The organism is Microbacterium sp. SORGH_AS_1204 (assembly GCF_030818935.1).
GTDB lineage: Bacteria > Actinomycetota > Actinomycetes > Actinomycetales > Microbacteriaceae > Microbacterium.
Window position 1 is genome coordinate 57,672 of record NZ_JAUTBD010000001.1, and the last position, 56,286, is coordinate 113,957.

Below are 56,286 nucleotides of genomic sequence, written 5' to 3' on the forward strand. Positions count from 1 at the left end.
ACGCGGAGATCTCGGGCGACTTCGGCCGCGGCGAGGCCAATTACCCCGCCGAGATGGAGTTGACGCTCAAAGTCGGCGCGCAGGTGATGTTCCTCCGCAACGACGCGGGGCAGTTCGGCGAGGCGCCGCGGTGGGTCAACGGAACGATCGGCACGGTCACCCGCATCGCCGGCGACAGCGTGCGCGTCGAGGTCGACGGCATCCAGCACGACGTCGAGCCGGCCGTGTGGGAAAGGTACCGCTACGCCTACGACCCGGGCACGAAGAACCTGTCGCGCGAGATCGTCGCCGAGTTCACGCAGTTCCCCCTGCGGCTGGCGTGGGCCGTCACGATCCACAAATCGCAGGGCAAGACCTACGACCGCGCGGTGGTCGACCTCGGATCGGGCGCCTTCGCCCCCGGGCAGACCTACGTCGCGCTGAGCCGGCTCACCTCGCTCGACGGTCTGTACTTGACGCGTCCCCTGCGCCCCGGCGACATCCGCGTCGACGAAGACGTCCGCCGCTTCATGAAGCAGGCGTGGCTCTCGCGACAAGACGCCGCCGCCGCACGCCAGGCGTGAGCGTCAGGCGACCCTGTCGGCCTTCGCGCGCGTCAGGTCGGCGAACAGCTCGGTGGTGAAACGGTAGGCGACGAGCACCTCGGCGATGACGCGCTCCTTCTCGGCGTCGTCCCACGGCGCGGCGTCGAGCTGCTCGCGGTAGACGCTCTTGAACGCCTTCGGGTCGGCGATGTCGCCGAACAGCAGGAAACCGATGCCGTTGGTCTCGAATCCGAACTTGCGCTGCATCAGCCGGCCGATCGACGGCCCGCCCGACAGGTCACCGAGCAGTCGCGTGTAATGGTGCGCGACGAACCCGCCGGGCCAGGTCGCTGCCACCCGCCGGATGCGCGCGACGTACGCCTGCGTCGTGGGCAGCGGGTGGATCTCGTCGCGCCAGTGCGGGCCGATGAGGAAGGCGAGGTCGGCTTCGAGTGCAGGGAGGCGCGAGAGCTTGTCGCTCAGGAACACGGATGCCACCGGGTCGGTGCGCATGCGCGCAGACGCCTCTTCGAGTGCGGCGTAGAGGAACCAGTGCTGGGCGATGAGCGCGATGTAATCGTCGCGAGTGCCGGCGCCGGTGAGCAGGTCGGTCATGAAGCCGTCGCACTCGCGGGGGGAGTGCGCGCTGCTGGAGCGCTCGCGCAGAGCCGTGGAGAACGGGACGACGGCGTTCATGCGGCCATCATACGCAAAGAGTTAGGTTTGCCTAACCCCTCGCGCGCAGATCATCGTCGGCCGGGCGGCAGTCGTGATGCAGACGTGACGACCCGGGCGCGCAAGCGGCGGGTCGGCGCTCGCCCCGTGTGTTTGAATTCAACGGGAGCGCGCTTCGTCGCGCTCGGAAACGCTGGGGGTTCACATGCGGAGATGGCGTCGTTCCGCGTCCGTCGCGATCGCGGGCGCGGCAGCGCTCGCGCTCGTGCTGAGCGGCTGCACGAGCCAGAGCTCGGTGTCGATCGACGTCCCCTCTCAGGTGGACGCCCCTCTTCCCGAGGCCACCGTGACCGAGATGCGCGATGCGGTGAGCGCGGCCATCACCGCGACCGGCGCGACCGGTGCGATCGTCGGGGTCTGGGCGCCCTGGAGCGGCACCTGGATCTCCGGCGTGGGCACCCAGGGCCCCGGCGGAGCCGCGGTGACCGACGACATGCAGTTCCGCGCCGCCGACGTCACCGGAGCGATGACGTGCGACGCGGTGTACCGCCTCGCCGCCGACGGGCGCTTCTCGCTCGAGGATCCCCTCACGCAGTGGGTGAGCAACGTGCCCGGCTATGCCGACATCACCCTCCGGCAGCTGTGCGACGGGACGTCGGGACTCGCGTCGTACACCTCGAGCCTCGACGGTCTGGTGCTCAGCAACCCCGACCGCGTGTGGAACGCGCGCGAGCTGATGGCGTACGGCATCGCGAAGCCCCGCCTCAACGACCCCGGCGTCTCTTTCGCGCAGTCGCCGACCAATTTCCTCCTCGCCGGTCTCGCTGTCGAGCGTGTCACCGGGCAGTCGCTCGCGGAGGTCATCGCCGAGCGTGTCACCGAGCCCCTCGGCCTGCAGGCCACCGCGGTGCCGCCTCCCGCGGCCGCCGCCCCCGGCACATCGCCTCTCACGGGTCACTGGTCGCAGCCCAACGCCGAAGGCGCCTTCGACTGCGCAGCTCCGCGCGAGTTCACCGTCATGTCGTCGAGCTACGGGGCCGCCGCCTCGGGGGGCGTCACGAACATCCGCGACCTCGGGCGTTACGCCCAGGCCCTCGCCACCGGCGCGCTCCTGCCCGACGACGACGACCGGTTCGCGAATCCGGTGCCCGTCGCCGCCGATCAGCCGACCTGGTTCACCGCGGCGGGCGGTGCCTATCAGGCCGGTTCGCTCATCGGACAGTTCGGTTCGACGCCCGGTTACATCGTCGGCGCCTTCGCCGACCCCGTCACCGGCATGTCGGTCGCGGTCGCGCTGAACAACTCGGCCGGCAACGAGAACACCGGTGCCTGGCTCGCCTGGCAGCTCGCCGCCATCGCGTCCAAGGCCCCCGCGGCCGAAGGGCAGACCGTGCCGGAGGCAGGGCTCCCCTGGACCGCCGACCAGATGCGCGAGAACATCACCGCCAACGCCATCTGCGCACCCGCCGCCGGATGACAGCACGCGGCGGGCAGGGCTCGGCCGCCGCGCTCGTGCTGGTGGGCCTCGCCTGCCAGGAGGTCGGCGCGTCGTTCGCGGTCATGCTCTTCCCCGAGACGGGCCCGCTCGGCATCGTGATGCTGCGGCTGGTGTTCTCGGCCCTGTTGCTCCTCGTCATCGCCCGTCCGGGCCTGCGGGGCCACACCGCCTTCGCGTGGCGCGCGGTCGTGGGGTTCGGTGTGGTGCTGGCATCCATGAACGGCCTGTTCTACCTGGCGCTGGAGCGCCTGCCGCTCGGGGTGACCGTCACGATCGAGGTGCTCGGTCCGCTGACCCTGTCGATCCTGACCGCGACGGGCATGGCCCGATGGCTCTGGGCGGGACTCGCGCTCGCGGGCGTCATCGCCCTGGGCGCGGGCGGCTGGGACCGGCTCGATCTGCTCGGCGTCGTCTTCGCGCTGGGGGCGGCCGTGAGCTGGGCGCTGTACATCCTCGCGTCGGCGCGCGTGGGGCGGGAGTTCCCCCGCCTCGACGGGCTGGCGCTGGCGATGGCAATGGGGGCGGCGATCGCCCTGCCGTTCGGGATCTGGCAGGCGGGTCCGGCGCTGCTGCGCGTCGACATCCTCGCCCTGGGGGCCGCGGTCGCGCTGTTGTCGTCGACCATCCCCTATGCCCTCGAACTGGTGGCGCTGCGTCGCCTGCCCGCGTCGGCGTTCGCGATCCTCATGAGCCTCGGGCCGGCGACCGCCTCGATCGCCGGCTTCCTGCTGCTCGGGCAGCGCCTGTCGTGGCTCGAGATCGCGGGTATCGCCCTGGTCATCGCGGCCAGCATCGGCGCGGTGCTCGCCGCCGCCCGCCGGGGCGCAGCGGCACGGCATCCGGGACCCGACGCCGACGAGCCGCTCAGCGAGCCCGTCGGCTGAACGGATGCCGCTCGGGCGCGGACGGCTGCGCCGATGCCGGGGGCGGGGCGGATGCCCGCGGATGCCACTGCGGCGCGGCTGCCCCGGGATCGTCGCCGGCGCAAGGGGGCCTCGGTCGCCCTCGACCTTGGCGAGGATGACGGCATGAGCGATGACGACGACCAGACCAAGAAGGACTTCGACGACGCGGTGAACATGACCGCGAGCGAGCTGAAGAAGTGGCTCGACACCGACGAGTCGAAATCCGTCGGGCAGAAGAAGGATGGCGGCGAGTCGACCGGTCACGAGAGCGGGCGGCACATCGTGCGGATCCTCGAGAAGAAGAAGGCCGATCTCACCGACGACGATTACGCCCACATGCGCAAGGTCGTCGGCTACGTCAAGCGCCACAGCGCGCAGAAGCCGAAGGGCGACATCACCGACACCGACTGGCGCTACTCGCTGATGAACTGGGGCAACGACCCGGAGAAGTGACCCGGCGTTCATAGGCGTCGGGAGTACAACGGACTCATGCCCATCATCGACAGCGCCGTGTACGTCGACGGTCACCGCATCGAGAACCCCGCGAGCCTCGACCAGACCTTCGAGTACATGGAGGCCCACGGCGGCATGGCGTGGATCGGGCTGCTGCGTCCCTCGCCCGACGAGCTGGAACGCGTGGCCGCGGAGTTCTCGCTGCACCCGCTCGCCGTGGAGGACGCGCTCACGGGCCATCAGCGGGCGAAGCTCGAACGCTACGGCGACAACCTCTTCGCGGTGCTGCGGCCGGCGCGCTACATCGACGAGAGCGAGACGGTCGAATTCGGCGAGCTGCACGTCTTCATCGGTGCCGATTACGTCGTGACCGTGCGCCACGCCGAAGTGCCCGACCTCTCGCGCGTGCGCCGCCGCCTCGAGAAGAACCCCGACCTGCTCGCGCGCGGACCCGAGGCCGTGCTGTACGCGATCCTCGACGAGGTCGTCGACCAGTACGACCCGGTCGCACGGGGGCTGCGCAACGACGTCGACGAGATCGAGGACCAGCTGTTCGGCACCGGCGGCGCCGAGCTCACGCAGCGCATCTACGAGCTCGCCCGCGAGGTCATCCACTTCCAACGTGCCGCCGAGCCGCTGCGCGGCATGCTCGAGGGTCTGCTGCGCGGAGCCGACAAGTACGGCGTCGACCTCGAGCTGCAGCGCTCGCTCCGCGACGTGCTCGACCACGTGCTGCGTCAGTGCGAGAAGCTCTCGGCATTGCGCGCCATCCTCGACAACGCTCTGACCGTCAACGCCACTCTCGTCACGCAACGTCAGACCGAGACGTCGCTGCAGCAGAACGAGCAGGTGAAGAAGATCTCGGGGTGGGCCGCGATCCTGTTCGGCCCGTCGCTCATCGGGGCCATCTACGGCATGAACTTCGAGAACATGCCCGAATTGACGTGGCAGTACGGCTACCCGATGGCACTCGTGCTGATGGTCGCGGTGTCGGCGGGTCTGTGGGTGACGTTCAAGTGGAAGAAGTGGCTCTGAGCCATGGCATCCGGATGCCGCCGATCTCGGCGCGCTTGCTGGACAGGCGGTGCGCGAAACGAATGATGGGTACGTGAACGACTCCACTCCGCGCTCGGGCGACCCCGCCGAGCCGATCCACACCTCGACCGTGCAGCTCGAGGACAGCGGCTACCACAAGGGCCTGTCGTCGCGTCAGGTGCAGATGATCGCCATCGGCGGCGCGATCGGAACGGGACTGTTCCTCGGCGCCGGCGGCCGTCTCGCCCAGGCGGGTCCGGCGATCGTCATCTCGTACGCCGTGTGCGGCGTCTTCGCGTTCTTCATCCTTCGCGCGCTCGGCGAGCTCGTGCTGCACCGCCCGAGCTCGGGGTCGTTCGTGTCGTACGCGCGCGAGTTCTTCGGCGAGAAGGCCGCGTTCGTCTCGGGCTGGTTCTACTGGATCAACTGGGCGATGACGACGATCGTCGACATCACCGCCGCCGCCGTCTACATGAACTTCTTCGGCAAGTACGTGCCTTGGATCGGCGCCGTGCCGCAGTGGGCGTGGGCGCTCATCGCCCTCATCGTCGTACTGGCGGTCAACCTCGTCTCCGTGAAGGTGTTCGGCGAGCTGGAGTTCTGGTTCGCGCTCATCAAGGTCGCCGCCCTGGTGGCGTTCCTACTGGTCGGCATCTACTTCGTGGTGTTCGGCACCCCCAACGGCTCGCCCGTCGGCTTCTCGCTCATCGCCGACAACGGCGGGTTCCTCCCCAACGGCATCCTGCCCGCCATTCTGCTCATGCAGGGCGTCGTCTTCGCCTACGCCTCGATCGAGCTGATCGGTACCGCCGCCGGTGAGACGAAAGACCCCGAGAAGGTCATGCCCCGCGCCATCAACTCGGTGGTGATACGCGTGGCGGTGTTCTACGTCGGCTCGGTGCTGCTGCTCTCGCTCCTGCTGCCGTTCACGGCGTACTCGGCCGGGCAGAGCCCGTTCGTGACCTTCTTCGCCTCGATCGGGGTGCCGGGCGTCGACGTGATCATGAACATGGTCGTGCTCACCGCGGCGCTGTCGTCGCTGAACGCAGGTCTCTACTCGACCGGGCGCATCCTGCGCTCGATGGCGATCGCGGGCTCCGCGCCGCAGTTCGCGGCCCGCATGAACAAGGCCGGCGTGCCCTACGGCGGCATCGCGATCACCGCGGTCGTGGCGCTGCTGGGCGTGGTGCTGAACTTCTTCGTGCCCGCCGAGGCGTTCGAGACGGTTCTCAGCGTCGCGTCGGTCGGCATCATCTCGACGTGGGCGACCATCATCATCTGCCAGATGCGTCTGAAGCAGCTCGCCGACCGCGGGCTGCTGGTGCGGCCGTCGTTCCGTCTGTTCGGTGCTCCGTACACGAACTGGGTGACGCTGGTGTTCCTCGCGGGTGTGCTCGTGCTGGTCTTCGTCGACTCACCGGCCACGCTCGTGGCCACGGTCATCGCCGTGGTCGGCATCGTCATCGGCTGGTACGCCTGCCGCAAGCGCATCGCGGAACTGGCCGCCGAGCGCGAGGGCTTCACGGGAACGCACCCGGTGGTTCCGAGCCCGTTCCCGAAGGCACCCGAGGACTGAGCGTCTTCGCCCGGGTGACCGCTGCGCCGGTGGTCTTCGCCGGTTCGGGGCGGGTGTCGCCGATCGGGGCGTGATCCTTCCGCCCCGATTGGCCGATTCCGCCCCGAGTCGGCGTGGCCGTGACGGGTCGCGGCCGAGCCGATTCCGCCCCGAGCCGGCGTGGCCGTGACGGGTCGCGGCCGGGCCGATTCCGCCCCGAACCGGCGTGGCCGTGACGGGTCGCGGCCGGGTCAGGCGTCGAGCGGCCAGCCGCAGTACGCCTCGGCGAGCAAGGCCCGTCCGTGCGCGGACTCCACGACGGTGCGCAGCTCGCCGAGCTGACGCCGACGGTCGAAGTCGGTGGCATCCGGAGCCACGTGCAGCATGCTCGTCATCCACCACGAGAAGTGCTGGGCCTTCCAGATGCGGCGGCTGGCGGTCTCGGGGTACGCATCGAGCAGACGCTCGTCGCCCTCGAGCAGCAGGGTGCGCAGCGCCTCGGCGAGCAGGCGCACGTCGGCGATCGCCAGGTTCATGCCCTTCGCGCCGGTCGGCGGCACGGTGTGCGCGGCGTCGCCGACGAGAGCCACGCGGCCGCGGCGCAGCTCGTGCGCGACGAAGCTGCGGAAGCGCAGCACGTCGCGCTGGAAGATCGGGCCCTCTTTCAGCGTGGTGCCCGGGACGCGTTTCTGCAGCTCGTCCCACAGCTGCGCCTCCGAGTACGCGGCGGTGTCGGTGTCGGGGTCGCACTGGAAGTACATTCGCTGGACGGTGTCGGACCGCTGACTGACGAGAGCGAAGCCGTCGGGGGAGTTGCTGTAGATGAGCTCGTCGCTGCTCGGCGGCGCTTCGCAGAGGATGCCGAACCAGGCGAACGGGTACTCGCGGAAGTATCCGCCGGTCATCGACCCCGTGACCGCCGCGCGGGCGATGCTGCGCGAACCGTCGGAGCCGACAACGAAGTCCGCCTCGATGACGAACCGCTCACCGTCGGCGTCGCGCGCGATCACCCGGGGGCGGGCGCTGTCGGCGTCTTCGACCGCCTCCGCCGTCACTCCGAAGCGGAGGTCTTGTCCCGCGGCGAGGCGCGCGGAGATGAGGTCTTTGAGCACCTCGTGCTGCGGGTACAGCCAGACCGCACGACCGACGGTATCGGCGAAGTCGACGCGGTGCCCCTCGCCCTCGAAGCGCAGTTCGATGCCGTCGTGGCGGTGGCCGACGGTGCGGGCGCGCGAGGCCGGGCCGATCGTGTCGAGCAGTTCGACGGTGCCCTGCTCCAGGATGCCGGCGCGGATCGTGCTCTCGATCTCGTCGCGCGAGCGCTGGTCGACGATGATCGACTCGATGCCGGACTGCGCGAGCAGGTGCGAGAGCAGGAGGCCTGCGGGGCCGGCGCCGACGATGGCGACGCGGGTGCGGGCGGTGATGGTCATGAGGCGTCTCCTTCGACGGTGGCTGTGATCGATGGTGCCCGCGACCCTGACGATGCACGGTGGGATTCCCATTGAATGAGGATGCGGTTCGCTTGTCGGGGTGGTCGGGGTCGGCGCGACCGGTGCACATCCCGGCCCTCGTGGCTTCCCCTTCGCTTGACAACCGCGCGCCGAGGTGTATCGTGACCTCAGCATCTTCGTGATGCGAGCACTGGTATGTAACTCGTTTCGAGCGAGGCAAGGCCTGAGCTTCGACCAACACCCTTGGTCAGAGTTCGGGCCTTTTTTGTTGCCTTTTTTCCGCGAGTTCGATGACGAACGACAAGGAGTACGGTCATGGCCACCGTCAACTACTCGACCCTGGCGGGCGACGTCCTCTCCGCCGTGGGCGGCGAAGACAACGTCGCGGGAGTCGTGCACTGCGCGACCCGCCTGCGCTTCACCCTGCGCGACCGCGCCCGCGCCGACAAGGACGCCGTCACCGCCCTCCCGGGCGTGATCACCGTCGTCGAGAACGGCGGGCAGTTCCAGGTCGTCGTGGGCAACAACGTCTCCAAGGTGTACGCGGGCCTGCCCGCGTCGCTCACCGAAGGGGACCGCACCCCCGCCGCGGACGGGGGCGGGCAGAAGGCCGGCATCCTCTCGCGGGTGATCGACGTCGTCTCGGCGATCTTCGCGCCGATCCTCGGCGTGCTGGCGGCGACGGGCATCCTCAAGGGCCTGCTGATCATCCTCTCGACCACGGGCGTGCTGCCCTCGTCGTCGACGACCTACCAGGTGCTGTTCGCCACCGCCGACGCGTTCTTCGCGTTCCTGCCGATGCTGCTCGCCGTCACCACGGCCCGCAAGTTCGGCGCGAACGTCTTCACCGCGATGGCCGTCGCGGGCGCCCTGATCTACACGAACCTCGTCAACGTCACCTGGGTCATCGACGGCGAGCGCGTGCCGATGACCATGCTGGAGTACCTGCGGGCCGGCAACCCCGTCGACTTCCTCGGCATCCCGGTGCTGCTGCAGACCTACACCTCGTCTGTCGTGCCCATCATCCTGGCCGTCTGGCTGCTGTCGTACGTCGAGCGCCTGGCCAACCGGTTCATCCACGAGGCGGTGCGCAGCTTCATCACGCCGCTCATCAGCCTCGTGATCGTCGTCCCCGTCACCCTTCTCACCATCGGCCCCGCCGGCACCTGGGTCAGCGCGCTCATGGCCGACCTCATGACCGGCGCCTACCAGTTCTCGCCGATCGTGCTCGGCATCCTGATGGGTGGCCTGTGGCAGGTGCTCGTGATCTTCGGCGTGCACTGGGGCATCGTGCCGCTGTTCATCAACAACATCGCCAACACCGGGTTCGACTACATGAAGTCCGCCGCCTTCCCGGCCGTGCTCGCCCAGGCCGGTGCCGCCCTCGGCGTGACCCTGCGCCTGCGCGAGAAGAAGACCAAGGCCCTCGGCTTCTCGGCGACCCTCGCCGCCGTGTTCGGCGTGACCGAGCCGGCGATCTACGGCATCACCCTTCCCCGCAAGCGCGCGTTCCTCGTCGCGGGCATCTCGGGTGCCATCGGCGGCGCGATCGTGGGCGCGGGCGGCGTCAAGGTGTTCTCGACCGGCGCGCCCGGCCTGCTGACCCTGCCGATCGGCATCGATCCCTCGGGCGACCCGACGAACTTCCTCTGGCTGATCGTCGGCACGATCGTGGCCTTCGTGCTGTCGGCCATCGGCACCTACTTCTTCGGCTTCAGCCGCGCCGACCTGGCGAAGGACCGCGCCGCCGCCGCGGCCGAGCGCGCCCCCGTCGAGGCGGCACCCGCCGGTGCGTCGCCTGCCGAGGCGTCGCTCACCGTGCTCTCCCCCGCGCGCGGTGAGATCGTCGCCCTCGCGGAGGTGCCCGACAAGGCGTTCGCCTCGGGCGCGATGGGGCAGGGCTTCGCCGTGCGACCCGCCGACGGCACCTTCGTCTCGCCCGCGGCCGGCGAGGTGGTCGTGGCGCAGGGCCACGCGTACGGCATCAAGACGGCCGACGGAGCCGAGCTGCTCGTGCACATCGGCATCGACACGGTGGGGCTCAACGGCGCCCCCTTCACCCCGCGGGTCGCGGTCGGTGACACCGTGGCGGCCGGGGCGCCCCTGGTCGACGTGGATCTCGCGGCGATCCGCGCGGCGGGACTGGATGCCATCACGCCCGTCGTCGTGATCAACAGCACCGACTTCGGCGCGTTCGAGGTGCCCGGCCTGGGGGCCGCCACCGCGGGCGCTCCCGCCCTCGTCGCGACCAAGGAGAACTGATGCAGTACCGCGAGCTCCCCGAGTTCCCCGCCGACTTCTTCTGGGGCGGATCGACCTCGGCCTACCAGGTGGAAGGGGCCATCGACGAGGACGGCAAGGGCCCCTCGGTCATCGACGCGAACAACGTCGGCCGCGCCGACCGCACGGCGTACGCCGTCGCGAGCGACCACTATCACCGCTACGCCGAGGACATCGCCCTGATGGCCGAGATCGGCTTCCGGGCGTACCGCTTCTCGATCGCCTGGACGCGGATCATCCCCGACGGCGACGGCGAGATCAATCCCCTCGGCGTCGCGCACTATCACGCGGTCATCGACGAGCTGCTGGCCCGGGGCATCGAGCCGATCGTGACGATGTACCACTTCGACCTTCCGCAGGCCCTCGCCGAGAAGGGCGGCTGGTCGAACCGGGCGACAGCCGACGCGTTCGTGCGCTACGCCGAGGTGCTCTACCGCGAGTACGGCGACAAGGTGCGCTGGTGGCTCACGATCAACGAGCAGAACATGATGATCCTGCACGGCACCGCTCTCGGGGTGAGCACGGGCGACGCCGCCGACGCGAAGCGCGATCTGTACCAGCAGAACCACCACATGTTCCTCGCCCAGTCCCGAGCGATGGCGCTGTGCCACCGGATGCTGCCCGAGGCGAAGATCGGCCCGGCCCCCAACATCGCCTACGTCTACCCGGCGTCCAGCAAGCCGGACGACGTCGTCGCCGCCGACGACTGGAACGCGGTGCGCAACTGGCTCTACACCGATCTCGCCGTGCACGGCCGGTACAACTCGCTCGCGTGGGCGTATCTGGTCGAGCGCGGGTGGGAGCCGACGATCGAGCCGGGCGACCTGGAGGATCTGGCATCCGCTCGCCCTGACTTCGTGGCGTTCAACTACTACGCGACCCAGACCGTCGCGGCATCCACGGGCACGTCGGCGGACCTTGCCGCTCGCCCCGGGGATCAGCAGATGGTCCGCGGCGAGGTGGGGCTGTACCGCGCCACGCAGAACCCGAACCTGCCGACCAACGCGTTCGGGTGGGAGATCGACCCGGTCGGCTTCCGGACGACCTTCCGCGCCCTCTGGGATCGCTACCGCCTGCCCCTGTTGGTGACGGAGAACGGCCTCGGCGCGTTCGACACCCCCGAGGAGGACGGCTCGATCCAGGACGACTACCGCATCGACTACCTGCAGCGGCACCTCGAGCAGATGCGTCTGGCGATCGCGGACGGCGTCGAGGTGTTGGGGTACTGCCCCTGGTCGGCGATCGACCTCGTCTCCACCCACCAAGGCGCCGCGAAGCGCTACGGCTTCATCTACGTCGACCGCGGCGACGACGACCTGCGCACACTCGCGCGCACGCGGAAGAAGTCGTCGTACTGGTACGCCGACGTCATCGCCACGCGCGGTCGCGCGCTCGAGCCGGCAACCACCGCCGAAGCATGACAATGGGGGTGGGGTCCCACCGACCCCACCCCCATCGCGTCGCCCGCCCCGCGGCCCGCCGCGGCATCCAAGGAAGATGCAATGGAGATCATCCGGGTTCTGAACAACAATGCCGCGATCGTGCGCGGTGACGACGACGTCGAGATCGTCGTCCTCGGCAAGGGCATCGCCCACGGGAGGAAGCGCGGCGAGCGTCTCGACGACACCACCGTCATCGACCAGGTCTTCCGGCCCGACTCCCGGCATCCGGTCGAGCGGATCGCCGCCTACCTGTCGGACATCCCCCTCGACGTCGTGCGATGCGCCGCCCTCGTCGCGGAGCGCGCCCACGACCGGTTGGGGATCCGCGTGTCGCAGGCGCTCATCCTCCCCCTCGCCGACCACCTGGCATTCGCCATCGATCGGGTGCGCCAGGGCATCGAGATGGACTACCCCCTGCGCTGGGAGGTGTCGCAGCTGTATCCCCGCGAGGTGGCGGTCGGGCGAGAGGCGGTGGACCTCGCCGCCGCGCGCCTGGGCGCCGTGCTGCCGGCCGACGAAGCGATCTCGTTCGCGCTGCACTTCGTCAACGCCGCGTTCGCGTCGGAGGGCATGGCCCCCACCATCCACATGACCGAACGCATCGGTCGGGTGCTCGAGGTGGTGTCGCAGTCGATGGGGGTGACCCTGGATGCCGAGTCGATGAACGTCGCGCGCTTCGTCACGCACCTGCGCTACCTCTTCGTGCGTCTGGACGCCGACGCGCTGTTCGACGACCCGTCCGCCGAGCTGCTCAGCGGCATCCGCGCCTCGCATCCCGCCGCCTACGCCTGCGCGCAGCGCGTGCGCTACCTGCTCGAGATGGGCGGGGCCCGCCTCACCGAGGACGAGGTGCTCTACCTGGCGCTGCACGTCGCGCGGGTCACCACGCGCGCCGAGACCCGCGCCGAGTGAGGGGGGAGAGCGGCGCGGGCCTCGGGGTCAGGGGGTCGCGACGGTGACGTCGAAGCTCACGCGCTGGCCGTCGGCTCCCGAGACCCACGCCGTGGTCTTGCCCGGCTTCTGAGCGAAGAACGCCGCGTCGTCGGTCCCGTCGGATGCTTCGAACTGGACGATGCCGTCGTCGTCCGAGCCGCCCGTGCCCGGGAAGGTCCGCCCCTGGGGAGCGTCGAGAACGACGAGGAGGGCTTGGCCCGGCTCCAGCGTCACCGCCCCCGCGGCCAGCTGGCTGGGTGTGGCGATCAGCGGAGCCACGGGTGCGTCGATGACGTCGTCGTCGGGTGCGGGGACGCCGTCGATGAACGTGCTGTCGTGCGGCGCGACGGTGTTCTGCATGGCGCTGACCGCCGTCCCGCCGATGAATCCCACGCCGCCGATGAGGATCACGGCTGTGGCGGCGGTCACCGCGGTGAGAGTCTTGACGTTCATGGGGGAGACCTTCCGATGAGACCGCGGCCCGTTCCGGTGAACGGGCGATCATCGCGGCGTGCACTGTGCTCATGGCCGCGACCGTGCCGCGTCTTTCACGTTCCCCGGAATTTCTTCTCGGACGCCTCGAGGTGACGGCCTCGGCCGACGGCGGACATCTCGACGTCGTGCACACCCGTGCGATGAATCGTTCCCGGGCGCGGACGACGTCTTCTCCGACACGGTGCGGGCTCCACCGGACCTGACGACGCCGAGACGAGCCGGCTCAGTCGTGTCGCCCGGCGGACGCGTTCTCGCTCCCGGGGCCCTCCGAGATGTACTCGTCGGTGGCATCCCTCATCGCCATCAGCACGGCCGAGAACTCGGCGAGGAACGCCGGCGAGTGCGCGGCGAGCATCGCGTCGAGGCGCCGCCCGAGAGGCGCGAAGAACTCGTCGGCGAGGCGCTGGACCTCGGGTGTCGAGTGCAGTGTCACGACCCGCCGATCCGCCTGCGTGCGGCTGCGGGTCACATGGCCGACCGCTTCGAGCCGGTTCAGAAGGGTCGAGGTGGCGCCGAAGCTGAGTCCGATCTGGTCGCTCAGTCTCGCCGGCGACAGCGGCGTGCCGCGCTCTTCGGCCCCGAGGATCTCGATCATCGCCGCAGCGTCCGTGGAGTGCAATCCGGCGTATGCGGCGAAGGCCCGCGCGACCTGCGTATACGTCGCTCCGTAGGCGCGGAGTGCGTCGGTGACCGAGCGCGAACCCGGGTTCAGAGCCTGAGCGGCGTCGTCGTCACCCATGAAGCCCCCGTCCCGACGTCCTGCGACCGGACTTGCAGGTTATCACTTCATCAAGTTATTCTCCCGAAGAACCATTTGATTGTGGAACTATTTGAGGAGAGACAATGCCACGTTCCGAGAACGCGCGCCGCTGGGTCGGCTTGATCGCCGTGGCTCTGGGGGTGGCCCTGATCGTCGTGGACACGACGATCGTCAACGTCATCACCCCCTCGGTGATCGATGACCTGGGCATCGACTCGAGCCAGGCGCAGTGGATCCAGGAGTCGTACGCGATCGTCTTCGCCGCACTGCTCCTCGTCGTCGGACGCATCTCCGACCTGTGGGGGGCGAAGACGGTGTTCCTCGCCGGCGTCGTCGCCTTCGGCCTCACGAGCTTGCTCGCCGGTCTCGCGCCTACGGGCGAGATCCTGGTCCTCGCCCGCTTCCTGCAGGGCATCGGCGCCGCCGCCGTGCTGCCGACTTCGCTCGCCCTGCTCAACGCGATGTTCGTCGGCGCCGCGCGCGGCAAGGCATTCGCCGTCTGGGGCTCGACGATCGGCGCCGCCACGGCGCTCGGTCCCGTCCTGGGCGGGTGGCTCTCCGAGCACGCGTCGTGGCGCTGGGCGTTCGGCATCAACATTCCGCTGACGATCGTCATCGTCGTCATCGGGGTGCTGTTCCTCCTCCAGCCCGCCCGCTCGCGTGGCGGCGTCGACGTCATCAGCGCCGCTCTCTCGGTCAGCGGTCTCGGACTGCTCGCGTTCGGGCTCGTCGAGGGTCGTGTCTACGGCTGGCTCCTGAGCGAGAACGCCTTCGAGGTGTTCGGCTTGCGCTGGGACTCCGGCCTGTCACCCGCCTTCGTCGCGCTCGTCGCCTCGGCGCTGCTTCTCGCCTTCTTCGTGGGGAGGCAGGCACGGCTCAGCCGCCCCGGCAGCCGCCACCAGCCGCTCATGGACACGCGCCTGTTCTCGATCGCGTCCTTCCGCAACGGCAACGTGGCCACCCTGATCATCGGGCTCGGCGAATTCGGCATCATCGCCGTGCTTCCCCTCTGGCTGCAGTTCACCCTCGGCTACTCGCCCCTGCAGGCGGGCCTCGCCCTCGTCCCGATCGCGATCGGCAGCTTCGTCGCCAGCGGCATCAGCTTCCCCCTCTCGAACCGCGTCAGCGCGTTGGCCTTCGTGCGACTCGGACTGGTGCTCGAGGTGCTCGGCCTCGCCGGCCTCGGTCTCGTCGCGGCTGTCACCGACGCGTCGTGGCTGCTCATCGCGGTCGTCCTCTTCTTCTACGGCGTGGGCGTCGGCTTCGCCACCGCGCAGGTCACCAACGTCGTCCTCGCCGACGTGCCCGCAGAGGAGGGCGGCCAGAGCTCGGGCATCCAGAGCACCTTCCGCCAGCTCGGTTCGGCGCTCGGGATCGCGGCGCTCACGACCGTCTTCTTCTCGACCTTGGGCGGGGGACTGCAGAACAGGCTCGAGGCCAGCGGGTATGCCCCTTCCGACGCGAAAGGCTTCGCCGATGCCGTGACCGACAGCGCCGGCGCGGCGATCGAGCCGATCGGTCAGGTACCGGGCCTCGAGAACGTCGCCGACCTGGCCCGTCAGGCGATGACGGATGCCGTGGCCTTCGGCGCCTTCCTCGCCGCCGGGTTCTTGGTGGTCGGCGTCATCGCCACCTTCCTGATCCCCTCGCGCCCGGCGGGCGTCGAAGCAGCGCGCGACGTCGAGCGGCAGGCCTCCTCGGCGACAGCCACGACGGAGGTGGCGTGATGACGGCGCGCCGGCGCGTCCTCATCAGCGGCGCGAGCATCGCGGGGCCGGCACTGGCCTTCTGGATGGAGCGCGCGGCGTGGGACGTCACCGTCATCGAGCGCGCGCCCGAACTGCGCGCTGGCGGACAGAACATCGACATCCGCGGCGCCGGCCGCGAGGTGGTGCGCCGCATGGGAGTCGAAGAGGCGATCCGGGCCCGGAACACGCGTGAGGCAGGAACGCGATTCATCGGGAGCCGCGGGCAGACCGTGGCGAGCTTCCCCGCCGGGCGTGACGACACCGGCGGGGCGACGGCCGAGCTCGAAATCCTCCGCGGCGAGTTGTCGCGGGTGTTGTTCGACCTCACCGACGAGCGCGTCGAGTACCGCTTCGCCACCACGATCCGTTCGTTCGACGATCACGGTGCCGGCGCACACGTCACGTTCGACGACGGAACCGACGAGCAGTTCGACCTCGTCGTGATCGCCGAGGGTATGCGCTCTCGCACACGCCGATTGGTCTTCCCCGGCATCGACCCGATCGTCTCGAAGAACATGTCGACGGCGTACCTGACCATCCCACGGGAACCCGACGACACCGACTGGTGGCGGTGGTACACCGCCCGGGGCGGACGGAGTATCAGCCTGCGCCCCGACAACCTGGGAACGATCCGCGCCGCACTGTCCTACCCGACCCGCGGCGACGAGCGGGCCGATACAGGCGACGACGACTCCGGTCGTTCGCGAGACGCGCTGCGCAGGCGATTCGCGGATGCCGGATGGCAAGCGCCTCGCGTGTTGCGCGAGATGGCCCACGCCGAGGAGTTCTATCTCGACAGGGTCGGCCAGGTGCACCTCGACACGTGGCACCGTGGCAGCGTTGCGCTCGTCGGCGACGCCGCCTATTGCGCGTCTCCACTGAGCGGCATGGGCACGACCCTCTCACTCGTGGGTGCCTACGTCCTGGCCGGCGAGCTCGGGCGCAACACCGATGTCGAGACGGCCCTTGAGCGCTACGAGGACATCCTCCGTCCGTTCGTCGAGCGTGCACAAGATCTGCCACCAGGCACACCGCGACTCGCGAATCCCCGCTCTCGCGCCGGACGAGCTCTCTTCCACGGGGTGCTGCGAGCGGCCTCGTCGCGCGCCGGACGTCGGCTGACCGCGGGGCTGTTCCGCCCTCCCGCCGACACGTTCGCACTGCCCGACTACGGGTGACCCGCGGGCTCGGTGCCGTTGCCCGCTCGGGTGGAGAAACCGTGATGAATCGCATCCCGCGGCCCACACCTGCGGCAGCGCGTGCGCTCTGTGCTCGGAGCGATCCCGAGCGCCGAGCCGAGCTGGCGGAAGGTGCTCTGGTCGCCGCGCTCGACGCGGTGACGACGCGCCGACGCGCGCAGCGAGTGAGAGACGCCCGCGCGGTTCGTTCCCGCGCGGGCGGCTCTCATCGTCCGGCGCCGACCGTCGGGCGCGAGGACGCCGCCTCGCTCTGCAGGTGCGCACCGAGGGCCAGGATGCGCGCGTCGTCGAAACGTCGGCCCTGCACGGTGACGCCGACGGGAACGTGGTCGGTCAGGGCCGGGATCGTGACCATCGGCGCACCGAGGATCGTTCCGGGTCCGGTGTGCCGGGTGTAGAGCTCGAAGACCGAGATCTCGCGGTCGCGGTGCCGGGTGCTCTCGCCGCCGCCGGACGGCGGGGCCGGTGCCGGTGTGGTGGGGAAGACCAGGGCGTCGACACCGTCGCGGTTCATCGCGTCGGCCGCGAGTCGGCGCGCGTCGAGCACCAGCGACAGTGCCCGCGCGTACTCGTCGGCCGTCACCGGACGCGCGGCGATCGCGTCGAGGAACGCCGCGACGTCGGCCGTCTCGACGCCCGACCGCAGCGCCGCGAACGCCTCGTCGGGCGCCAGATGCAGAGCCCGAGCGGCCGCCGAGGCGAGCTCGCGCGGAGCCTCCCAGCCCACGACGAGCGGTTCGGCGGGGCGGGTGCGCTCGAGCACGTCGGAGATGTCGACCTCCACGACGTCGACGCCCGGTCGCCACGCGTCGAGCGTGCGCTGGAACGCCTGCTCGGTCCGCGCGTCGAGGTCGTCGAGGAACGCGGTCGGGATGCCGAGCCGCGGCCGCTCGACCGGGGGCGCCGCCGTGCTGCTCGTGACCCAGGAGTCGACGCGCGCCGCCTCCGCGACGGTCGCGGCGAACACCCCCGGGGTGTCGCGGGTCCACGACAGGCCCACGATCCCCGCCGTGGGCCACCGCCCCGTGCTGGGGCGGAACCCCACGACGCCGCAGTTGCTCGCCGGGATCGAGACCGACCCGCCGGTGTCGGTACCCAGCGCCAGCGGCACGAGCCCCGCGGCGACGGCGGCGGCGCTCCCGCCCGACGAGCCGCCGGCCGAGAGGTGCGGGGCCGACGGGACCCGTGCGGGGCCGTAGGCGGCGTTGTCCGAGGTCACGCCGAGGGCGAGCTCGTGCATGTTCGCCATGCCCATCACGACCGCCCCGTGGTGGCGGAGAGCCGCCACCACCGGGGCGTCGGCATCCTCCGCCGCCACGTCGAGGACGCGGCATCCGGCCGAGCGTCGCAGTCCGCGAACGGCGATGTTGGCCTTGACGGCCAGGGGGAACGCGTCCGAGCTCTCGAGCGACGCCTCGTCGGCCCGCTGCGTCCAGATGCCGTGGTCGTCGGACATCGCCGTTCGCGTCGACGTCATGCGGAGATCTCCTCCAGCGAGCGGTTGCGGGTGCGGGGAGCGAGGAGGTTGACCAGCGCGCCGACGATGAGGAAGGCGATGAGCCCCAGCAGCGACCCGAGCAGCGGGAATTGCGAGAAGATGCCCACGAGCAGGAAGACGCCGAGCCCGCCGCCGACGTGACCGATGCTGTCGGCCAGGGCGTAGGCCGTCGTGCGGAAACGCGTCGGGAAGCTCTCGGCCGTGAGGGCGTACTGGGCCGGAACCCAGATGTTCTGACCGAAGAACACCACGATGGCGCCGAGGAAGGTCGCCGCGGTCGCCCCGCCGCCGCCCACCACGATGAGCGCGCCGACGACGGTGATCGCACCGCCGATGAGCATCCACCACTTGCGCTCGACACGGTCGACCACCGAGCGGGCGACGACCGCCGCCAGGATGAAGCCGGTCAGGCCCACGGCGCTGACGATGCCGGCCTCCGCCGGGGCGTATCCCTGGCGCACGAGCACCGAGGTGAAGGCTCCGGCGAAGGCGTAGAGGGTGATGTAGCCCAGCAGCCACGCCATGCCGATGACGAGCAGACGCCGCAGGTAGACGCGCGAGGTCAGCAGCTCGCGCACGGCCGAGAACGTCCCGCCGACGGTCACCTCGGTCGTGTCGCTGTCGCCCTCCGAGGCGGGCAGGAGCGCGTGCCGGCGGGTGGCGAGCTTCTCCATGCGCTCGACGACGACGGCCGCCTCGTCGTCGCGTCCGCGGCTGGCCAGCCAGCGGGGCGACTCGGGCAGCGCGATGCGCAGGACGATCGAGAACGCCGCCAGGATCGCGCCGACGGCGTAGACCCAGCGCCAGCCGGCGGTGAAGGTGTCGGATGCCAGGGCGAAGGGCAGACCCTGCGGCCACGGCGTCATGGGGGTGGTGAGGAACAGACCCAGCCAGATGCCGAGAGCGGCCCCCAGGGCCGCCATGAAGAACAGCACGCTCGTGTAGCGACCGCGCATGCGCCGCGGGGCGATCTCGCTGACGTACACGTTGATGATGGCGAGGTCGGCACCGATTCCGATGCCGGTGATCAGGCGCGAGAGGCTGAAGCTCGTGGCATCCCCCGCGAAGGTCGAGAAGAGCGAGCCGAGTCCCGTGATCACCATGGCGATGATGAGCAGGCGGTGGCGTCCGAAGCGGTCGGACATCGGCCCCAGGATGAGAGCCCCGATGCCGTAGCCGACGAGGCTGAGGAAGATGGGCAGGCCGATGAACTGGTCGGCGGTGGCCGGGGTGCAGCCGCCGATGATCTGGGCGCACGTCTGCACGAACGAGACGTTGATGTTGAAGACGTCGTACTGGACGAAGAGCATGCCCAGGCCGATGGTGAGGACGGAGATCGCGCTCAATCCCCACCGGGGGAAGCGATCGAGTCGGGACAGGGGCGAGACCCCCGTGCGCAATGTGGACATTTCTCTCCCGGAATGCTGGAACGGTTGCGTGCGACCCAGCATTCTCGACGCGTCAACGCGCCGGCATCGTCATTAATGACGAGGGGCGCGGGCCGCCATCGCGAGCGAGGTGCGGTTCTGGGTTCCGGTCTTGGCGAACGCCTGGGCGAGGTGGGTGCGCAGGGTCGGCAGCGAGATACCCAGCCGGTCGCAGATCGCCCGGTCGGTCAGTCCCTCGCCCACGAGCGTCGCGATCTCCCTCTGCCGCGGCGTGAGGGCGGAGGTCGCCAGCGGTTCGGTGCTCCAGAGCCGGTGCATGAGGTCGCCGATCGCCTGGAGCTTACGGACGTCGTCGGGGGTGAAGGCGCCGCGCCGCTGCGAGCGCCACACCCGCAGGTCGATAGATCCGACCACGGGATGGGGGGCGAAGTAGTTCATGCCGTGGAACATGCCGGAGCGGAACAGGAAGTCGCGGACGAACTCGTCACGGCTGTCGCGCTGCGGGCTGATGGCCGATGCCCCGCGGACCTCGAGGAACCGAGGGGTCATCGTGTCGATGTGTCGGAACCGCGCGTCGTAGGCACGCAGGTGCTCGTCGTCGAACTGCACCCCCACGGGGTCGGCGTACGGACCGGCCGGCGTCCATCGGTACGACACGAACGTGTCTCCCGCGACGGCCCTCAGCAGCTGGCGCCCCAGCCGCCGGCGGCGCTCGGGGAGGGGCGCGTCGGCGGTCAGGGTCTCCATGATCTTCCACGACACGTGGCTCACGGCATCCTCCTGTCGCGCAACGTCGCGCCGACCCTATGGGCGTCATCGACCGCTTGTGTTTCACGGATGTGAAATGTGCTCGACGGCGGCGGACGGGGCGTCGTCGCGGCCGTCTGGTCGGTGACGATACCGCGTCGGGCGGCCCGGCGCGCCTATCCGTGGCCCGTCGACGCAATCTGTGCTATCTTTTAGGTACTAACTCCCCTACAGATAGGAACATCATGGCAAAGGTCGTCGTCTTCGGCTCCACCGGCTACGCGGGAAGCACCATCGCCGCGGAGCTCACCCACCGCGGCCACGAGGTCGTCGGCATCTCGCGCTCGGGCGGCGAGACCGCCGAGGGCGTGGCATCCGTCGCCGGCTCGATCTTCGACGAGACGTTCGTGCGCGAGATCACGGCCGACGCGCAGCACATCGTCGTCGCCCTGCCCGCGACCGCGCGCCAGGAGGGCGAGCCGAACCTGATCGTCGCCCTGCCCGCCGTCGTCTCCGCCGCTCTGGCGGCGGGAGCGCGCCTGGGCGTCGTGGGCGGCGCCGGTTCGCTCGCCGTCGCCGAAGGCGGCCCGCGCCTGGTCGACACCGACGAGTTCCCCGCCGCCTTCGTGCCCGAGGCGCGCGCTCACGGCGAGATCCTCGACGCGCTGCGCGGCAGCGACGACGCCCTCGACTGGTTCTACCTGAGCCCCGCCGCCACCTTCGGCTCATGGAACCCCGGCCAGCGCACCGGCACCTTCCGCCTGGGCGGCGACGTGCTGCTGACGGATGCCGAGGGCACCTCGGCGATCTCGGGCGCCGACTACGCCATCGCCTTCGTCGACGAGATCGAGCAGCACGCGCACCCCCGCGCGCGCTTCTCTGTGGCTTACTGAATCCCTACCGATCGAGAGGACGCCCATGGACGAGGTACTCGGCTTCGACCCGTACAACCCCGACTGCCCCAGCCGGCAGCTGGTGGATCGGATCGGCGACCGCTGGACGATTCTCGTCATCGGCGTCCTCTCGGACGGACCCGCGCGCCACGGCGATCTCGCACGACGAGTCGCCGGCATCTCCCCCAAGATGCTCTCCCAGACCTTGAAGGGTCTCGAACGCGACGGTCTGCTCACCCGCACCGTCCAACCCACGAGCCCGCCCCACGCGATCTACGAGCTCACCGACCGCGGCGCGAGCCTCGGCCCCCTGCTGCTCGCCGTCGAGAACTGGGCACGCGCCCACATGCAAGACGTGCTCGACGCGCGTCACGCGTTCGACGAAGCCCTTCCTCGATGACAGGACATCCCATGCACGACCTCCTCTACGTCTTCGACGCCTACTGCGGCTGGTGCTACGGCATGGCGCCTGCCCTGCACGAGTTGGCCGCCGATGACGACATCCGCATCACCGTAGTCCACGGCGCTCTGTTCTCGGGCGCGAACTCCGCTCCGATCGGGCGCTTCGGCCACATCCCCGGCGCGAACGCCCGCATCGCCGAACTCACCGGGGTCACCTTCGGCCCCGACTACGAGCGCCTCCTGAGCGAGGGCCGCACGCTGCTGGACTCGGATGCCGCGGCCCGCGGTCTCGCCGCCCTCCGCGCGAGCGCGGGCGAGCCCCGCGCGCTCGAGATGGCGGGCGCCATGCAGACGGCGTTCTATCGCGACGGCCGCAGTCTCTCGGATGCCGAGACCTACGCCGTCATCGCGGTCGACCGCGGACTCGACGCCGACACCGTGCGGCGGCAGCTCGACGACGCCATGATCGCCGCTCAGGCGCGACGGGACCAGGAGTGGCTCGCCGAGCTCGGCGTGCACAGCTACCCGATGCTGCTGCTGCGCCGCGGCGACGAGCTCGTGCAGATCGGGAGCCCCACCGCGTCGGCCGCGCAACTGCGGGCGCAGATCACTGCGGCGGCGCGGATCGTGACGGCCCCGCAGGAGGCCACCGCAGGGCTCGCGTGCAGCCCCGACGGGTGCGCCGACTGAACGCACGCCTCACGACGGCCTGAGCCGGGTCGTCGCGGCTCCGGGGTGGCCGGGCGCACATTTTGGCGGGGTCGGGGCTCAGAGCAGTCCCGCCCCCGCCAGGATCGACGTGTGCTTGAGGTCGGAGGTGACGACCTTCATCCCCGCCGTGATGCCGGGGTGCGTGTGCTGCGTGATGCTGCGGACGAGGCTCTGCGTCACCGCGTCGTCGCCCACGGCGGTCAGTGTGTCGTTGATGATCACCGCGTCGGGGTCGAAGACGTTGGCGACGCTGCCGACCGCACGACCGATCTGCCAGCCGATGTCGGCGAACAGGCGGCGCACGGCGGGATCGCCCTGCGCCGACGCGATCGACAGCTCCTCGTACGCCTCCGCGTTCATGTCGACCCCGCGCGCCTGGAGGAACAGCCGGAGCTGGTTCGCCGTCTCGGCGGCGAGACACCCGCGTTGCCCGCAGGGACAGATGACGCCGTCGGCGTGGACACTGACGTGACTGATCTCACCGGCGAATCCTCGCGCCCCCTCGAACACGCGACCGTCGACGACGATGCCGGAGCCGATCCCCTCGTGGCCGATCCCCAGGACGATGAAGTTCTTGCTCCCGCGTCCCGCCCCGAGGCGCAGCTCTGCAAGGGTCGCGAGCGTCGCACCGTTCGCGATCGTGACGGGCATCCCGAGCGCCGACGCGAACTCCTCGACGGTCGCACCGTCGGTCCAACTCGGCATGAGCGCGCGCGCACCGGCCGGATCGACGACTTGACGCTCGTAGTCCACCATCGTCGGGAGCCCGAGAACCGCGCGCGCCGGAAGGCGTCCCTCTTCGCGATCGAGTGAACGTGCGAGCGCGACGAGGGTGCCCACCGTGTGCGAGCGCCCCATCGCGATATCGGCGTTCGCCTCGGCGACGGACAGGATCGCCCCGGCGGAGTCGACCAGCGCGACCCGAAGTCGGTCGGGGGAGATGTCGGCGGCGAGCGTGAGCTCCTGTCGCACCGGGAGGCGCAACACCCGCGCGGGGCGGCCCACACCGCGGTCGGGTCCGCGGTCGGCGTCGGCTTCGTCGACGAGCCCGGCCTGCTTCATGTCGTCGACGATGCCGCCGAGCGCGCGACGGGAGAGCCCCGTCACCTCCGCCAACGCGGTTCGACTCGCCTCGCCGCTCTGACGCAGGTGTTCCAGGATGCGCGCGCGGACGTACTGCTGGAACGCCGAGACGGCGGACTGATCGGAAGACACCTCAGCACTCTACTCGCGCTGATCTATTACCGGCATTCTGTTCCCAAAACCAACGGCGGTGCCTTTCGTGCAACGCCTGGTCTTCCGCGCTCTCGCAGGAGATGCGCCACCGCGGCGGCTTATGTTTCCGGCATGTTGAGGACCTATTACGTTTCTCGATGTCCTTAATTACGCGGCCTCGCCGTCTGTTTAGATCCTCTCAGTTCCCGAATTTGCAAAGGACTGCTGTGATCTCTCCTACCCTGGGCCGACCGGGCGTCGATGACCCCGTGCTGGCGCGCATCCGCTCCCTCGACACCGCGCCGACGGGCTTCGGCGCGGTCGCGACGGTCGACGAGCAGTGGAGGACGCGCGCGTCGGCGACCTCGACCTCGGTGCGGGAGGGGATGACCGTCCTGGTGAAGGACAGCATCGACGTGGCGGGCCTGCCGACCACCGCGGGGTCCCGCGCGCTCGCCGAGTCCGTTCCGGACCAGGATGCCGAGATCGTCGCGAACCTCCGTCGAGCCGGCGCCGGCATCGTCGGCAAGACCAACCTGCAGGAGCTCTGCGGTTGGGTCACCTTCGCCGCCCCGGGCGGGTACAGCGCGCGGGGCGGGTCGCCCCGCAACCCTCGCGGGCACCGTTTCCCGACGGGCGGATCGAGCTCGGGATCCGCCGCGGCCGCGGCCGCCGGCCTCGTGGACGCCACGATCGGCACCGACACCGGAGGGTCGATCCTCGTTCCGGCGGCGAACTGCGGTGTGTACGGTCTGCGTCCCACCGTCGGGCTGCTGTCGCGCCGCGGAGCGCTGCCGATCACCCTCGCGCAGGACACCCCGGGTCCGCTCGCCCTTCGCGTCGCCCACCTCGCGGCCGCGCTCGGCGGGATGCGCCCCGACGATCACCGCCGGTACCTCGACGCTCTCCGCGTCGACCGCCTCGCCGGCGCGCGCATCGCCCTCTGCCTCGCCGGCCCCGAGGCGGACGCGCAGACCGCGTGGGCCGACGCAGTGGCGACGCTGGTGAACGCGGGAGCCGACCTGCGACCCGCCACCACGGCGATCCCCGTCGACGGGCCCAGCGACCTCCTCGTGCCGGCGTTCGACTTCCGCGAGTCCGTCGGCGACTACTTCGACGCCCTCCCCGCCGGCTCCCCCGTCCGCGATTTCGACGCGCTCTACGCGCACTACCGCGCCGCGACGCCCCACGAGCAGCCCTACGGCATCGACAACATCGAGGCCTCCGCCCGGGTGAACCTGAGCGCCGACCGCGCCTTGCGCAACCGACTCCGCGCCGACGAGCACGACGCGGCACGGCGCGTGCTCGACCACCTCCGCGAGGTCGACGGCGTCGACGCCGTGCTGTTCCCCGGTCCGCTCGCGACATTCCTCGCCAGCAAATCCGGCCACCCCGCCCTCGCGCTGCCCGCCGGCACGCTTCCCGGCGGCCGGCCCTTCGCCCTCAGCCTGCTCGCCACTCGCCCCGACGACGAGCAGTACCTGCTCGATCTCGCCGCCTCGTGGGAGCACCTGAACGGCCCCACTCCGTCCGCCTGTCCCTGAATCACCTCACCTCGACGCGTTCGCGCACCACCCACCCGAAGGAGCTCCTCTCATGCCACGCCCTCTCCGCGTGACGGCGGCCATCGCCCTCTCGCTCTCCGTCACCGCCGCCCTCGCGGGCTGCGCGGGCTCGTCATCCGCCTCCTCGACCGACGAACTCGACATCGCCACGACCGTCAGCGCCGTGAGCTTCGACCCGTACCTGGCCGACTCCGGTCCCTCGATCTGGATCCTGCAGCCCGCATACGAGACGCTCATCACGAAGAACGCCGACGGCACCTACACCCCCGGCCTCGCCTCGGCGTACGAGTACCTCTCGCCCACCAGCTTCCAGCTGACCGTGCGCGACGGCGTGACCTTCTCCGACGGCACCGTCCTGGACGCGGCCGGCGTGGTGGCCAATCTCGAGCGAGTCAAGACCGTCTCGGGTCCCGCGATCGGCAACGCGGCGGCGATCGACACCATCACCGCCACGGACGCCAAGACCGTCCTGATCACGCTGTCGGCGCCCTTCCCCGCGATGGAGGATCTGCTGTCGCACAACGTGGGCATGATGGTCAGCCCGGCCGACCTCAGCAGCCCGGACCTCGCCACCGAGCCGGCGGGCACGGGCCCGTACGTGCTCGACACCGACGCCACCGTGTCGGGCGACCACTGGCGCTTCGTCCGCAACGCGGACTACTGGGGCGATGCCTCGGCCTTCTCGTACGACGCCCTGGAGTACAAGTACTTCACCGACCCGTCGTCGACGCTGAACGCGGTGCGCGCCGGCACGATGGACATCGCCCTCGGCAACACCACGACGGCGGCGGCGGCGAAGTCGGCGGGGCTGCAGATCGTCACGCAGGCCACCGACACGTGGGGACTCGTCCTCGGCGACCGCGCCGGGACCAACCAGCCCGCGCTCGGCGACGTCCGCGTGCGGCAGGCCCTGAACTACGCGATCGACCGCGACGCGATCACGAAGGCGGTCGTCGGCGAGTACGGCAGCCCCGCGCACCAGTACTTCGGAACCCAGACCACCGGCAACGTGCCCGCTCTCGACGACGCCTACCCGTTCGACCCCGAGAAGGCGAAGGAGCTGCTGGCCGACGCCGGGTACGCGAACGGCTTCACGTTCGCCGTCACCGCGGTCCCCGGCATCCATGACGCCATGGTCCAGGCCATCCAGGGGTACCTCGCCGAGGTCGGGGTGACGATGACCATCGACCAGGACGGCGACTTCTTCGCCAACGTCCAGGCCGCCAAGGATCCCGCCTACGCCCTGACGTACACGCAGGGTGACATGTACACGACGCTGGCCCCGATCGTCACCCCGACGGGAGTGCTCAACCCCTACAAGTCGTCGGACGAGCGGATCAACGGCCTGTACGCCCAAGTGGCCGCGTCGAGCGACCCCGCCGAGCAGACATCGCTCTACCAGCAGATCGCGCAGATCGTCTCGGATGACGCGTGGTTCCTGCCGGTGTACTACGCCGACGTCATCGTCTACGCCTCGAAGAACGTCGAGGTGAAGCTGTGGCCCGGCGAGGGCTACCCCTGGATCTACGCCTGGTCGCCGATCTCCTGATGCCCCACGGTCGGGGGCGGGGCCGCGAGTCCCGTCCCCGACCCCCTCCCCGCGTTCCTGCCTCCGGAAGGAGAATCCCGTGCTCTCGGTCATCGGACGACGTCTCGCGATAGCCGTCCCCCTCGTGCTCCTCGTCTCGCTGCTGACGTTCCTGCTCGTCCCGCTGATCCCCGGCGACCCCGCCGCGACGATCCTGGGCAACACCGCGACCCCCGCACAGCTTGCGTCGCTGCGCGAGGCGCTGGGCCTGGACCGTCCGCTGTTCGAGCGCTACCTCGACTGGCTCACCGCGGCGCTGCGGGGCGACTTCGGCTCCAGCTTCTACGACCACTCGCCCGTGCTGGAGACCATCGCCGCCCGTATCCCGGTCACGCTGAGCCTCACGCTCGCCGCGACCCTGCTGTCGCTGATCGTCGGCGTCGGGCTGGGAGTGCTCGCGGCTGTGCGTGGCGGCGTCGTCGATCGCGCCGTGCAGCTCATCTCGGTCGTCGGCATGGCGCTGCCCAACTTCTGGCTCGCCCTCGTCCTCGTGCTCTGCCTGGCGATCTGGGTGCCGATCTTCCTGCCGTCGGGCTACGTCCCGTTCGAGGACGACCCCAACGGCTGGCTCCGCAGTCTGACGCTGCCGACGATCGCGCTCGGGCTCGCCTCGGCGACCGCGATCGCCCTGCAGACCCGCGCCAGCCTCACCGATCTCGCACGGCGCGACTTCGTCCGCATCCTGCGCGCGAAGGGCGTGTCGCGCACGTCGATCATCACGAAGCACCTGCTGCGTAACGCCTCGGGCCCCATCCTGACGGTGACCGGCCTGCAGTTCGTCGGCATGCTGGGCGGCGCGGTCGTGATCGAGCAGGTGTTCGCGCTCCCCGGGCTCGGCAGCCTCATCTTCGCCTCCGTGTCGAAACTCGACGTTCCTCTCATGCAGGGGGTCGTTGTCGTCATGACCCTGCTCGTGGTCGCCGTGAACCTCCTCACCGACCTCGTCTCCGCCTGGCTCAACCCGAAACTGAGGTGACCATGTCCACCGCCCTCTCAACCGCGCCCGCGGTCCCCGCCGCCCGGCCCCGCCGCGCCCGCCTGCGCGTGTCCGTCCCGCTCGTGCTGGCGCTCGTCTGGATCGCGATCGTCGTGATCGGCGCGATCGCCGCACCCCTGCTGACCCCCTACGACCCGGTCAAGCAGGACCTTGCGAACACGCTCGCCCTCCCGACCGCCGCGCATCCGCTCGGAACCGACGGCCTGGGGCGCGACATCCTCAGCCGCCTGCTCCACGGCGGCCAGGTGAGCCTGCTCGGCGCGCTGCTCGCCCTCGTCGTCGCCTTCGTCATCGGCGTGCCCGCGGGGCTCACGGCGGGCTACTTCCGTGGGGGCCGCTGGGATGCCATTTCGGCACGCATCATCGACCTGCTGCAGAGCGTGCCGGTCATCGTCATCCTGCTCACGATCCTCGCCGTGACCGGGAAGAACGTGTACACGGCGATGGCGGTGTTCGGCCTGATCGTCTCGCCGGTGTTCTTCCGACTCGCCCGCGACGGCGCCGCCGCCACGAGCGCCGAGCTGTACGTCGATGCGGCGAAGGTCTACGGACTCCGCTCTCCCCGGATCATCGCCCGCCACGTGCTGCCGAACGTCCGCAACCCCCTGATCGTCCAGGCCACGATCGTGCTCAGCCTCGCGCTGCTCACGCAGGCGGGCCTCAGCTACCTCGGGCTCGCGAGCCCTCCCCCCGCGCCGAGCTGGGGTGGGTCGGTGGCCGACGCGAACACCTATATCAACCAGCAGCCGTGGATGCTCGTCCCCTCCGGTCTCGTCCTGGTGCTGACCATCCTGGCGTTCACCGTCGTCGGCGACGCGGTGCGGGATGCCATTCCCGGCAACGCCGGCACCGGGCGGGGCGTGATGGTCGCACGGACCCCCCTCCCCGCCGACGCGACCCCGGTGGACCAGCGGGGCGCGATGCTGTCCGTCCTCGGACTCTCCGCCGCCGCCGGCGGGACGCCCCTGCTCACCGATGTGTCGTTCGAGCTGCGGCGCGGTGAGATCCTCGCCCTGGTCGGCGAGTCCGGCTCCGGCAAGACGATGACCGCCATGTCGATCATCGGTCTGCTGCCGACCGGCGTCGAGGCGACCGCGGGGCGCATCGTGCTCGACGGCGACGATCTGCTCACCCTCCCCGAGAGTGAACTGCGTCACGTCCGCGGCCGTCGCATCGCCTACATCGGTCAGGAGCCGATGGTGAGCCTCGACCCGGCGTTCTCCGTCGCGCACCAGATCGACGAGTCACTGCGGCTGCACCGCACGCTCGACCGCCGCGCCCGCCGGGCCGAGGTGCGCCGGCTCCTCGCGCAGGTGAAGATCGCCGACGTCGAGCGCGTCGCCCGCTCGTTCCCGCACGAGCTCTCGGGCGGGATGGCGCAGCGCGTCTGCATCGCGATGGCCCTGGCCGCGGAGCCCGAACTGCTGATCGCCGACGAGCCGACGACGGCGCTGGACGTCACCGTCCAGGCCGACATCCTCGAGCTGCTGCGCGAGCTGTGCCGGGAACGCACGATGGCGATGATCATCGTCACGCACGACTTCGGTGTCGTCGCCGACGTCGCGGACCGCGCGATCGTGATGCTGCACGGCCGCATCATCGAGAACGCCGCCGTCGAGGAGCTCTTCGATCACCCGAGCCACGAATACACGGCGGGCCTGCTCGCCGCGAACCCCGCGATGCGCGGCGACGAACACGCCGTCTGGTATGCCGATGAGGAGGCGAGCACCCGATGATGACCACCACGACACCCGCGCCCGCGACCGACGGGACACTCCGTGTGAAGGACCTGCGCGTCACCTATCGCAAGCGCGGCCTGTTCACCCCGGCGTACACCGCCATCGACGGCGTCTCGTTCGAGCTGAAGCCCGGGCGCACGCTCGGCCTCGTCGGCGAGTCCGGCTCCGGCAAGAGCACCATCGGACGCGCGATCCTGGGCCTCACCCGCGTGGCCGGGGGGCACATCTCCTACGACGGGCGCGACATCACGCACCTGCCGCTCGCCCGTCGACGAGAGGTGAGCACGCAGATCCAGGTCGTCTTCCAAGACCCCTACAGCTCGCTCAACCCGTCTCTGACGGTGGGCGACATCCTCACCGAACCGCTGCTGGCGCTTCGCCGGATGACGCGGGCCGAGGCGGACGGCATCGTCCGCGGCCTCCTCGACCGCGTTTCGCTGCCCGGAAACGCCGTCGACCGCTACCCGCGGGAGTTCTCGGGCGGACAGCGACAGCGCATCGCGATCGCCCGCGCTCTCGCCGTGTCGCCGCGACTCGTGGTGTGCGACGAGCCCACGAGCGCGCTGGATCTCACCACGCAGGCGCAGGTGCTCGACCTCATGGCGGAGCTGCAGCGCGACCTCGGCGTCAGCTACCTCTTCATCTCGCACGACCTCGCCGTCGTGCGCCAGGTCTCGCACGAGGTCGCCGTGCTCAACAAGGGCCGGATCGTGGAATTCGGCCCCACCCGTACCGTGACCGAGACGCCGGCCGACGACTACACGCGTCTGCTGCTCGCCGCGGCTCCCGTCCCCGACCCTCGCCTGCAGCAGGAGAGGCGCCTCGCCCGGCGCGCCCTGCTGGCCGGCGCCTGACCGTCCTCGAAGGAGCCCCCATGGCCCTGATCACCCTCGCCGCCGTGCAGTCCGAGCCCGTGTGGTTCGACCTCGACGGCACCACCGACAAGACCATCGCCCTGATCGCCGAGGCGTCCGCCCACGGCGCGCGTGTCATCGCGTTCCCCGAGACCTGGTTGCCGGGCTACCCCAGCTTCATGTGGTTCGGCGACGAGGACTACCGCGCGCCGTTCCGACAGCGCTACCTCGAGAACTCGCTCGTGGCGGGAAGCGCGCAGCACCGGCGGATCGAGACGGCGGCGCGAGAGGGGCGCATCACCGTCGTCCTGGGCTTGAGCGAACGCGTGGGCGACGAGCTCTTCATGGCGCAGTACGTCATCAGCGACGACGGCATCACCACCATGAAGCGGCGGAAGCTCAAGCCGTCCGCGGTCGAGTGGGACATCTTCGCCTCCGGATCCGGCGCCGATCTCGAGGTGGTCGACAGCTCGATCGGCCGCATCGGTGCCCTCAACTGCTCCGAGAACCGCCGTCCGCTCCTCCGACACGCCCTGCTGTCGCAGAACGAGCAACTGCACGTGGCCTCGTGGCCCCACTTCGGGCTCTATCCCGGGTTCGTCCCGATGAGCGCCGAGGCGAGCATGGCCGCGAGCTCGCAGTACGCCGCCGAGGGTGGTGTCGTGACCCTCGCCCCGACCATCGTGGCCGGCGACGCCTACCTCGAGCTGCTCGAGCTCCCCGAGGGCGAGCGCGATCGCATTCTCAGCGGCGGCGGTTCCACGCGCATCTTCGGACCTTTCGGTGAGAGCATCGCCGAACCGCTCGCCCCCGAGGTCGACGGCATCCTGTACGCCACCGTGGACGAGTCCCTCCTCCGTCGCGAACAGGAGTACGACGCGGACCCGACCTCCATCGTCAAACCGTGGTGAGCGCCCTCGCGGGGGGAGAGGATGCCGCCCGGCCCGGCCGTTCGCCGATCGCGAGCTTCGCCTTCCCCGCGTTCCGCGCCTACGCGGCGAGTGCGCAGCTCGCGTTCATCGGCTCGTGGATGCTGGGCACGTCGCAGAGTCTGCTCGTGCTCGACCTCAGCGGCGGCAGCGGTGCGGTGCTCGGCATCACCGCGGCCATCCAGTTCGTCCCGCTCCTGGTTCTCGGCCCCGTGATCGGCGTGCTCGCCGACCGGTGGGGACCGCGCCGCCTCCTCGTCGCCGGGGAGAGCACGATGGCCCTGGTCGGGATCGCGCAGGCGACGTCGCTCCTGCTGGGTGTCATGACCCTTCCCCTCGCCCTCGTCCTGGCCGCGGTGTACGGCCTCGGTTCCGCGCTCGAGAGTGCGATGCGCCCCACGGTGATCACCGAGATCGTGCCGGCCCGTGTGCTCTCGAACGCCGTCGGGCTCAACACGCTCTTCTTCCAGCTCGGTCGGCTGATCGGCCCGAGTGCCGCGGGCTTCCTCATCGCGGGGTTCGGGAACGGTCCGTCGTTCGTGGTCGGTGCCGCCGCCCTCGGCGTCTTCGCTCTCGTGCTGACCCGGCTGCCCCGCCGGCGCGACGGCCACCCCGACGGCGACGAGGCGACTCCCGCGGGGATGGGACACGCGGTGCGCTTCGTCCTCACCGAACCGCGCCTGCGCCTCGTCTTCGCGCTCACGGCCGTCGCGGGACTCATCTCGCCCAACATCCTGTCGATCGCGACACTGGCCGCAACGCAGGACTTCTCCGCGGGAGCGACCGGCGTCGGGCTGCTCGGGTCGGCACTCGCGGTCGGCACCATCGCGGGGGCTGCCCTGACGGCGGTGCTCGGTCGGGTCACTCCCCGCTCGATCGCCGCGGCCGCCATCGGTGTCTGCCTGCTCACCGCGGCCACCGGTGCGCTGCCGACCTTCCCCCTGTACGCGGTCGGCCTCGTCCCGACGGGAATCGCCTCCATGCTCTTGATGGCGCAGGGAGCCGCCTACGTGCAGCTGGTCACCCCGCACGCGCTGCGCGGCCGCGTCAATGCGCTGTTCGCGATGGTCACGCTCTGCGGCATCCCTCTCGGCTCTCCCGTCCTCGGGACCCTCGCGGATGCCGTGGGGGCGCGATCTGCCTCCGTCCTCGCGGGAGGGTCCGTCGCCGTCGCCCTCGGCGTCGTCCTCTTCGCGCTGCGCGGCGGGTTGCGACGCGCGTGACGGCGGCGGCGGGTGAGCCGACGATGCTCAGCGGGCGGCATCCTCCCCGTCCGACGACTCGGCGGCGAACGCCCGCACGGCATCCTCGAGCACCGCGAAGAACCACCGACGGCCCGCCGTCGAGTGCAGGGCGGCCTGGGTGAACAGCCGCACGTCGAAGCTCTCGACCAGCTCGCCCAGCGGGCGCGCCCGCAGGGGCCACCGCCGCGCGAACATCGCCGCGACGCGTCGCGGCACGATCGCCGCGTCGCCCGAGCGCACGAGCGTCTCGGGGAGGGTCGAGAAGTGGTGCGCGCGCAGCACCGCGCGCGGGGTGATCCCCGCCTCGTCGAGTGCCCGGCCGACACGGTCGTGCCCCGACGACGAGTCGATCAGGGCCAGGCGCAGGGTCGCCAGCTCGGTGGGCTCGACCCGCACGCCGACGAGCTCGTCGGGCCACGTCGCCACGCAGACGTACGTCTCGGTGAACAGATCGGTCGTGACGGTACGGCCGGTGGGCGCGGCGCTGCTGACGGCGGCGTCGACCTCTCCGCTGAGGATCCAGCGGTCCACCGCGTCGACGTCGATGGGCACGACGTCGAGGCTCACGCCGGGAGCCTCGGTCGACATCCGCTCCATGAGGGGCGGGAGGTACGCGTACTCGCCCATGTCGGTCAGCGCCACGCGGAACCGGGAGCGGGCCGTGAGCGGGTCGAACTCCCGCCCCGCGACGACGTCGTCGATCGCGTCGATCGAGGACCGGGCGACGGTGTAGAGCTGCTCCGCCCGCGCGGTCGGCGTCATCCCCCGGGCCGAGCGGACGAAGAGGGGGTCACCGAGCTCCCCGCGCAGCCGGCCCAGCGCGTAGCTGACCGAGGGTTGCGTGACGTTGAGCGCTCCGGCCGCCCGTGTGAGGCTGCGGCGCTCGTAGATCGCCACGAAGGTGCGCAGCAGATCGAGATCGATGGATGCCATGTGCTCGCCCTCCCGGTGCAGCTCTATAGAGAGATTCTATGGTTGGCATCCGAACCTTCGTCTGGACCTCTCGGCGTTCGGCGTCTTGAATCGAGAACGGCGCACGAACACGCGCGAAGGGAAGAGTGCAATGACGCAGACATGGTCGCCGCGGCGCGTCGCGATCCTCGGGGCATCCGGTCTCACCGGTGCGGGCCTCGCCCATCAGCTCTCGCTCAGCGACGACTACGACGAGATCCTGCTGTTCGACCTCAAAGAGAACGTGCTGCAGGCGCACGCGATCGACATGCGCGAGGCGCAGATCGTCACGGGACGCACGCGGGCCCGGCTCGTCGTCGTGCCGCTCGACCGCGCGGCCGAGCAGGAGCCCGTCGACCTGGTGGTGTTCGCCGCCTCGCTTCCCGAGACGCCGGACGGAACCCGGGAAGCCTTCCTGCAGGGCAACCTCGGGGTGCTCGACGCGGTGCGTCCCGCCATCGAGGCGCTCGCGGGCGAGACGGGCCTCGTCATGATCGTCACCAACCCCGCCGACGTGCTGGCCACCTGCCTCGCGCACACCAGCGGCATCCAGCCCGCGCGGATCCTCGGCTACTGCCTCAACGACAGCGCCCGCTTCATCGCCGCGATCTCGCGGGAGCTGCAGGTGGACCCGGGCCGTCTCGACGCCCTCGTGATCGGCGAGCACGGCGACGGTCAGGTGCTCGTGTGGAGCGGTGTCACCCTCGACGGCGCTCCGCTCGTCCTCGACGCCGCGCAGCGCGCGCGGATCGACGCCGACGCCCGCGGCTGGTTCCGGCGCTGGTCCGACCTGCGGCCCGGCCGCAGCTCCGGGTGGACCACGCCGGTGGGTTCCGCCCGCACGATCGCGCAGCTCGCCGCCGGCGAGCCGGTGCCGGTCGCGGTGTGGCGGCGCGACGGCGACGGCAACGACTCCCACACGACGCTGCTGGCCGTCGTGCGCGACGGCGCGGTCGTGCCCACGCCGCTGGACTACCTCGACGACGCCGAACGCGCCGCCGTCGACGAGGCCTCCGCGGCCCTCGCCGACAAGGCCCTGCGCGCCGCCGCGCTCACGCACTGAATCACTGGAAAGGGACTGACCGATGACGTTCTTCGACCCGCAGACCTGGGATGGCCGCTACTTCGACGGATCGTGGGTGAGCACGCCCGACACCGCCGCGGTGGTCTCGCCCTCGACCGGCGAGACGATCGGCCGGGTGGCCGCGGCCACCGCCGCCGACCTCGACCGCACGGTGGATGCCGCGCGCCGGGCGCAGACCGCGTGGGCCGCCGCCCCCGCCGAGGAGCGCGCCGCCGCCATGCGCCGCGCCGCGGCGATCATCGAGGAGAACACCGAGACCCTCGCCCGCTGGCTCAGTGACGAGGCCGGTTCCGCGCAGGGCAAGGCCCACTTCGAGGCCAGCCTCGTCGCGAACGAGTTCCACCTCGCCGCGGCCACCGCGATGATGCCGTACGGTCAGCTGCTGCGCTCGGCGCGGCCGCGCCTGAGCCTCAGCCGTCGCCGCCCCGTCGGAGTGGTCGGCGTCATCTCGCCGTTCAACTTCCCCGGCATCCTGTCGGCGCGCTCGATCGCCCCGGCTCTCGCCCTCGGCAACGCCGTCGTGCTCAAGCCCGACCCGCGCACGAGCGTCAGCGGCGGCCTGTTCTTCGCCGCCGTGCTCGAGGCGGCCGGTGTTCCCGCCGGGGTGTTCTCGGTGCTGCCGGGCGGCGTCGAGGTGGGATCGGCGCTCGTCGAGCACCCCGCGGTGCCGATCATCTCGTTCACCGGGTCGACCGAGGCGGGGCGCATCATCGGTGCCCGCGCGGGACAGCTGCTCAAGCGCGCGCACCTCGAGCTCGGCGGCAACAACGCCCTCGTCGTGCTCGGTGACGTCGACGTCGCCGCCGCGGCATCCGCCGGCGCGTGGGGATCGTTCCTGCACCAGGGCCAGATCTGCATGACCACCGGGCGCCACCTCGTGCACGACAGCATCTACGACGAGTACGTCGAGGCCCTCAGCGCCAAGGCGTCCGCCCTCCCGGCGGGCGACCCCTCCACGGGCGTGCCGCTCGGACCGATCATCGACGAGCGCCAGCGCGACAAGATCGCCGCGATCGTGAGCGAGACGGTCGACGCCGGCGCCCGGGTCACCGCGGGAGGCGGGTACGACCGTCTGTTCTTCGAGGCCACCGTCCTCGCCGACGTCACCCACGAGCACGCCGCGTTCCAGAAGGAGATCTTCGGCCCCGTCGCCCCGGTCACCCGCTTCGGCTCTGTCGACGAACTCGTCGAGCTCGTCAACGCGAGCGACTACGGCCTGTCCCTCGGCATCCTCGCGAGGGACGCGTTCCGCGCCTACGAGCTCGCGGATCGCCTGCCCAGCGGCATCCTGCACATCAACGACCAGACCGTCGACGACGAGTCGCAGGCCCCGTTCGGCGGCGTCGGCGCGTCCGGTACGGGTGCCCGGTTCGGCGGGCACGAGGCGAACATCGAGGCCTTCACCGAGACCCAGTGGGTCACGATGCAGGCCGACGTCGCCACCTACCCGTTCTGATCTCGCGGAGGAATCCCCCCATGTCCACTCCCGACGTCGCCCAGGCGTTCTACCAGGTGCTGCGCGCACGCGGTGTCACCCGGATCTTCGGCAACCCCGGCTCCAACGAGCTGACGATGCTGAAGCACCTGCCCGACGACATCGACTACGTCCTCGCCCTCCAGGAGGGCGCGGCGGTGGCGATGGCCGACGGCTACGCGCAGGCGTCGGGGTCGCTGGGTGTGGTCAACCTGCACTCCTCGTCGGGCACGGGCAACGCGATGGGCAACCTCACCAACAGCGCCGCCGCGCACGCTCCCGTGCTCGTGCTCGCGGGACAGCAGAGCCGCCGCTACGTGCCGCTGAACGCGATGCTGACGAACGTGGATGCCACGCGCCTGGCGGATCCGCTCGTGAAGTTCTCGGCCGAGCCGCTGCGGCCGGAGGACGTGCCCGCGGTGGTGTCGCAGGCGGCGCTGCTGGCGCTGTCGGCGCCGACCGGACCCACCTACGTCTCGGTCCCGCTCGACGACTGGGCGCGACCCGCCGACGAGCGCGTCGCCGCCGGACTCGCGTCGCGGTCGGTGGCGGCGGCTCCGGTGCTCGCCGAGGCGCACCTCGACGAGATCGCGGCCCAGCTCGACGCCGCGTCGTCACCGGTGCTGGTGCTGGGTCCGGGCGTGGACACGGATGCCGGGTGGGCGGCCACGCGTGCACTCAGCGAGCGCCGCGGCCTGCCGGTGTGGGTCGCGCCGAGTCCGTCCCGCGCGCCGTTCTCGACGCGGCATCCGCACTTCCGTGGCATCCTGCCCACCGGGCTCGGGGCCGTGGCCGAACTCCTCGCCGACCACGACCTCGTCGTGACGCTCGGCGCCGCGGTGTTCCGGTACCACCAGTTCGTGGAGGGGGCTCCCCTCGCCTCCGGCACGCGGCTGATCGGTATCACCTCCGACCCCGGAGAGGCGGCGCGGGCGGCGGCGGGCGCGATCTTCGTCGGCGACCCCGTCGACGCCGCGGCGCGACTGGCATCCCGCGTCCGACAGGGCGAGTCGCCCGCGGGCGCCGCGTTCGCGCCGGATGCCGCTCCTCCGGCGACGGACGGACGGTTCTCGGCGCCGGCGATCCTCGACGCGGTCGACCGCGCGAAGCCCGACGACGCCGTGATCGTGCTCGAGTGGACCTCGGCGGACGCCCTGTGGGCGCGCCTGACGTTCGATCGCGCGCAGTCGTACTACTTCCCCGCGAACGGCGGTCTCGGCTGGGGCCTGCCCGCCGCGATCGGCGTGCAGCTCGCCGACCCGGGCCGCCCGGTGATCGCGCTCATCGGCGACGGGGCGATGCAGTACACCCCGGCGGCGCTGTGGACGGCGGCGCGCTACGGCATCCCCGTCACCTTCGTGATCGCGCAGAACCAGGAGTACGGGGCGCTCCAGCGCTTCTCGCGCATCATGGACGTCCCCGACGGCGGGTACCTCGACATCGACGGCCTCGACCCGTGCGCGATCGCGCGCGGGTACGGCATCGACGCCCATCATCTCGACGACCTCGACCAGCTCGAGGACTTCGTCGCCGCGGCCTCGGCCGCTCCCGGCCCACGGCTCGCCGTGGTCCCGCAACTGTCCCAACGCTGAATCCCTGCCTACCCGCCGCGACGGTCACGTCGCGGCGTCGACAACGATGTCCAAGGAGTCCTGCATGTCCGCTGAACACTCACGCCGCTCGGGTGGTTTCACCCCGACCGGCACCATCTCGACCGCGGCGGACCGCCGCCGTGTCGTCTTCGCCACGGTCGTCGGCACGACCGTGGAGTGGTACGACTTCTTCCTCTACTCCACCGCCGCCGGCCTGGTGTTCGGTCAGCTGTTCTTCGCTCCGGCCGGGCCCGGGTTCGCGCAGATCCTGTCGTTCCTCACCGTGGGGCTGAGCTTCCTGTTCCGCCCGCTCGGCGCGTTCCTCGCCGGGCACCTCGGCGACAAGTACGGCCGTCGCATCGTCCTCATGCTGACGCTGATCCTGATGGGCGCGTCCACGACGCTCATCGGCGTGCTGCCGACGTACGACGTCATCGGCATCGCCGCCCCCATCCTGCTGATCCTGCTGCGCATCCTGCAGGGGATCTCGGCCGGCGGCGAGTGGGGTGGCGCGGTCCTCATGGCGGTCGAGCACGCCCCCAAGGCCAAGCGCAGCCTCTTCGGTGCCTCCCCGCAGCTCGGCGTGCCGCTCGGTCTGCTGCTGGCCAGCGGCATCCTCGCGCTGATGGCGCTGATCGCGCCGGGCGACGCGTTCCTCGCATGGGGCTGGCGTGTGCCGTTCCTGCTGTCGTTCGTGCTCATCCTCGTCGGCCACTACGTGCGCAAGAAGGTCGAGGAGAGCCCGGTGTTCGTCGAACTGAGCGAGCGCAAGGAGAAGACCCAGGCGCCGATCATCCAGCTCTTCCGCAAGCACGCCGTGCTCGTGATCATCGCCGCGCTCGTGTTCGCGGGCAACAACGCCGTGGGCTACATGACCACCGGCGGATACATCCAGCGCTACGCCACCAACCCCAACGGGCCGGTGGGGCTGGCCACCGCCGACGTGCTCGGCGCCGTCACCCTTTCGGCCGTGTCGTGGCTGGTCTTCACCGCGATCGGCGGGTGGATCGGCGACAAGATCGGCCGCCGCAACACCTACTTCGTCGGCTGGGCCGCCCAGCTCGTCGGCGTGCTGCTGCTGTTCCCGCTCGTCAACACCGGCAGCGTGGGCATGCTCGCCCTGGGCCTGGTCGTGCTCACGGTCGGCCTGGGCCTGACCTACGGGCCCCAGGCGGCGCTGTACGCGGAGTTGTTCCCGGCATCCATCCGCTTCTCCGGGGTGTCGATCTCGTACGCGATCGGCGCGATCCTCGGTGGGGCCTTCGCCCCGACGATCGCTCAGGCGCTCGTCGACGCGACCGGCGGCACGAACGCGGTCACCGTCTACCTCGCCGGTATGACGGTCATCGGCTTCCTCGCCACCCTGCTGCTGCGCGACCGCAGCGGTATCCCGCTCGGCCCCGACCACGAGGCCGAGCAGTCCGTCAGCCCGGTGCGCGGCCTGCAGCGCGCGTGAGCCCCCTGCGAACGACCCCGCTGCGCGCCGTGCGTGGCGGGGTCGTTCCGCGCCGTCGACGTGACCGGAGAGGTGGCCTTCCCGATGAACGGGATGCCGCGAGATGCCGCGGACTCACGGACGATAGCCGAGGGCGCGTTCGGTGTCGCGTGCCGAACGGTGCAGCTCGACGAGGGCGAACTGCGTCTCGGCGTCGCGGGGGAGCACGACCGAGAGGGCCGCGACGACCGCGCCGGTCTCGTCGCGGACGGGGACGGCGACCCCGGTGGAGATCTCGTCGACATAGCCCGGCGCGATCACGCGGCCCAGCGTCCGGATCTCGGCGAGCGTGCGGCGCAGCGCCGCCGGGTCGACGATCGTCGCGGGCGTCACGCGGGCGAGGGGGCCCGCCAGCACGCGCTCCTGCAGGTCGTGCGGAGCGTACGCCAGCAGCACCAGGCCCGACGACGAGGCGTGCACGGGCAATCGCCCCGCGACGCGCGTGATGTTGGCGCCTGAATCGGGGGCGCTGAGGCGCTCGAGGAAGAGCGCCTCATCGTGCTCGAGGATTGCGAGCTGGGTGTGCTCGCGCACCCGCTGCTGCACCCGCTCCATGTACGGCAGGGCGGCCTGACGCAGCCGTAGCGCGTGGGATGAGCGCGTCGCCAATTCCCACAGCCGCATGCCCACGCGCACGCGCCTCTCGTCGTCGCGCTCGAGCAGACCGGCATCCACGAGCTCGCCCACGATCCGGTGCGCCGTCGAGCTCGGCAGGCCCGCACGCCGCCCGATGTCGGCGGTCGACTGGGCGGTGCGGGTGGGGGTGAACGTCTCGAGGATGCGCACCAGGCGGTCGGTGACCGAGTCGCCCGAGGGGGAGTTCGCCATGGGACCAGGATGCCACCATTCCCATTCAGCGGGAATGGCTCGCCGCATCGCCGCGCGGTGTCGGACGATGGAGGCGTCGAAGGAGACCCCATGTCCCACACCCCCGCCGCGGCGCCCGAAACGCTGCTCGCCGCACCCGACCAGGCGTCGCAGGCCGAGATCGTCGGCGAGATCCGCGCCCGTCACGCCGAGCTCGCCGCTCTCGAGTCCGCCGGGGAGCGCGTCGCCGCGACCGCGCACGATTTCCCCGCTTACCGCTCGAGCGTGCTGCGGCATCCCACCAAGAACCCGAAGCTCGTCGACCCCGAGACCATCGAGTTGTTCTCGCCCGCGTTCGGCCAGCGCGACGTCGCCGCGATCGAATCCGACCTCACCCTGCAGCACGCCGGTGAGCCGCTGGGCGAGCGCATGAGCGTGCAGGGTCGCCTGCTCGACTCGTGGGGCCGGCCGGTCGCGAACCAGCTCATCGAGATCTGGCAGGCCAACGCGGCCGGGCGCTACATCCACCAGCGCGATCAGCATCCCGCCCCGCTCGATCCGAACTTCACCGGCGCCGGGCGCGCGGTCACGAACGAGAACGGCGAGTACCGCTTCACCACCATCAAGCCCGGCCCGTACCCGTGGAAGAACCACCGCAACGCCTGGCGTCCGGCACACATCCACTTCTCGGTGTTCGGCTCGTCGTTCACGCAGCGGCTCGTGACGCAGATGTACTTCCCGGGCGATCCGCTGTTCGCGCTCGACCCGATCTACAACACCATTCCCCGGCAGAAGGACCGCGACGCCCTCGTCGGCGTCTACGACCACGACCTCACCTCGCCCGAGTGGGCGACGGGGTACCGCTTCGACATCGTGGTCGACGGGCCGGATCAGACCTACTTCGAGCCCGAGGACGAGTGACATGACGACGACATCCATTCACGGAGTGGTTCCTGAGCCTGGGGTCCCTGAGCCTGTCGATGGGGTCCCTGAGCCTGTCGATGGGGTCCCTGAGCCTGTCGATGGGGTCCCTGAGCCTGTCGAAGGGCCCGCCAAGACCCACCGCCCGACCCCCGGCCAGACGGTCGGCCCCTTCTTCGCCTACGGCCTCGAGTACCCGAAGCAGCACGAGGTCGTCTTCCCGCACTCGCCCGGCGCGATCGTGCTGGGCGGCACGGTGTACGACGGGGCGGGCGCTCCGGTCCCCGACGCACTGGTCGAGATCTTCGGGGCGGATGCCGATGGCTCGGTGCCGCGCGCCCGCGGCGCGTTCCGTCGCGACAACCACACGTTCACCGGCTTCGGTCGGGCGTTCACCGACGACGAGGGGCACTTCGAGTTCTGGACGCGCGAGCCCGGTGGCATCCGGGGCCGCGCCCCCTTCTACGCGGCGATCGTCTTCGCCCGGGGCCTTCCCGACAAGCTGCACACGCGCATCTACGTGCCGGGCGACGAGGCCGCGCTCTCCGCCGATCCGCTGCTGTCGACGCTGACGTCGCAGGAGCGCGCTACCCTCGTCGCGACGCGCATGCCCGGCGGCCATCTCACCCACGACATCCGGCTGCAGGGCGAGAGAGAGACGGTCTTCCTTGCCTTCTGAGCCCCTGGATCGCGGATTGCTGACGCCCGTGGCGGTCGGTCACGACGCGCTCGTGTCGGATGCCGCGGTGCTCGACGCCCTGGTGCGGGCGGAGTGCGCGCTCGTCGCGGCCTACGTCGAGTCGGGCGTCGCCCCGGGAGAGGTGCGCGCGGGGATCGACCAGGCCCTCGGCCTCGACCGGCAGGGCGGCGCCGCGTCGGCGACGCTCGACATCGACGCGCTCATCGCCGCCTCGGTGGCGGGCGGAAACCCCGTGATCCCGCTCGTCGGGATGCTGAAGCAGCGCGTGCCCGCGGACCATCGCGCGTGGATCCACCGCGGCGCGACGAGCCAGGACATCCTCGACACCGCCCTCATGATCGTCGCGCGGCGCGCGGTCGAGAAGGTGCGTGCCTCGCTCGGCGACGCGGCCGAGGCGCTGCGGCAGCTGGCGGTGCGCCACGCCGACGACATCGCCGCCGCGCGCACGCTGACCCAGCACGCCGTGCCGACCACGGTGGGCGCCCGGGCGGCGACATGGGCGCAGGCGATCGCGCGCGCGGCATCCCGTCTCGACGCGGTGATTCTTCCGGCGCAACTCGGCGGTGCCGGCGGCACCCTCGCCTCGTTCGTCGAGATCACCGGATCGGTGGATGCCGCGGCGGCGCTGCCCGCGGTCTACGCCCGGGCGGCGGGGCTCGACGTCCCGGACGCGCCGTGGCACGTGACGCGCTGGCCGGTGACCGAACTGGGCGACGCGCTCGTTCAGACGCTGGACGCGCTGGGCAAGTTCGCGGGCGATGTGGCGACCCTCAGCCGCACCGAGATCGGCGAGGTGTCCGAAGGAGTGGGCGGCGGGTCGTCGGCCATGCCGCAGAAGCAGAACCCCGCTGAGGCGATGCTGATCCGCTCCGCCGCTCTCCGCGCGCCGCAGCTGGCGGCGACGCTGCACCTGGCGGCATCCCTCGCCGTCGACGAACGCCCCGACGGGGCCTGGCACGCCGAGTGGCCGACGCTGCGCGAGTTGCTGCGACTGGCGCTCGGGGCGTCGTGGCACGCCGCCTCGATGGTCGCCCACTTGCGGGTCGACGTCGACGCGGCGACGCGCAACGCGACGATGACCGGCGGACGCCTCGTGAGCGAGCGGCTGCGCGGCGTGCTCGTGCCCCTCATCGGCGCGGACCGGTTCGCCGAGCTGCTGGAAGGCTCCGACGACCTCGCGCCGCGGCTCCGGGCACTGCCCGAGGCGGCGGGGCTCGACGTCGACGGATTGCTCGACCCGGGAGCGTACGTCGGCGTCGCGCCGCGCTTGGCGCGGGGCGGCGCGGGCATGGCGGGCCCTCGGGACGGCGAAGGCGACGCCGAGGGCGCACGCGATCGTCGAGACCGCACTGGTTTCCGCGCAAACGAATGCGGCGTCGAAAAATGAGTGCGGCTTCGCTGATCGCGCTGAGGGCACCGGTCGGGCCGGAGGGTGCGCCGCTGGTCGTGCTGGGGCCCTCGCTCGGCACGTCGACGATCCTCTGGGACGACGTCGTGCCACTGCTCGCCGACGACTATCGCCTCGCGGCGTGGGACCTGCCCGGGCACGGCGTCGGCCCCCTCGCTCGCGAGGCGTTCACCGTCGCCGACCTCGCGGATGCCGTGGCCGCGGCCGTTCCCGACGACACGTTCCTCTACGCCGGGGTCTCGCTCGGGGGTGCCACCGGCCTGGAGCTGACGCTGCGGCACGGCGATCGCGTGCGAGCCGCCGCCATCGTGGCGTCCGGCGCCCAGCTCGGCGACCCCGCCGCCTGGAACGACCGCGCGGCGCAGGCGCGCACGCAGAGCACATCGAGCCTCATCGTGCCTTCGGCGCAGCGCTGGTTCGCCCCCGACTCGATCGCCCGCCGCCCCGAGCTGACCGGGCGCCTGCTGCACGCGCTGCAGGACGCCGACGACGACAGCTACGCCCGCTGCTGCGAGGCGCTCGCAGCCTACGACGTGCGTCCGGTGCTCGGCGACATCGCTGTGCCGGTGCTCGCGGCATGGGGCGCGTTCGACGCCGTCGCGCCCGAGGCCAAAGCCGTCGAGATCGCCGAGGGCGTCCGAGACGGGCGCACCGCGCGCATCGAGGACGCCGGGCACCTGCCGCCCGCCGAACAGCCCGAGGCCACGGCGGCCCTGCTGCGCTCGTTCTTCGCATCCGCCTCTCGAAAGGACGCCTGATGGCCACCGACCAGGAACGCTATGAGCAGGGCATGGCCGTGCGCCGCGCCGTGCTGTCGGACGCGCACGTCGACCGCGCCACCGCGGCGGCGACCGACCTCACCGCCGACTGGCAGGACTTCATCACCCGGGTGGCGTGGGGCGACGTGTGGTCCCGCCCGGGCCTCGATCGCCGTTCACGCTCGGTCGCGGTGCTCAGCTCGCTGATCGCTCACGGGCACCAGGAGGAGCTGGCGATGCACCTGCGCGCAGCGCTGCGCAACGGCCTGACGGTCGACGAGATCCGCGAGGTGATCCTGCAGTCGGCGATCTACTCGGGCGTCCCTGCGGCCAACACGGCGTTCCGGATCGCCGCCGAGGTGTTCTCGGACACCGAGCACGGGCGAGACGCCGGCTGACCGGCGACGTCGAGCACCTGCGCGGTGTGGCGCTCCTGGCGGGGCTCCAGCGCCGCGGCGCGCACCTTCGCGACGGAGGCGGCCGGTGCGGAGCTGCGGGGGACGGCGAGGTAGCGCCAGGCGCGTCGGTCTCGAGCGGGAAGGCGGTCGTGGGTCCGCCGACGGTGGAGGCGATCGCAGCATGGATCCGCCGGGTGCCCGCGCGGTGCGGGAGGTTGAGCCGACCGCTCGCGTCGCACGCGTCTGCGAACGGGCGTGGATGACCCTGTGGATAAGTCTGTGGAGAGGTGTGCGTAAGCCCCCATTCTCTGTGCGAACCACCTGTGGAAAACGCGGTATCCGGCGGAATCTTCGAAACTACACGGGCGTAATTCCGGGGGTTTCTTCAGGACGCGAGGTGCTGGACGGCGTGGTGCCGGGGTCGCGCGGGCGGGCAGCCGGGCTGTGGAGAACCGGACCGCTCCGTTCCCGGGCTGCGCGGTGTCGCCGGGGTCGGGGGTCGCGCGGTTGAGCGTCCGAGTACGGGTCGCGGTGCCGCGGGCGCGCAGGAGCCCGCGGCACAAGGAGACCGCGGCAGAAGGAGACCGCCTCAGTGCGGGGTGTGGCCCGCGGCGATCACGCGGCCGGCCTCGGCGAACAGGCCGCGCATCCACTCGTGCTCGGGGTCGCGGGTGTGGGACGGATGCCACCACAGGGCGCTCACGATCGGCGTCGCCGCGAAGGGGAGTGGTACGACCCGGATGCCGCCGATGCGCAGCAGATGCGGGGCCAGCGCCGACTGCACGAGCCCCACGCGCCGGGTGCCGCTGATGAAGTGCCCGACCGAGAGCTGGTCGGTCACCACGTCATGATCCTTCGATGAGAGAGCTGGTCCGTCGGTGTATCAATCGCGTCTATTCCGTAGCTAGGGCGCATATATCGGGGCGATGCGGGGAAGCGCGCGTCTCATGCACCGCATCGCAACCGCCGCCCTCGTGCTCGCCGGCTGCTCCGGCTCCGGCCCGGGTGACGCATCCCCGAACGACGCCCACGGCGGCATCCGGTGCACCCGACCGGGGTGACGGTCGGGGCGACTACGCGTCCAGCGCCGTGATCGCGCGGCTCGGTTCGTCGCGCGAGGGATCCGGGCCCGTGCGGTCGCCCGGCGATGCGAGCGGTACCACCATCGGTGTTCCCGTCTCCGGATCGGACAGGATGCGACAGGGGAGTCCGTACACATGCGCGACCATCTCGGCCGTGATGACGTCGGAGGGCGCACCCGCGGCGACGACGCGACCTTCCTTCATGACGATCAGGCTGTCTGCGTATCGCGCCGCCTGGTTCAGATCGTGCAGGACGACCACGATCGTCTTGGCGTCGTCGTCGCGGAGACGTCGGAACAGGTCGAGGAGCCCGTACTGGTGGGCGATGTCGAGAAATGTCGTCGGCTCGTCGAGGAGGAGCAGGGGTGTGTCTTGCGCGAGGACCATCGCGAGCCAGACGCGCTGGCGCTGACCGCCCGACAGCTCGTCGACGAGCTGACCCGAGAGATCGGTCGTGCCCGTCACCTCCAACGCCCGCCTGACCGCGTGCTCATCGGTGTGCGACCACCGATCGAACACTCGTTGGTGTGGATGCCGCCCCCGCGCGACGAGGTCGGCGACGCGGATGCCCTCGGGTGCGGCGGACGTCTGCGGCAGCAGCCCGAGGCTGCGCGCCAGCTCCTTCGTCCGAAAGGCGGCGATGTCTCGTCCGTCGAGCAGCACGGACCCCGCGCTCGCGGGGAGAATCCGCGCCATGGCGCGTAACAGCGTCGATTTGCCGCACGCGTTCGGGCCGATGATCGCGGTCAACGAGCCGGCGACGATGTCCATGGTCACACCGTCGCAGACGACACGACCGTCGTAACCGACCCGCAGCTCGTCGGTGCGCAGGAGAGTGCTCATATTCTCTGGGTCCTCCGGAGTTCTGTCGCGAGCAGCCACGCCAAGTACGCGCCGCCCAGGGCTGCAGTGACCACGCCGACGGGGAAGCCGAGGCGCTGGGCGAGGATGTCGGACGCGAGAAGGACGCTCGCGCCGACGAGGGCTGAGCTTGTGAGGTTCAGTCCGGTGGAGCGCGTCAACCTCCGGGCGATCTGTGGAGCCGCGAGGGCGACGAAGGAAATGGGTCCGGTCGCGGCGGTGACCAGCGCTGTGAGGGCGACTCCGACGACGACGGATGCCGATCGCACGGCGTTGGCACGCACCCCGACCCCGCGCGCCGCGTCGTCGCCCGATTCGAGTTGCCCGATGCTCGGCGCGAGGACCGCGAGGGCGACGACGAGGATCGCGAGGACTCCGGAGAGGGGGACGAGTTGCTCGTACCCGAGGCCGTTCAGAGACCCGGCGGCCCATACGGCCGCGAGCATCGCGGTGTCGACGTCGACGAAGAGCATCAGGGCCGAGTTCAGCGACGACAGAAGCGCGCCGACTCCGATCCCCATGATGATCAGACGGAAAGGCTGGGCGCTTCCGTTGCGTGTCGCCAGCGCGTAGACGAGGACCGCGGTCGCGCATCCCCCGACGAGGGATGCCGCGGCGACGTCGAGGTATCGCGTCGACCCGAACCCCAACATCATCACGACCGCGCCTGTATACGATCCCGAAGAGAAGCCGATGATGTCGGGTGAGCCCAGCGGGTTGCGCGTCAACGACTGGAAGATCGCGCCCGAGAGAGCGAGCGCCACTCCGCACGCCAGCGCGAAGAGCGCACGTGGCAACCGCCACCCGGTGACGAGGAGTGTGGTCTGGGCGTCCGCGGTTCCGATGAGGGCGGAGGCGACCTGGGCCAGGCTCAGCGGGTACGTTCCGACGGAGACCGCCACGATCGTCAACGAGAGGGCGGTGACACCGAGAACGGTTCCGACGATCGCGCTACGACGACCCCAGCGACCGGAGAGTCGCCCCCGGCGGAAGATGAGGACGCGATAGCCGAAATCGGTTCTCGCGCCCGCATCCGCGGTGAGGGCATCAGAGGCGGTCACAGCCCGCTCGCCATCCGACGCCGTGCCAGCAGGATCAGCACCGGCGCGCCGATGATCGCGGTGACCAGGCCCACACGGAGTTCGCCGTTGGGGAGGATGATCCGGCCGACGACATCGGCGAGCAGCAGCAGGATGGGGCCGCACACGAGTGTGTAGAGGGCGATCCACCGCTGGTCAGGACCGACGAACCAGCGCACGACGTGGGGAACCATCAAACCCACGAATGCGATCGGGCCCGCGAGGGCCGTCGCCGTTCCCGCAAGCAGCGTCACCGCCACGATCACGCCGACGCGCACGGTCCCGGTGCGCACGCCCAGTGACGTGGCGAGTTCGTCACCGAGGGCGAGAGCGTTCAGCGAGCGCGACATCACGAGCGACAAGACGAGCCCTCCCGCGATGAGCCAGGAGAGTCCGACCACGACGCCGAGGTCTCTCCCTCCGACCGATCCCACGCCCCAGAATCGAAGATCCTGGAAGGCGTCGCGGTTCGCCAGCGTCAGGGCGGTGGTGACGCCGCCGAGCGCAGCACTGATCGCGACGCCGGCCAGTGTCAGCCGGATCGGGTCGGCCTGTCGATGGCCGAGCGAGCCGAGCATGTACACCAGGACGGTCGCACCTGCGGCTCCACAGAGCGCGAACCAGACGTATCCCCACGGGGCTGCCACGCCGAAGACTCCCACGGCGATGGTCACGGCGAAGCTCGCTCCCGCATTGACGCCGAGGATCCCGGGGTCGGCGAGAGGGTTTCGGGTGAAGGCTTGGATGAGTGCCCCGCACATTCCGAGGGCGGGGCCGACGACGAGCGCCGTGACCGTCCGCGGCACGCGAAGCTGAAGGACGATGAGGTGCTCGTCGTTCGCGGGGTCGAACTGCGTGAGCGCCGCCCACACGGTCGGGAGGGCGATATCCCGCGCTCCCACCCCGAGACTCAGCACGACGGCGGCGCCGAGGATGACGACGCACACGATCAGACCGCCCGTGCGGGGGCCGTTCGCGGTGACCAGGCCCGCGCGGCGGGCCTCGAGCCGCAGACCGTCGGCGGCCGTCGGCGACTGTCGGCGAGAGATGGTCGGCATCCCTCAGAGTCCGGCTGTCTCGTACATCTCTGAGATCTGGTCGGCGATCTCTTCGGCGTCGCCCTCGCTGGCGTAGAGCGCGTCGAGCTGGTCGTGGAACTCCTTCCCGAGCTGCTCGTAGCGCGCTTCCCACTCCTCCGCGTGGTCGGTCCAGTACCCTACGCACTTGTACGCTTCGCCCGCCAGCCGACGTTCGTGCCGGAGGTACTTCCGGGCGTCGCGGGTCAGACGGGTCTCACCCGCGACCCACACGTACGTCTCCTGGTCGATGTTCGCTCGGCGCAGGGCGCTGACCAGCGCGCTCGGGGCGCGGCCGTTCCCGCTTCCTCGCAGCCAGACGTAGGCGGGATGGATGCCGATCGCTTCCACGCCGAGCTGATGTTCGCTCGTGGGCACCTCGGCGATCACCGTCGTCTCGATCGCGGCGCCGGTCAGCTCCGCGATCCGGAGAGCCGCGGGAAGGGCGGGCTCGTCGGCGAGAAGAACTTGGCGGCGTGCCCACGAGGGACGGTCGTAGAGGGCGATGGGCGGGGTGAGCCCGACCTGCTGCCCGACGCGTGCCTGTGCCGCCCAGGCGGCCGCGACCCCGCCCTCGTGCGACACGAAGTCGACGTCCACGGAGCCGGGGCGGTGCGCGCGGATCGTGTAGGTCCGCATGACGGAGGGCTCGACCCCTTCCGGGTAATCCCATCCGCGGCCGGCGACGAAGGGCAGCCGTACGTGCTCGTCGGGCTCGTCGGGGAAGAAGAGACGGACGTACTCGTCGCCGATGCCGGTGGTGGGGTAGTCGCTCATCTCCGGGCCGCCCAGAGTGACGCGGACCATTCCCGCCCCGACGCGGGCCACCGCCGTGACCTCGGCGCCGTGGACGCGGGGCGTGTATGCCGACGGGAGACCCGGGTAGGTGTCGCGCACGTTCATTCGGCGGATCCCGATGCCGCGCGGACGACGGGCGTACCCGCGACAGCGGACGAGAGGTCGTCGAGGAGTCCTTGGTCGATCGCCCACGGGACGCTCAACACCGACGGCACGGTGATCGCTGCCAACAGCGGAGGGTCCTGAACGTAGAAGTACCGTCCTTCCGCGATCGGTGCCCATCGAGCCATGAGCGGATTGGCCAAGGTCTGGTCGATCTTCTCGGGACTGTTGGCCCAACCGACGTAGACGTCGGTGGAGAGGGCGTTCACGTTCTCGAGACTGACGTAGCCGTAGTACTGGTCGGCGAAAGTACCCACCGCCTCGTTCACCGACGGGGCATCGATCATCCCGAATCCGCGGAGCAGGTTCGTGCGAGGGTCTTCGGGCGAGTAGACCGCGAGGTCCGTCATGCCATCCTCGACCCATTCGCCGAAGATGAAGCTGCGTCCCGCGAGCTGGGGGTGGTCGTCGGCGGCCGCGCTGATCGTGTCCGTCGTCTGCGCGATGAGCTCTCGCGCTCGATCGGAACGTCCGAGAACGGTGCCGGCGAGCTGCACGACATCCGACCAGCCGCCGTACGTCCACGGCGTCTGTGCGTAGGGAATCGTCGGGGCGATGTCGCTGAACTGCTTGTACTCCGCCTCCGTCATTCCCGAGTACGGGGCGAAGATCACGTCAGGCGCGTAGCTCAGCACCTCTTCGGGGTCGTAGGAGCCATCGCCGTCCGCGGTGAGCACCGGAGGAAGATCCGCGCCGAGCTCACCGGTCACGTAATCGGTGAACCACTCGGTGTAACCGTCCGTCGTGCCGTACTCGTGTGGCACCGCCACGGGGACGACACCCAGGGCGGCGACCGCGTCCTCCGCGCTGCTTCCCAGGACCACGACGCGCTCCGGGGCGGCGGAGATGGTCGTTTCCCCGTGCGCGTGAGAGATGGTCACCGGGAATTCGTCGGGGGAGTCGTTCGATGGCGAGATCGGAGCGGGTGACGCACAACCAGCGAGCGCGATGACGCTGACGAGAACGACGGTTGCGGCCGAGCGGAGATGAAAGGACATTGCGGTCCAGTCGGGTGTTCGGTGATCAGGTAAGCAAACCTAAGTACACCGTACGCAATCACTCTGTCGCGCAGAGGACAGGATGTGACGCTGGGGCGACAGTTCAGCGGTGATGACTCGCGCGATAGGCACGAGGGGGCTGCTGAAGGATCCCGCGGAAAGCCGCCGTGAACGCGCTGTTGCTCGTGTACCCCACGCGACGAGCGACAATCCCGACGGGGATGCCGTCTTCCAGGAGGCGGATGGCGAGGGCGAGGCGGGCGCGTGTCCGCCACTGTGTGAACGTCCATCCCGTCTCCGCTTTGAACACTCGCGCGACGGTGCGCGAACTGTGCGCGGTGAGGGTCGCCCACTCTTCGAGGGAGCGGTCGTCGGCGGGGTCGTGCGCGAGGGAGGCCGCGATCGGGGCGATTCGCTCATCGCGGGGGAGAGGGAGCTCGATGTGAGGTCGGGTTTCGCGGGTCACGAGGTCGAGGCACACCGTCTGCGCGCGCAGACGCTGTGCGCGCGGCATCCCCGTGAGCTCGAGGTGCTGCAGGAGCTCCCTGAGCGCGGAGCCCACCGTGACGTACCCCACCTCGTCGAGAGGGGCCGACGCCATTGTCGTGTCGATGAATGTCACGGCCAGTGTGGTCTTCAGAGATCGGCTCGCGCTGTGGACGGTACCGGCGGGGACCCACAGCCCTTGACCCAGCGAAAGGGGCCACTCGCGGTCGTCGGCGACGAGGGTCGCGGTCGCGCGCTCCGGATAGAACACCGCGTGCTCGACGTGGGTGTGCGGCTCTTCGCGGCATCCGTTCTCGTCGTCCACGTATCGGAGAGCGAGTGTTCTCTTCGTCAGCAGATACCCGGTGGGAACGACGGCGGCCGTGCGCTCGACGTCTCGTCGCGGTACAGGCATGGGCTGTCAGTGTAGTGGCGGGGTGGGCGCCCGAGAGTGATCCGGCTCTGCACGCAGCCCGCGGCCTCGTCATAGAGACGGCACATCGTTCTGTTCCCGGCGCGCGGACCCTGGTCCCGCGTCACCCGCGGTGGAACGGGCAGCCCGACGGCGCGTCCGCGCGGCGCACGCGGCCCCCGGAACGCGGCTTGGTCGGCATCCGTCGCCTGTTCACGTCGAGGCCGCGGCCGCTGATGCGGATGCGCGGGTCGCTGAGGGCGGAGATGGATGCCGCGAGCCCGGCGATCGCGAGCTTCTCGCCGGGGCAGCGGTGTCCGGTGGCGACGTCGGCGCCGCCGTGGGGGACGAACGCCTTCAGCGCCTCGTAGTCGTCGACGCTGCGGAAGCGCTCGGGGTCGAACGCCGACGGGCGCTCCCACTCGCGGGTGTCGGTGTCGGTGCCGAGGATGTCGAGCACGACCCGGCCGCCGGCGGAGACGCGCTCGCCGTCGAGCTCGATGTCAGCGACGGCCCAGGCGGGCAGCATCGGCACGAAGGGTGCGGTGCGGCGGATCTCCTGCGCGAACATCGTCGTGCGCTCTCCGCCGACCAGGGTGCCGCGTTCGGCTGTCTCCGCCGCGATACGCTCCCGCCATTCGGGTCGGTCGTGCAGCTCTTTCGCGGCGAACGCGACGAAGCGCGACACGGCGATCATCGGGCGGAAGCTGTTCTGCAGCTCGATCCCCGCACGCTTCGCCGGCAGCAGCTCGCCGTCGCGGTCGCGGTGCCACGCCCACGCGTGCAGCGCGGTGCCCTCGGCGGGGTCGAGGGTGCCCTCGCGCACGGCGTCGGTGAGTTCGGCGGCATGGCGGTCGGACCAGCGGCGGTTGGCCAGGGCCAGCAGGAACTCCGGCGAGTAGGGCACGCCGAAGCCGTCGACGATCTGCGCCTGCCGCTTCGCCCACCGCGTCTGCGCCGCCGGAGTGCCGGGGATGCCGGCCCACCGCATGATCGCGCGGCCCAGCGCCCCGACCGCCGCCTCGTAGGCGGTGCGCTCGCCGCCGGCGACCCACGCGTCGAGTTCGCCCTGCCACTGCCGGTCGAGCTCGGGAAGGAGGCGCTCCACCTCGGCGTCGTCGTAGAGCACGTCGACGAACGTGGCTTTGCGGTGGCGGTGCTCGTCGCCGTCGAGGCTGTGCACCGAGCCGTGGCCGAACAGCGACTCCTGGATGAACGCCGGCATCGCTCCGTGACGGCGCACGCGCGACTCGTCGTAGAACAGCGTCACACCCTCCTCGCCGCGCACGAACAGGGCCTCGCGGCCGAGGAGCCGGAACGGGACAGCCCGAGCGCCGCGGTCGGCGCGACGCCAGAGGTGCGCGCCGAAGCCGTAGCCGCGGGCGAGGAGCGAGAGCGAGTCGTCACGGAGGAGGGCGAGGGGGGATGCCATGCCCGCCACGGTTTCACGCCGGCGCGGGGTCGGCCGAGGGGGCGGCGGTCTCTTCGGTCATGTGTTAGGCGATGAATCCCCGGGGCGGGCGTCGGCACGGATCCTCGCCGCGTGCGCTGTCACCGTCACGAGTGCTGCGCGAACAGGCTGACGGCGCCAGCCTGCCGGAGGCTGTCCCGTCCCGCCGCAATGCTGCGCGAACAGGCCGACGGCGCCGGCCTGCCGGAGGCTGCCCCGTCCCGCCGCCGATAATGGGGGAGTGGAGCCGTGGGAGACGCGTGAGTGGTTCGCCGACGTCCTCGATGCGCTGAACCGGCATGACCTCGTCGACCTGCGAGGCTTCCTGCACCCCCGCGTCCGCCGTGCGCACCTGCCCGCGGGCGCCGACGCCTGGATCGGGGAGTACGCCGACCTGCTGCACGGGTTCCCCGACTGGCAGTGGAAACGCATCCAGCTCCTCGTCGAAGACGACCGCCTCGCGGTGCACCTGCGCGGCGGCGGAACCCACACCGGCGCGTTCGCGCACCACCCCGCCACGCGACGGCGCGTGAGCATCGCGTCCTTCGCGATGTGGCGCGTGGAGCAGGGCCTCATCGTCGAGGCGAGCGGCACCGACGACGCCGCCCAGATCCGCGCCGCCATCCGCTGAACGCCACGGACCGGGAGACGGGCGCCGCCGCCGGCCCCGGGGCCCGCGAGTCGGCATCTCGCCGACACGTCGGTCGCCGCCCGCAACCGTCTCGTCGGCGGGCCGCGGTCTCGCGCCGACGGCACGACGCGGAGGCGCCGATCTGTCAAGGGCGGCTCGATGTCGGAGGCCCCGGGTACGGTCACTTCTGCCCGGTTCCATCGCGGGTGTAAGGAGGGTGACCATGGTGTCTCCCGAACAGCCCGGAGCGGGAGTCGTCTGGGCTCGCGTCGAAGAGGGCTTCCATGTCGGCAGCCGCAGCGGAGTCTTCCTCGGCTACATCGATCGTCAGCCCGACGGCGTGTATCTCGCGCACGACGGCCGCTCGCGCGTCGTCGGACGCTTCACCGAGCTGACCGAGGCGATGGCCACCGTCACGAACGCGCAGCCGCCGCACGACGCGCCGGTCACCCTCGAGCAGGTACGCGTCCCCGCGCGCCGCTCCACCGACGACGGGAGCGCGGTCGCATGAGCACGCCCCTGGTCTCCGTCTCCTACGTCAGCACGGCCGCCGATTCGTTCGACGACGCCGCGCTCTCCGCCCTGCTCGCGCAGAGCCGCGCGTCCAACCACGACCACGACCTCACCGGCATGCTGCTGTACCGGCGCGGGCGCTTCTTCCAGGTGCTGGAAGGGCCTCAGGATGCCGTCGACGAGCTCATGACGAAGATCCGGCGCGACCCGCGGCACGCCGACGTGCGAGTGCTCCTGAGCGAGCAGCTCGATGAGCGACGGTTCTCGGAGTGGACGATGGGGTACGAACCGATCGGCGTTCCCTCCTCCCCGCCGCCCGAGGGTTTCCGCGACACGTTCGCCGACCTCGAGTCCGACGACGACGATGCCAGCATCCGCGCGGTGCGCGAACTGACGGTCTGGTTCCGCGCGCGCACGAGCGTCGACGTCTGAGGTCCCGCCCGCTCGGTCGGCCGCGTCAACCCCGTCGCCGGGGGAGCCTCGTCCGCCGTACGGTGCCCGCTCCGATCGGAAGGCATCCCATGACTTCAGCACTCGCTCTGAACTGCACGCTCAAGCCGGGCGACGCACCGTCGAGCACCGACAAGATCCTGCGCGAAGTCGCGGCCCAGCTCGCGCAGCATGACGTCATGACCGAGATCGTGAGGGTCGTCGATCTCGCGGTCCACCCGGGCGTCGACACAGACATGGGTGGGGGAGACGAGTGGCCGGGTCTTCGCGCCAAGATCCTGGCATCCGACATCCTCGTCTTCGGCACCCCCACCTGGGTCGGGCACATGTCGTCGGTCGCGCAGCGCGTGATCGAGCGCCTCGACGCCGAGCTCAGCGAAACCGACGAAGAGGGGCGCCCCATCCTGGTGGGCAAGGTCGCCGTCGTCGCCGTGGTGGGCAATGAAGACGGCGCGCACAAGATCACGGCCGACCTGTTCCAGTCGTTGAACGACGTGGGCTTCACCATTCCCGCCCAGGGCGCGACCTACTGGAACGGCGAGGCGATGCAGGGCGGCGACTACAACGACCTCGACGAGACACCGGAGCCCGTGGCGAAGACGAACGCCACGGTCGCCGCGCATGCGGTGCATCTCGCGCGGCTGTTCGAGGTGTCGGACTACCCGGCGTGACGCCGGCGTTTGCGCGGCAGAGCCGCGGGGTGACACCCGGCCGTTGCTGGTCCCCGCCGCAACGGCGAGGGCGGGTGAGCCGCAAGATCTGGCGGCGCCGTTCGCCCGGTCCGCCGGGGTCGCCGGCCCGTCGCGACCCGGGCGAGCCGCCGGATCCCGCGGCGCCGTTCGCCCGGTCCGCCGCGGTCGCCGGCCTGTCGCGAAAGCGCTGGTCTGCCGCGAAAGCGCTCGGTCCGGTGCGAGGGTGAGCGACGGTCAGAGGGGCGGGTCGAGGGCGCGGAGCGCGGCATCCATCCGTTCCGCCATCTCGGCGTAGCCGGTGTCGTTCGGGTGGAGCCCGTCGGATGCCATCCAGCTGTCGGCGGAGTCGGCGTAGTGTCCGTCGAGCCAGTGGCCGGCGCCGTCGATGTGGTCGGCGTCGATGCGTTCGGCGGCGGCCTCGACCCATCCCGCGATGATGTCGACCGAGGCGGGGCGATCGTCGGTGTACCAGAACGGCTCGACGACGACGATGCGCGCGTCGGGCAGCCCGTCGCGCAGGCGCTGCAGGTCGCTGTCGATGGCGGCACGGATGTCGTCGGCGGCGCTGTCGTAGCTGAAGTTGTCGTTGAGCCCCATCGTCACGAACACGATGTCGGGGTCGTCGGCGATGATCAGCGCCGGTATGTCGTTCAGGCCGGGCCCCATCGAGGCGCGGCGGTTGACGAAGCCGAGGCCGTTCTCGCAGCGGTTGATCTCCTGCCAGCCGCGCTCCGCCGACACGATCGTCGACCAGCGCTTCTCGGGCGAACTCGCGCCCGTCCCCCGCGTGTACGAGTCGCCGTAGAAGGCCACGACGGGCCCGTCGCCGGGGGTCGCGGGCGCAGACCGCGCTGCGCCCGGGTTCGGGGCGGAGCAGGCGACGAGCCCCGCGATGAGGGATGCCACGATCCCCAGGCTCAACGACCGTCGCGCGCGCATGAGCCCATTCTCGCCCGGTCGGGTGGGGCCGGGCCCGTCTCGGTCACCCGTCCTTCGCGACGCGGTGCTCGGCGCGGGTGAGCGTCGGCGAGTCAGGCGCCCTCCCCGGCCTCAGCGTCGAGCGCCTCCAGCCGCTCGATGTGCCGTGCGATGCGTGCCGCACGCACGCTGTCGTTCGCGGCGGTGACCACCGGGTGGAGCAACGAGTAGCGCTGCGTCTTGTTCAGGGCCGCGAAGGCGCGGGCAGCCGCCGGTGCGGCATCCAGAGCGGCCTCCAGGTCGGGGGGAACCTCGATCGTCGCGGGACCGGCGTACGCCCGCTCCCACCGTCCGTCGGCCTGGG

At 70.8% G+C, this 56,286-nt stretch carries 54 protein-coding genes (2 of these 54 running past the window's edge); 34 read left to right on the plus strand and 20 right to left on the minus strand.

The genetic code is table 11. The features are described from left to right. Nucleotides 1-563, plus strand: the final stretch of a protein-coding gene (locus QE410_RS00195) for an ATP-dependent RecD-like DNA helicase (protein WP_307326518.1). 820 nt of this gene lie to the left of the window's left edge; 563 of the gene's 1,383 nt are visible here — the last part of the coding sequence; the start codon falls outside the window, past its left edge; its stop codon occupies nt 561-563. A 3-nt stretch (nt 564-566) separates the two neighbouring features. Here QE410_RS00195 and QE410_RS00200 read toward each other — a convergent pair whose 3' ends face one another. Beyond that, nucleotides 567-1,220 carry a heme oxygenase (biliverdin-producing) gene (locus QE410_RS00200; protein WP_307326520.1) on the minus strand — a complete coding sequence of 218 codons (654 nt, stop codon included), beginning with the start codon at nt 1,218-1,220 and terminating at the stop codon, nt 567-569. A gap of 184 nt (nt 1,221-1,404) precedes the next feature. On the opposite strand from QE410_RS00200, the gene QE410_RS00205 reads away from it, so the two are divergent. The 5 genes from QE410_RS00205 (at nt 1,405) to QE410_RS00225 (ending at nt 6,666) form a co-directional block, all read left to right on the plus strand. After that, a complete protein-coding gene (locus tag QE410_RS00205) occupies nt 1,405-2,676 on the plus strand; it encodes a serine hydrolase (RefSeq protein WP_307326523.1) in 1,272 nt (423 codons plus the stop codon). Next, on the plus strand, nt 2,673-3,581 hold the full coding sequence (locus QE410_RS00210) for a DMT family transporter (protein WP_307326525.1): 909 nt from the start codon (nt 2,673-2,675) through the stop codon (nt 3,579-3,581). Before QE410_RS00205 ends, QE410_RS00210 begins: the two co-directional genes overlap by 4 nt. Before the next feature lie 144 nt (nt 3,582-3,725). Beyond that, entirely contained in the window at nt 3,726-4,055 is a 330-nt protein-coding gene (locus tag QE410_RS00215; protein WP_307326526.1) for a DUF3140 domain-containing protein, read from the plus strand. A gap of 36 nt (nt 4,056-4,091) precedes the next feature. Then, the gene (locus QE410_RS00220; RefSeq protein WP_307326528.1) at nt 4,092-5,090 is read left to right on the plus strand and encodes a magnesium and cobalt transport protein CorA; all 999 of its coding nucleotides are present in this window, start codon (nt 4,092-4,094) and stop codon (nt 5,088-5,090) included. Between the two features lie 115 nt (nt 5,091-5,205). Then, the gene (locus tag QE410_RS00225) at nt 5,206-6,666 is read left to right on the plus strand and encodes an amino acid permease (RefSeq protein ID WP_307334273.1); all 1,461 of its coding nucleotides are present in this window, start codon (nt 5,206-5,208) and stop codon (nt 6,664-6,666) included. 230 nt (nt 6,667-6,896) lie between these two features. Here the strand turns inward: QE410_RS00225 and QE410_RS00230 are convergent, their stop codons facing one another. After that, nucleotides 6,897-8,078, minus strand: a complete 1,182-nt coding sequence (locus QE410_RS00230) for a 4-hydroxybenzoate 3-monooxygenase (RefSeq protein WP_307326530.1) — start codon at nt 8,076-8,078, stop codon at nt 6,897-6,899. Nucleotides 8,079-8,414: 336 nt separating this feature from the next. Between QE410_RS00230 and QE410_RS00235 the strand changes: the two genes are divergently transcribed. The 3 genes from QE410_RS00235 (at nt 8,415) to QE410_RS00245 (ending at nt 12,733) form a co-directional block, all read left to right on the plus strand. Further along, complete coding sequence (locus QE410_RS00235) at nt 8,415-10,361, plus strand: beta-glucoside-specific PTS transporter subunit IIABC (RefSeq protein ID WP_307326531.1); 1,947 nt, start codon at nt 8,415-8,417, stop codon at nt 10,359-10,361. Next, nucleotides 10,361-11,800: a glycoside hydrolase family 1 protein gene (locus tag QE410_RS00240; protein ID WP_307326534.1), complete on the plus strand. Its 1,440-nt coding sequence runs from the start codon at nt 10,361-10,363 to the stop codon at nt 11,798-11,800. The genes QE410_RS00235 and QE410_RS00240 overlap by 1 nt, the downstream gene beginning before the upstream one ends. A gap of 81 nt (nt 11,801-11,881) precedes the next feature. Next, complete coding sequence (locus QE410_RS00245; RefSeq protein WP_307326537.1) at nt 11,882-12,733, plus strand: PRD domain-containing protein; 852 nt, start codon at nt 11,882-11,884, stop codon at nt 12,731-12,733. A gap of 27 nt (nt 12,734-12,760) precedes the next feature. Here QE410_RS00245 and QE410_RS00250 read toward each other — a convergent pair whose 3' ends face one another. Both QE410_RS00250 and QE410_RS00255 read right to left on the minus strand, forming a co-directional pair. Next, a complete protein-coding gene (locus QE410_RS00250) occupies nt 12,761-13,207 on the minus strand; it encodes a hypothetical protein (protein WP_307326538.1) in 447 nt (148 codons plus the stop codon). Nucleotides 13,208-13,472: 265 nt separating this feature from the next. Next, nucleotides 13,473-13,988 (minus strand): MarR family winged helix-turn-helix transcriptional regulator, encoded by a 516-nt coding sequence (locus tag QE410_RS00255; RefSeq protein ID WP_307326540.1) that lies wholly within the window; start codon nt 13,986-13,988, stop codon nt 13,473-13,475. Nucleotides 13,989-14,092: 104 nt separating this feature from the next. Here QE410_RS00255 and QE410_RS00260 point away from each other — a divergent pair, with 104 nt between their 5' ends. Further along, nucleotides 14,093-15,736, plus strand: a complete 1,644-nt coding sequence (locus QE410_RS00260; RefSeq protein ID WP_307326542.1) for a DHA2 family efflux MFS transporter permease subunit — start codon at nt 14,093-14,095, stop codon at nt 15,734-15,736. After that, the gene (locus QE410_RS00265; protein WP_307326544.1) at nt 15,736-16,935 is read left to right on the plus strand and encodes an FAD-dependent monooxygenase; all 1,200 of its coding nucleotides are present in this window, start codon (nt 15,736-15,738) and stop codon (nt 16,933-16,935) included. Before QE410_RS00260 ends, QE410_RS00265 begins: the two co-directional genes overlap by 1 nt. A 226-nt stretch (nt 16,936-17,161) precedes the next feature. Here QE410_RS00265 and QE410_RS00270 read toward each other — a convergent pair whose 3' ends face one another. From QE410_RS00270 to QE410_RS00280, 3 genes are all read right to left on the minus strand, one after another. Then, on the minus strand, nt 17,162-18,433 hold the full coding sequence (locus QE410_RS00270; protein WP_307326546.1) for an amidase family protein: 1,272 nt from the start codon (nt 18,431-18,433) through the stop codon (nt 17,162-17,164). Next, complete coding sequence (locus QE410_RS00275; protein ID WP_307326548.1) at nt 18,430-19,800, minus strand: MFS transporter; 1,371 nt, start codon at nt 19,798-19,800, stop codon at nt 18,430-18,432. Before QE410_RS00275 ends, QE410_RS00270 begins: the two co-directional genes overlap by 4 nt. A gap of 135 nt (nt 19,801-19,935) precedes the next feature. After that, a complete protein-coding gene (locus QE410_RS00280) occupies nt 19,936-20,613 on the minus strand; it encodes a LuxR C-terminal-related transcriptional regulator (RefSeq protein ID WP_307326550.1) in 678 nt (225 codons plus the stop codon). Between the two features lie 221 nt (nt 20,614-20,834). On the opposite strand from QE410_RS00280, the gene QE410_RS00285 reads away from it, so the two are divergent. From QE410_RS00285 to QE410_RS00295, 3 genes are read left to right on the plus strand one after another with little or no spacing between them, the layout of a single operon-like run. Beyond that, on the plus strand, nt 20,835-21,482 hold the full coding sequence (locus QE410_RS00285) for an NAD(P)-dependent oxidoreductase (protein ID WP_307326552.1): 648 nt from the start codon (nt 20,835-20,837) through the stop codon (nt 21,480-21,482). 25 nt (nt 21,483-21,507) lie between these two features. Then, on the plus strand, nt 21,508-21,882 hold the full coding sequence (locus QE410_RS00290; protein ID WP_307326554.1) for a helix-turn-helix domain-containing protein: 375 nt from the start codon (nt 21,508-21,510) through the stop codon (nt 21,880-21,882). Nucleotides 21,883-21,893: 11 nt separating this feature from the next. Next, a complete protein-coding gene (locus QE410_RS00295) occupies nt 21,894-22,574 on the plus strand; it encodes a DsbA family protein (protein ID WP_307326556.1) in 681 nt (226 codons plus the stop codon). A gap of 78 nt (nt 22,575-22,652) precedes the next feature. Here QE410_RS00295 and QE410_RS00300 read toward each other — a convergent pair whose 3' ends face one another. Then, a complete protein-coding gene (locus tag QE410_RS00300; protein WP_307326558.1) occupies nt 22,653-23,810 on the minus strand; it encodes an ROK family transcriptional regulator in 1,158 nt (385 codons plus the stop codon). A gap of 227 nt (nt 23,811-24,037) precedes the next feature. On the opposite strand from QE410_RS00300, the gene QE410_RS00305 reads away from it, so the two are divergent. The 7 genes from QE410_RS00305 to QE410_RS00335 all read left to right on the plus strand — a co-directional run bounded on the left by QE410_RS00305 (nt 24,038) and on the right by QE410_RS00335 (nt 32,705). Then, the gene (locus QE410_RS00305; RefSeq protein WP_307326560.1) at nt 24,038-25,354 is read left to right on the plus strand and encodes an amidase family protein; all 1,317 of its coding nucleotides are present in this window, start codon (nt 24,038-24,040) and stop codon (nt 25,352-25,354) included. A 52-nt stretch (nt 25,355-25,406) separates the two neighbouring features. Next, nucleotides 25,407-26,924: an ABC transporter substrate-binding protein gene (locus QE410_RS00310; protein WP_307326562.1), complete on the plus strand. Its 1,518-nt coding sequence runs from the start codon at nt 25,407-25,409 to the stop codon at nt 26,922-26,924. Between the two features lie 79 nt (nt 26,925-27,003). Then, entirely contained in the window at nt 27,004-27,939 is a 936-nt protein-coding gene (locus QE410_RS00315; protein ID WP_307326564.1) for an ABC transporter permease, read from the plus strand. Between the two features lie 2 nt (nt 27,940-27,941). Continuing rightward, nucleotides 27,942-29,696: a dipeptide/oligopeptide/nickel ABC transporter permease/ATP-binding protein gene (locus tag QE410_RS00320; RefSeq protein WP_307326566.1), complete on the plus strand. Its 1,755-nt coding sequence runs from the start codon at nt 27,942-27,944 to the stop codon at nt 29,694-29,696. Further along, nucleotides 29,696-30,553, plus strand: coding sequence for an ATP-binding cassette domain-containing protein (locus tag QE410_RS00325; protein ID WP_307326568.1), 858 nt, complete (start codon nt 29,696-29,698; stop codon nt 30,551-30,553). The genes QE410_RS00320 and QE410_RS00325 overlap by 1 nt, the downstream gene beginning before the upstream one ends. A 20-nt stretch (nt 30,554-30,573) precedes the next feature. Continuing rightward, nucleotides 30,574-31,464 (plus strand): nitrilase-related carbon-nitrogen hydrolase, encoded by an 891-nt coding sequence (locus QE410_RS00330; protein WP_307326570.1) that lies wholly within the window; start codon nt 30,574-30,576, stop codon nt 31,462-31,464. Next, nucleotides 31,458-32,705, plus strand: a complete 1,248-nt coding sequence (locus tag QE410_RS00335) for an MFS transporter (RefSeq protein WP_307326572.1) — start codon at nt 31,458-31,460, stop codon at nt 32,703-32,705. The genes QE410_RS00330 and QE410_RS00335 overlap by 7 nt, the downstream gene beginning before the upstream one ends. A gap of 27 nt (nt 32,706-32,732) precedes the next feature. Here the strand turns inward: QE410_RS00335 and QE410_RS00340 are convergent, their stop codons facing one another. Then, nucleotides 32,733-33,659: a LysR substrate-binding domain-containing protein gene (locus QE410_RS00340; RefSeq protein WP_307326574.1), complete on the minus strand. Its 927-nt coding sequence runs from the start codon at nt 33,657-33,659 to the stop codon at nt 32,733-32,735. 130 nt (nt 33,660-33,789) lie between these two features. Here QE410_RS00340 and QE410_RS00345 point away from each other — a divergent pair, with 130 nt between their 5' ends. From QE410_RS00345 to QE410_RS00360, 4 genes are all read left to right on the plus strand, one after another. Beyond that, complete coding sequence (locus QE410_RS00345; RefSeq protein ID WP_307326576.1) at nt 33,790-34,740, plus strand: hypothetical protein; 951 nt, start codon at nt 33,790-33,792, stop codon at nt 34,738-34,740. A 22-nt stretch (nt 34,741-34,762) separates the two neighbouring features. Continuing rightward, complete coding sequence (locus QE410_RS00350; protein WP_307326578.1) at nt 34,763-36,217, plus strand: aldehyde dehydrogenase family protein; 1,455 nt, start codon at nt 34,763-34,765, stop codon at nt 36,215-36,217. Between the two features lie 20 nt (nt 36,218-36,237). Beyond that, nucleotides 36,238-37,827 carry a benzoylformate decarboxylase gene (mdlC, locus tag QE410_RS00355; protein ID WP_307326580.1) on the plus strand — a complete coding sequence of 530 codons (1,590 nt, stop codon included), beginning with the start codon at nt 36,238-36,240 and terminating at the stop codon, nt 37,825-37,827. A gap of 64 nt (nt 37,828-37,891) precedes the next feature. Continuing rightward, nucleotides 37,892-39,283, plus strand: coding sequence for an MFS transporter (locus QE410_RS00360; protein ID WP_307326583.1), 1,392 nt, complete (start codon nt 37,892-37,894; stop codon nt 39,281-39,283). Between the two features lie 114 nt (nt 39,284-39,397). On the opposite strand, the gene QE410_RS00365 is transcribed toward QE410_RS00360, so the two are convergent. Beyond that, nucleotides 39,398-40,150, minus strand: a complete 753-nt coding sequence (locus QE410_RS00365) for an IclR family transcriptional regulator (RefSeq protein ID WP_307326585.1) — start codon at nt 40,148-40,150, stop codon at nt 39,398-39,400. A 90-nt stretch (nt 40,151-40,240) separates the two neighbouring features. Here QE410_RS00365 and pcaH point away from each other — a divergent pair, with 90 nt between their 5' ends. The 5 genes from pcaH to pcaC are packed head-to-tail and all read left to right on the plus strand — an operon-like array spanning nt 40,241 to nt 44,314. Next, nucleotides 40,241-41,050 (plus strand): protocatechuate 3,4-dioxygenase subunit beta, encoded by an 810-nt coding sequence (gene pcaH / locus QE410_RS00370; RefSeq protein WP_307326587.1) that lies wholly within the window; start codon nt 40,241-40,243, stop codon nt 41,048-41,050. Nucleotide 41,051: 1 nt separating this feature from the next. Further along, nucleotides 41,052-41,729, plus strand: a complete 678-nt coding sequence (pcaG, locus tag QE410_RS00375; protein WP_307326589.1) for a protocatechuate 3,4-dioxygenase subunit alpha — start codon at nt 41,052-41,054, stop codon at nt 41,727-41,729. Further along, nucleotides 41,719-43,137 (plus strand): lyase family protein, encoded by a 1,419-nt coding sequence (locus QE410_RS00380; protein ID WP_307326591.1) that lies wholly within the window; start codon nt 41,719-41,721, stop codon nt 43,135-43,137. The genes pcaG and QE410_RS00380 overlap by 11 nt, the downstream gene beginning before the upstream one ends. Continuing rightward, entirely contained in the window at nt 43,134-43,916 is a 783-nt protein-coding gene (locus QE410_RS00385; protein ID WP_307326593.1) for an alpha/beta fold hydrolase, read from the plus strand. The genes QE410_RS00380 and QE410_RS00385 overlap by 4 nt, the downstream gene beginning before the upstream one ends. Continuing rightward, nucleotides 43,916-44,314, plus strand: a complete 399-nt coding sequence (gene pcaC, locus QE410_RS00390; RefSeq protein ID WP_307326595.1) for a 4-carboxymuconolactone decarboxylase — start codon at nt 43,916-43,918, stop codon at nt 44,312-44,314. The genes QE410_RS00385 and pcaC overlap by 1 nt, the downstream gene beginning before the upstream one ends. 589 nt (nt 44,315-44,903) lie before the next feature. On the opposite strand, the gene QE410_RS00395 is transcribed toward pcaC, so the two are convergent. The 8 genes from QE410_RS00395 to QE410_RS00430 all read right to left on the minus strand — a co-directional run bounded on the left by QE410_RS00395 (nt 44,904) and on the right by QE410_RS00430 (nt 52,700). Further along, nucleotides 44,904-45,158: a hypothetical protein gene (locus QE410_RS00395; protein ID WP_307326597.1), complete on the minus strand. Its 255-nt coding sequence runs from the start codon at nt 45,156-45,158 to the stop codon at nt 44,904-44,906. A gap of 229 nt (nt 45,159-45,387) precedes the next feature. Continuing rightward, nucleotides 45,388-46,239 (minus strand): ABC transporter ATP-binding protein, encoded by an 852-nt coding sequence (locus QE410_RS00400; protein ID WP_307326599.1) that lies wholly within the window; start codon nt 46,237-46,239, stop codon nt 45,388-45,390. Continuing rightward, nucleotides 46,236-47,318 (minus strand): iron chelate uptake ABC transporter family permease subunit, encoded by a 1,083-nt coding sequence (locus tag QE410_RS00405; protein WP_307326601.1) that lies wholly within the window; start codon nt 47,316-47,318, stop codon nt 46,236-46,238. Before QE410_RS00405 ends, QE410_RS00400 begins: the two co-directional genes overlap by 4 nt. Next, nucleotides 47,315-48,394, minus strand: coding sequence for an iron ABC transporter permease (locus tag QE410_RS00410; RefSeq protein WP_307326604.1), 1,080 nt, complete (start codon nt 48,392-48,394; stop codon nt 47,315-47,317). Before QE410_RS00410 ends, QE410_RS00405 begins: the two co-directional genes overlap by 4 nt. Before the next feature lie 3 nt (nt 48,395-48,397). Beyond that, nucleotides 48,398-49,315 (minus strand): siderophore-interacting protein, encoded by a 918-nt coding sequence (locus QE410_RS00415; RefSeq protein WP_307326606.1) that lies wholly within the window; start codon nt 49,313-49,315, stop codon nt 48,398-48,400. Further along, nucleotides 49,312-50,253, minus strand: coding sequence for an ABC transporter substrate-binding protein (locus QE410_RS00420; RefSeq protein ID WP_307326608.1), 942 nt, complete (start codon nt 50,251-50,253; stop codon nt 49,312-49,314). Before QE410_RS00420 ends, QE410_RS00415 begins: the two co-directional genes overlap by 4 nt. Nucleotides 50,254-50,473: 220 nt before the next feature. Continuing rightward, complete coding sequence (locus tag QE410_RS00425; protein ID WP_307326610.1) at nt 50,474-51,271, minus strand: AraC family transcriptional regulator; 798 nt, start codon at nt 51,269-51,271, stop codon at nt 50,474-50,476. Nucleotides 51,272-51,392: 121 nt separating this feature from the next. Next, nucleotides 51,393-52,700 (minus strand): cytochrome P450, encoded by a 1,308-nt coding sequence (locus tag QE410_RS00430; RefSeq protein WP_307326612.1) that lies wholly within the window; start codon nt 52,698-52,700, stop codon nt 51,393-51,395. 259 nt (nt 52,701-52,959) lie between these two features. Here QE410_RS00430 and QE410_RS00435 point away from each other — a divergent pair, with 259 nt between their 5' ends. From QE410_RS00435 to QE410_RS00450, 4 genes are all read left to right on the plus strand, one after another. Beyond that, nucleotides 52,960-53,349, plus strand: coding sequence for an ester cyclase (locus tag QE410_RS00435; protein WP_307326614.1), 390 nt, complete (start codon nt 52,960-52,962; stop codon nt 53,347-53,349). A gap of 223 nt (nt 53,350-53,572) precedes the next feature. Then, nucleotides 53,573-53,860, plus strand: coding sequence for a hypothetical protein (locus tag QE410_RS00440; RefSeq protein WP_307326617.1), 288 nt, complete (start codon nt 53,573-53,575; stop codon nt 53,858-53,860). Continuing rightward, nucleotides 53,857-54,294, plus strand: coding sequence for a BLUF domain-containing protein (locus QE410_RS00445; RefSeq protein WP_307326619.1), 438 nt, complete (start codon nt 53,857-53,859; stop codon nt 54,292-54,294). The genes QE410_RS00440 and QE410_RS00445 overlap by 4 nt, the downstream gene beginning before the upstream one ends. Nucleotides 54,295-54,383: 89 nt before the next feature. Further along, the gene (locus tag QE410_RS00450) at nt 54,384-54,983 is read left to right on the plus strand and encodes a flavodoxin family protein (protein ID WP_307326621.1); all 600 of its coding nucleotides are present in this window, start codon (nt 54,384-54,386) and stop codon (nt 54,981-54,983) included. 255 nt (nt 54,984-55,238) lie between these two features. Here the strand turns inward: QE410_RS00450 and QE410_RS00455 are convergent, their stop codons facing one another. Next, a complete protein-coding gene (locus tag QE410_RS00455) occupies nt 55,239-55,943 on the minus strand; it encodes an SGNH/GDSL hydrolase family protein (protein WP_307326623.1) in 705 nt (234 codons plus the stop codon). Nucleotides 55,944-56,035: 92 nt separating this feature from the next. Beyond that, nucleotides 56,036-56,286: the end of a YdeI family protein gene (locus QE410_RS00460; RefSeq protein WP_307326625.1), read on the minus strand. It continues 334 nt past the right edge of the window; the window shows 251 of its 585 coding nt (coding positions 335-585); its start codon lies off the right edge, out of view; its stop codon occupies nt 56,036-56,038.

What these genes read in the sequence shown, in the direction of transcription:
- QE410_RS00235 (WP_307326531.1), top strand. Translation starts at nt 8,415, where the DNA reads ATGGCCACCGTCAACTACTCGACCCTGGCGGGCGACGTCCTCTCCGCC.
- QE410_RS00310 (WP_307326562.1), top strand. Translation starts at nt 25,407, where the DNA reads ATGCCACGCCCTCTCCGCGTGACGGCGGCCATCGCCCTCTCGCTCTCC.
- QE410_RS00255 (WP_307326540.1), bottom strand. Translation starts at nt 13,988, where the DNA reads ATGGGTGACGACGACGCCGCTCAGGCTCTGAACCCGGGTTCGCGCTCG.
- QE410_RS00220 (WP_307326528.1), top strand. Translation starts at nt 4,092, where the DNA reads ATGCCCATCATCGACAGCGCCGTGTACGTCGACGGTCACCGCATCGAG.
- mdlC (WP_307326580.1), top strand. Translation starts at nt 36,238, where the DNA reads ATGTCCACTCCCGACGTCGCCCAGGCGTTCTACCAGGTGCTGCGCGCA.
- QE410_RS00205 (WP_307326523.1), top strand. Translation starts at nt 1,405, where the DNA reads ATGCGGAGATGGCGTCGTTCCGCGTCCGTCGCGATCGCGGGCGCGGCA.
- QE410_RS00325 (WP_307326568.1), top strand. Translation starts at nt 29,696, where the DNA reads ATGACCACCACGACACCCGCGCCCGCGACCGACGGGACACTCCGTGTG.
- QE410_RS00270 (WP_307326546.1), bottom strand. Translation starts at nt 18,433, where the DNA reads ATGACGTCGACGCGAACGGCGATGTCCGACGACCACGGCATCTGGACG.
- QE410_RS00250 (WP_307326538.1), bottom strand. Translation starts at nt 13,207, where the DNA reads ATGAACGTCAAGACTCTCACCGCGGTGACCGCCGCCACAGCCGTGATC.
- QE410_RS00385 (WP_307326593.1), top strand. Translation starts at nt 43,134, where the DNA reads ATGAGTGCGGCTTCGCTGATCGCGCTGAGGGCACCGGTCGGGCCGGAG.
- QE410_RS00260 (WP_307326542.1), top strand. Translation starts at nt 14,093, where the DNA reads ATGCCACGTTCCGAGAACGCGCGCCGCTGGGTCGGCTTGATCGCCGTG.
- QE410_RS00215 (WP_307326526.1), top strand. Translation starts at nt 3,726, where the DNA reads ATGAGCGATGACGACGACCAGACCAAGAAGGACTTCGACGACGCGGTG.
- QE410_RS00200 (WP_307326520.1), bottom strand. Translation starts at nt 1,220, where the DNA reads ATGAACGCCGTCGTCCCGTTCTCCACGGCTCTGCGCGAGCGCTCCAGC.
- pcaH (WP_307326587.1), top strand. Translation starts at nt 40,241, where the DNA reads ATGTCCCACACCCCCGCCGCGGCGCCCGAAACGCTGCTCGCCGCACCC.
- QE410_RS00245 (WP_307326537.1), top strand. Translation starts at nt 11,882, where the DNA reads ATGGAGATCATCCGGGTTCTGAACAACAATGCCGCGATCGTGCGCGGT.
- QE410_RS00400 (WP_307326599.1), bottom strand. Translation starts at nt 46,239, where the DNA reads ATGAGCACTCTCCTGCGCACCGACGAGCTGCGGGTCGGTTACGACGGT.
- QE410_RS00425 (WP_307326610.1), bottom strand. Translation starts at nt 51,271, where the DNA reads ATGCCTGTACCGCGACGAGACGTCGAGCGCACGGCCGCCGTCGTTCCC.
- QE410_RS00350 (WP_307326578.1), top strand. Translation starts at nt 34,763, where the DNA reads ATGACGTTCTTCGACCCGCAGACCTGGGATGGCCGCTACTTCGACGGA.
- QE410_RS00290 (WP_307326554.1), top strand. Translation starts at nt 21,508, where the DNA reads ATGGACGAGGTACTCGGCTTCGACCCGTACAACCCCGACTGCCCCAGC.
- QE410_RS00340 (WP_307326574.1), bottom strand. Translation starts at nt 33,659, where the DNA reads ATGGCATCCATCGATCTCGATCTGCTGCGCACCTTCGTGGCGATCTAC.
- QE410_RS00230 (WP_307326530.1), bottom strand. Translation starts at nt 8,078, where the DNA reads ATGACCATCACCGCCCGCACCCGCGTCGCCATCGTCGGCGCCGGCCCC.
- QE410_RS00360 (WP_307326583.1), top strand. Translation starts at nt 37,892, where the DNA reads ATGTCCGCTGAACACTCACGCCGCTCGGGTGGTTTCACCCCGACCGGC.
- pcaG (WP_307326589.1), top strand. Translation starts at nt 41,052, where the DNA reads ATGACGACGACATCCATTCACGGAGTGGTTCCTGAGCCTGGGGTCCCT.
- QE410_RS00415 (WP_307326606.1), bottom strand. Translation starts at nt 49,315, where the DNA reads ATGAACGTGCGCGACACCTACCCGGGTCTCCCGTCGGCATACACGCCC.
- QE410_RS00410 (WP_307326604.1), bottom strand. Translation starts at nt 48,394, where the DNA reads ATGCCGACCATCTCTCGCCGACAGTCGCCGACGGCCGCCGACGGTCTG.
- QE410_RS00345 (WP_307326576.1), top strand. Translation starts at nt 33,790, where the DNA reads ATGACGCAGACATGGTCGCCGCGGCGCGTCGCGATCCTCGGGGCATCC.
- pcaC (WP_307326595.1), top strand. Translation starts at nt 43,916, where the DNA reads ATGGCCACCGACCAGGAACGCTATGAGCAGGGCATGGCCGTGCGCCGC.
- QE410_RS00210 (WP_307326525.1), top strand. Translation starts at nt 2,673, where the DNA reads ATGACAGCACGCGGCGGGCAGGGCTCGGCCGCCGCGCTCGTGCTGGTG.
- QE410_RS00430 (WP_307326612.1), bottom strand. Translation starts at nt 52,700, where the DNA reads ATGGCATCCCCCCTCGCCCTCCTCCGTGACGACTCGCTCTCGCTCCTC.
- QE410_RS00365 (WP_307326585.1), bottom strand. Translation starts at nt 40,150, where the DNA reads ATGGCGAACTCCCCCTCGGGCGACTCGGTCACCGACCGCCTGGTGCGC.
- QE410_RS00285 (WP_307326552.1), top strand. Translation starts at nt 20,835, where the DNA reads ATGGCAAAGGTCGTCGTCTTCGGCTCCACCGGCTACGCGGGAAGCACC.
- QE410_RS00265 (WP_307326544.1), top strand. Translation starts at nt 15,736, where the DNA reads ATGACGGCGCGCCGGCGCGTCCTCATCAGCGGCGCGAGCATCGCGGGG.
- QE410_RS00330 (WP_307326570.1), top strand. Translation starts at nt 30,574, where the DNA reads ATGGCCCTGATCACCCTCGCCGCCGTGCAGTCCGAGCCCGTGTGGTTC.
- QE410_RS00240 (WP_307326534.1), top strand. Translation starts at nt 10,361, where the DNA reads ATGCAGTACCGCGAGCTCCCCGAGTTCCCCGCCGACTTCTTCTGGGGC.
- QE410_RS00295 (WP_307326556.1), top strand. Translation starts at nt 21,894, where the DNA reads ATGCACGACCTCCTCTACGTCTTCGACGCCTACTGCGGCTGGTGCTAC.
- QE410_RS00320 (WP_307326566.1), top strand. Translation starts at nt 27,942, where the DNA reads ATGTCCACCGCCCTCTCAACCGCGCCCGCGGTCCCCGCCGCCCGGCCC.
- QE410_RS00445 (WP_307326619.1), top strand. Translation starts at nt 53,857, where the DNA reads ATGAGCACGCCCCTGGTCTCCGTCTCCTACGTCAGCACGGCCGCCGAT.
- QE410_RS00440 (WP_307326617.1), top strand. Translation starts at nt 53,573, where the DNA reads ATGGTGTCTCCCGAACAGCCCGGAGCGGGAGTCGTCTGGGCTCGCGTC.
- QE410_RS00455 (WP_307326623.1), bottom strand. Translation starts at nt 55,943, where the DNA reads ATGCGCGCGCGACGGTCGTTGAGCCTGGGGATCGTGGCATCCCTCATC.
- QE410_RS00450 (WP_307326621.1), top strand. Translation starts at nt 54,384, where the DNA reads ATGACTTCAGCACTCGCTCTGAACTGCACGCTCAAGCCGGGCGACGCA.